Source organism: Streptomyces sp. WG5 (assembly GCF_049974565.1).
Classification (GTDB): domain Bacteria; phylum Actinomycetota; class Actinomycetes; order Streptomycetales; family Streptomycetaceae; genus Streptomyces.
In genome coordinates this window covers 172,831-230,501 of the sequence record NZ_JBNGGC010000006.1, presented here as the reverse complement: position 1 = coordinate 230,501, position 57,671 = coordinate 172,831, and the positions used below count along the sequence as shown (strand labels likewise).

Annotated in this window: 35 protein-coding genes, 1 tRNA gene and 1 pseudogene (2 of these 37 only partly in view); 14 read left to right on the top strand and 23 right to left on the bottom strand. The window is 71.7% G+C overall.

From position 1 onward, the window contains the following. Both ACP4IX_RS08690 and ACP4IX_RS08685 read left to right on the top strand, forming a co-directional pair. Positions 1-2,369, top strand: the 3' portion of a protein-coding gene (locus tag ACP4IX_RS08690) for a hypothetical protein (RefSeq protein ID WP_426517542.1). 1,189 nt of this gene lie to the left of the window's left edge; the window shows 2,369 of its 3,558 coding nt (coding positions 1,190-3,558); its start codon lies off the left edge, out of view; the stop codon is at positions 2,367-2,369. Positions 2,370-2,847: 478 nt separating this feature from the next. Then, positions 2,848-3,213, top strand: coding sequence for a hypothetical protein (locus tag ACP4IX_RS08685; protein WP_426555165.1), 366 nt, complete (start codon positions 2,848-2,850; stop codon positions 3,211-3,213). Between the two features lie 425 nt (positions 3,214-3,638). Here ACP4IX_RS08685 and ACP4IX_RS08680 read toward each other — a convergent pair whose 3' ends face one another. The 3 genes from ACP4IX_RS08680 to ACP4IX_RS08670 are packed head-to-tail and all read right to left on the bottom strand — an operon-like array spanning position 3,639 to position 4,458. Beyond that, positions 3,639-3,884, bottom strand: a complete 246-nt coding sequence (locus tag ACP4IX_RS08680) for an ester cyclase (RefSeq protein WP_426555163.1) — start codon at positions 3,882-3,884, stop codon at positions 3,639-3,641. 11 nt (positions 3,885-3,895) lie between these two features. Continuing rightward, positions 3,896-4,075, bottom strand: a complete 180-nt coding sequence (locus tag ACP4IX_RS08675) for a hypothetical protein (RefSeq protein WP_426555161.1) — start codon at positions 4,073-4,075, stop codon at positions 3,896-3,898. A gap of 8 nt (positions 4,076-4,083) precedes the next feature. After that, the gene (locus ACP4IX_RS08670; RefSeq protein WP_426555160.1) at positions 4,084-4,458 is read right to left on the bottom strand and encodes an NADPH-dependent F420 reductase; all 375 of its coding nucleotides are present in this window, start codon (positions 4,456-4,458) and stop codon (positions 4,084-4,086) included. A gap of 127 nt (positions 4,459-4,585) precedes the next feature. Here ACP4IX_RS08670 and ACP4IX_RS08665 point away from each other — a divergent pair. Then, positions 4,586-5,477 (top strand): annotated as a pseudogene (locus tag ACP4IX_RS08665) (IS5 family transposase). 15 nt (positions 5,478-5,492) lie between these two features. Here ACP4IX_RS08665 and ACP4IX_RS08660 read toward each other — a convergent pair. Then, positions 5,493-6,407 (bottom strand): NmrA/HSCARG family protein, encoded by a 915-nt coding sequence (locus tag ACP4IX_RS08660; RefSeq protein WP_426517551.1) that lies wholly within the window; start codon positions 6,405-6,407, stop codon positions 5,493-5,495. A gap of 101 nt (positions 6,408-6,508) precedes the next feature. Here ACP4IX_RS08660 and ACP4IX_RS08655 point away from each other — a divergent pair, with 101 nt between their 5' ends. After that, positions 6,509-7,141: a TetR/AcrR family transcriptional regulator gene (locus ACP4IX_RS08655; protein WP_426555158.1), complete on the top strand. Its 633-nt coding sequence runs from the start codon at positions 6,509-6,511 to the stop codon at positions 7,139-7,141. A 748-nt stretch (positions 7,142-7,889) separates the two neighbouring features. Here ACP4IX_RS08655 and ACP4IX_RS08650 read toward each other — a convergent pair. Further along, positions 7,890-9,521, bottom strand: coding sequence for an RNase H family protein (locus ACP4IX_RS08650; RefSeq protein ID WP_426517555.1), 1,632 nt, complete (start codon positions 9,519-9,521; stop codon positions 7,890-7,892). A gap of 222 nt (positions 9,522-9,743) precedes the next feature. Here ACP4IX_RS08650 and ACP4IX_RS08645 point away from each other — a divergent pair, with 222 nt between their 5' ends. From ACP4IX_RS08645 to ACP4IX_RS08630, 4 genes are all read left to right on the top strand, one after another. Next, entirely contained in the window at positions 9,744-11,888 is a 2,145-nt protein-coding gene (locus tag ACP4IX_RS08645; RefSeq protein ID WP_426517557.1) for an N-6 DNA methylase, read from the top strand. A 168-nt stretch (positions 11,889-12,056) separates the two neighbouring features. Further along, on the top strand, positions 12,057-13,352 hold the full coding sequence (locus tag ACP4IX_RS08640) for a protein kinase domain-containing protein (RefSeq protein ID WP_426517559.1): 1,296 nt from the start codon (positions 12,057-12,059) through the stop codon (positions 13,350-13,352). Between the two features lie 132 nt (positions 13,353-13,484). Next, the gene (locus ACP4IX_RS08635) at positions 13,485-16,388 is read left to right on the top strand and encodes a DEAD/DEAH box helicase (RefSeq protein ID WP_426555157.1); all 2,904 of its coding nucleotides are present in this window, start codon (positions 13,485-13,487) and stop codon (positions 16,386-16,388) included. Between the two features lie 25 nt (positions 16,389-16,413). Next, on the top strand, positions 16,414-21,474 hold the full coding sequence (locus tag ACP4IX_RS08630; RefSeq protein WP_426555156.1) for a class I SAM-dependent DNA methyltransferase: 5,061 nt from the start codon (positions 16,414-16,416) through the stop codon (positions 21,472-21,474). A gap of 72 nt (positions 21,475-21,546) precedes the next feature. Here ACP4IX_RS08630 and ACP4IX_RS08625 read toward each other — a convergent pair whose 3' ends face one another. Next, positions 21,547-21,753, bottom strand: coding sequence for a DUF397 domain-containing protein (locus tag ACP4IX_RS08625; protein ID WP_426555155.1), 207 nt, complete (start codon positions 21,751-21,753; stop codon positions 21,547-21,549). Beyond that, a complete protein-coding gene (locus ACP4IX_RS08620) occupies positions 21,750-22,568 on the bottom strand; it encodes a helix-turn-helix domain-containing protein (RefSeq protein WP_426555154.1) in 819 nt (272 codons plus the stop codon). Before ACP4IX_RS08620 ends, ACP4IX_RS08625 begins: the two co-directional genes overlap by 4 nt. A 399-nt stretch (positions 22,569-22,967) precedes the next feature. Here ACP4IX_RS08620 and ACP4IX_RS08615 point away from each other — a divergent pair, with 399 nt between their 5' ends. Beyond that, the gene (locus ACP4IX_RS08615; protein ID WP_426555153.1) at positions 22,968-23,444 is read left to right on the top strand and encodes a hypothetical protein; all 477 of its coding nucleotides are present in this window, start codon (positions 22,968-22,970) and stop codon (positions 23,442-23,444) included. A 332-nt stretch (positions 23,445-23,776) separates the two neighbouring features. On the opposite strand, the gene ACP4IX_RS08610 is transcribed toward ACP4IX_RS08615, so the two are convergent. Further along, the gene (locus ACP4IX_RS08610; RefSeq protein WP_426555152.1) at positions 23,777-24,043 is read right to left on the bottom strand and encodes a hypothetical protein; all 267 of its coding nucleotides are present in this window, start codon (positions 24,041-24,043) and stop codon (positions 23,777-23,779) included. Positions 24,044-24,415: 372 nt separating this feature from the next. Here ACP4IX_RS08610 and ACP4IX_RS08605 point away from each other — a divergent pair, with 372 nt between their 5' ends. Next, complete coding sequence (locus ACP4IX_RS08605; RefSeq protein WP_426517569.1) at positions 24,416-24,841, top strand: hypothetical protein; 426 nt, start codon at positions 24,416-24,418, stop codon at positions 24,839-24,841. Then, positions 24,838-27,627 (top strand): tetratricopeptide repeat protein, encoded by a 2,790-nt coding sequence (locus tag ACP4IX_RS08600; RefSeq protein ID WP_426555151.1) that lies wholly within the window; start codon positions 24,838-24,840, stop codon positions 27,625-27,627. The genes ACP4IX_RS08605 and ACP4IX_RS08600 overlap by 4 nt, the downstream gene beginning before the upstream one ends. Before the next feature lie 228 nt (positions 27,628-27,855). Here ACP4IX_RS08600 and ACP4IX_RS08595 read toward each other — a convergent pair whose 3' ends face one another. Next, positions 27,856-29,382: a hypothetical protein gene (locus ACP4IX_RS08595; RefSeq protein WP_426555150.1), complete on the bottom strand. Its 1,527-nt coding sequence runs from the start codon at positions 29,380-29,382 to the stop codon at positions 27,856-27,858. 142 nt (positions 29,383-29,524) lie between these two features. Then, on the bottom strand, positions 29,525-30,010 hold the full coding sequence (locus ACP4IX_RS08590) for a hypothetical protein (protein ID WP_426517575.1): 486 nt from the start codon (positions 30,008-30,010) through the stop codon (positions 29,525-29,527). A gap of 265 nt (positions 30,011-30,275) precedes the next feature. On the opposite strand from ACP4IX_RS08590, the gene ACP4IX_RS08585 reads away from it, so the two are divergent. The 3 genes from ACP4IX_RS08585 (at position 30,276) to ACP4IX_RS08575 (ending at position 40,194) form a co-directional block, all read left to right on the top strand. Continuing rightward, positions 30,276-30,821 (top strand): ATP-binding protein, encoded by a 546-nt coding sequence (locus tag ACP4IX_RS08585; protein ID WP_426517577.1) that lies wholly within the window; start codon positions 30,276-30,278, stop codon positions 30,819-30,821. Positions 30,822-31,087: 266 nt separating this feature from the next. Then, entirely contained in the window at positions 31,088-37,930 is a 6,843-nt protein-coding gene (locus ACP4IX_RS08580; RefSeq protein WP_426517579.1) for a DEAD/DEAH box helicase, read from the top strand. Next, on the top strand, positions 37,927-40,194 hold the full coding sequence (locus ACP4IX_RS08575) for a UvrD-helicase domain-containing protein (RefSeq protein WP_426555149.1): 2,268 nt from the start codon (positions 37,927-37,929) through the stop codon (positions 40,192-40,194). The genes ACP4IX_RS08580 and ACP4IX_RS08575 overlap by 4 nt, the downstream gene beginning before the upstream one ends. Before the next feature lie 33 nt (positions 40,195-40,227). On the opposite strand, the gene ACP4IX_RS08570 is transcribed toward ACP4IX_RS08575, so the two are convergent. The 13 genes from ACP4IX_RS08570 to ACP4IX_RS08510 all read right to left on the bottom strand — a co-directional run. Continuing rightward, positions 40,228-41,172, bottom strand: coding sequence for a serine/threonine-protein kinase (locus ACP4IX_RS08570; RefSeq protein ID WP_426555148.1), 945 nt, complete (start codon positions 41,170-41,172; stop codon positions 40,228-40,230). Positions 41,173-41,978: 806 nt separating this feature from the next. After that, positions 41,979-42,063: transfer RNA gene (locus ACP4IX_RS08565), tRNA-Leu, on the bottom strand. A 343-nt stretch (positions 42,064-42,406) separates the two neighbouring features. Then, the gene (locus ACP4IX_RS08560; RefSeq protein WP_426555147.1) at positions 42,407-43,630 is read right to left on the bottom strand and encodes a sugar phosphate isomerase/epimerase family protein; all 1,224 of its coding nucleotides are present in this window, start codon (positions 43,628-43,630) and stop codon (positions 42,407-42,409) included. 114 nt (positions 43,631-43,744) lie between these two features. After that, positions 43,745-45,178 (bottom strand): nucleotide pyrophosphatase/phosphodiesterase family protein, encoded by a 1,434-nt coding sequence (locus ACP4IX_RS08555; protein ID WP_426517587.1) that lies wholly within the window; start codon positions 45,176-45,178, stop codon positions 43,745-43,747. Continuing rightward, positions 45,175-46,401 carry a metabolite traffic protein EboE gene (eboE, locus tag ACP4IX_RS08550; protein ID WP_426517589.1) on the bottom strand — a complete coding sequence of 409 codons (1,227 nt, stop codon included), beginning with the start codon at positions 46,399-46,401 and terminating at the stop codon, positions 45,175-45,177. Before eboE ends, ACP4IX_RS08555 begins: the two co-directional genes overlap by 4 nt. Positions 46,402-46,404: 3 nt before the next feature. Continuing rightward, positions 46,405-47,253: a TatD family hydrolase gene (locus ACP4IX_RS08545; protein ID WP_426517591.1), complete on the bottom strand. Its 849-nt coding sequence runs from the start codon at positions 47,251-47,253 to the stop codon at positions 46,405-46,407. Further along, a complete protein-coding gene (locus ACP4IX_RS08540; RefSeq protein WP_426555146.1) occupies positions 47,253-48,044 on the bottom strand; it encodes an EboA domain-containing protein in 792 nt (263 codons plus the stop codon). Before ACP4IX_RS08540 ends, ACP4IX_RS08545 begins: the two co-directional genes overlap by 1 nt. A 14-nt stretch (positions 48,045-48,058) precedes the next feature. After that, a complete protein-coding gene (locus tag ACP4IX_RS08535; protein ID WP_426555145.1) occupies positions 48,059-48,973 on the bottom strand; it encodes a sugar phosphate isomerase/epimerase family protein in 915 nt (304 codons plus the stop codon). Then, the gene (locus ACP4IX_RS08530) at positions 48,970-50,037 is read right to left on the bottom strand and encodes an SCO3242 family prenyltransferase (protein WP_426555144.1); all 1,068 of its coding nucleotides are present in this window, start codon (positions 50,035-50,037) and stop codon (positions 48,970-48,972) included. Before ACP4IX_RS08530 ends, ACP4IX_RS08535 begins: the two co-directional genes overlap by 4 nt. Positions 50,038-50,150: 113 nt before the next feature. Further along, the gene (locus ACP4IX_RS08525; protein ID WP_426517599.1) at positions 50,151-51,392 is read right to left on the bottom strand and encodes an inositol-3-phosphate synthase; all 1,242 of its coding nucleotides are present in this window, start codon (positions 51,390-51,392) and stop codon (positions 50,151-50,153) included. A gap of 131 nt (positions 51,393-51,523) precedes the next feature. Further along, a complete protein-coding gene (locus ACP4IX_RS08520; RefSeq protein ID WP_426517601.1) occupies positions 51,524-55,228 on the bottom strand; it encodes a ThuA domain-containing protein in 3,705 nt (1,234 codons plus the stop codon). Positions 55,229-55,492: 264 nt separating this feature from the next. Next, complete coding sequence (locus ACP4IX_RS08515; protein WP_426517603.1) at positions 55,493-56,491, bottom strand: sugar phosphate isomerase/epimerase family protein; 999 nt, start codon at positions 56,489-56,491, stop codon at positions 55,493-55,495. A 16-nt stretch (positions 56,492-56,507) separates the two neighbouring features. Continuing rightward, positions 56,508-57,671, bottom strand: the 3' portion of a protein-coding gene (locus tag ACP4IX_RS08510) for a Gfo/Idh/MocA family protein (RefSeq protein WP_426517605.1). Its footprint extends 108 nt past the window's final position; only the last 1,164 of its 1,272 coding nucleotides appear in the window; the start codon falls outside the window, past its right edge — the gene reads right to left on this strand; its stop codon occupies positions 56,508-56,510.

Sequence of the window (57,671 nt, the reverse complement as noted above, 5' to 3'; positions counted from 1 at the left end):
AGGGGCACCTCAAGGCGAACTCCGCGGTCCAGGACGGCAACGGCCTGCACGCCGACGAGATCGTGGCCGGCTTCCGGGGGTGGAGCCTCGCCGTTCCCCGCCCGGCGTTCGACGGCACGCCCCGGCCGACACCACCGCCGGCACCGGGCACGAATATCAGCATGGCCTTCGAGGCGGAGGAGGGCACGCTGCCCCGGTTGCGCTTCGGACGTCACTACACCCTGCGGGCACGGGTGGCGGACGTCGCGGGAGGCGGGCTCGCGCCCGACGACCCGGCCGCCGGCCGGCACACGACGGCACCCGAGTTCTACGGACGCCACGAGCCGATCTGCGCCCCGGAGGTCTCGTTCCCGGAGCGGACCGACGCGGCCCGTCTCGGCCCGGGGGAATCGGTCGAGCACGTGGTCGTGCGCAGCGACCCCCTGAGGGGACTCGACGTCGGACGGTACGCCGAACTGACGGATCACTCCCTGAACGACGAGCGGGTGCTGGGTCCGCCCCGCTCCAGCCTGGCCGTCGCCGAACAGCACGGGATGCTCGACCTGGGGGAGGGCTCCGAGGCGGACCACCTGACCTGGGAGTGGGTCGGCCGCGCACTCGCCGCAGCGGCCCCGGAGGCGACGTCCGAACGTACCCGGCCTCTGCCCGACCCGGCCGCCGGCGGGATCGTGGCGGCCCGCAAGGAGCCGAACGCCCCCATGCCCACGAGGGCCTGGGAGGAGCCCTGGCCCGACCTCGCGCCCAAGACGCTGAGGCTGACCACCCCGTCCGCCGGACGACCCGTGGTCGGCTGGGAGGACGAGCAGCTCACGGTCCGCCTCGCACCCGCCGAACGGATCACGCTCGACCTGTCGACGTTCCCCCAGGAGGACATCGTCGACCACTTCGCCCTGCTCACGGCCGCCGACCCGCCGCCCCCGCAGGTCTCGGTGAACGCCCTCCGGCAGGGCCGCCACCCGATGGTCACACCTGCCCGCACCCTCGCCCTCGTGCACGCCGTCCAGCACCCGCTCAGGCCGCCGGAGACCATGCTGACCGTCGACCGTGCTCCGGACTCGACGTTCGCGGTCCTCGCCCCCCAGTCCGACGTGTTCGACCCCAGGAGCACGGCCCAGCTGGCGATCACCGCGAGCTGGCGGGACGAGGTCGACGAGGTGTCCCACGAGGTGGCCGATGTGCCGGTCGACACTCTCACCGTCGCGGCGGACGGACCGGCACGTCCGCCGACGCTGTTCCGGCAGGAGTTCGGCGACACCCGCCACCGCACGGTCACCTACACCCTCCGGGCCGTCAGCCGCTTCCGTGACTACTTCCGTGACTCCGGAAACCCCGACGACTTCACCGTGACGAGACAGCTGGCTCCCGTGGTCGTGCGCAGTACCGCCCGGCCCGCCCCCTTGGCGGTCGCCTCCACCCGCCCGGCGTTCCTGTGGAAACGGACCGGGGACCTCGAGGCGGTCGGCCACGCGCTCGTCCACGAGCGTCTGGGCAACCGCGTGCAGATCGCCCTCGACCGGCCGTGGCACACGACGGGCGCCGGCGAACTCCTGGCCGTGGTCGTGCGTCCCGGGGAAGAGGCGACCACAGAGGCACTGAAGCCCTTCGTCACCCAGGCGGGTCTCGACCCTCTCTATCCGACCAGGGGTCTACCCATGGGCGCGCCGTTCGCCCGCCACCTCACCGGTGCCGCCGGACCGGAAAGGCGGCTGCGGCTCGACGAGGCCGGCGCGGACGTGGTCGTCGTGCCGTACCAGCCGGAGTTCCACGCGGAGCTGCAGCGCTGGCTCGCAGACGTGGTCTTCACGGGAGCGGACAGCACGTCGTTCAACCTGGCCCTCGTGCAACTCGCCCTCGCCCGGTACCAGCCGAACAGCCTCGACGGCCTCTCGCTGTCCCCCGTGGTGCGTACGGACCTGGTACCTCTCCTCCCCGACCGGTCGTTGCAGGTGACACGCCTCGCCGACCGGTACGAGGTCAAGGTGACGGGAGCCGTCTCACCCGCGCCCGCCGTCAACAGGGTGGACGTGATCCTGGAGCGCTGCGCCCTGCCGGGCGGTCTCACGGCCGACCAGGTCGACCTCGTCGGATTCGGCCCCGGGGCCGACGTGCCCGCGTGGCAGAGCACCGAGCTGCGCCGGCCGGAGCCCAAGCGGGTGGGTCTCTCCCCGGCGCTCAAGGAGTGGAAGTCGGAGTTCTTCGGGCGGAGCGGCCCCGGCCCGTACCGGGTGCGGGTCCGCGAAGTGGAGCTCCTCCCGAACAAGGAGCCCCGGCCCGGCACGTTCCTGCACTCCGGCACACCGGAGGAGGTCACCGAACGGACGGTGTTCACCGAGACGGTGCTGCTGCCGGATGCCTTCCACTCCCTGTGAGGTCGCAGGGGCGCCTTCGCCACCCGCCGGGTCGACGCCGGGAGCGGGCCACCGTGCGGGAGGGGGCTGAACCCCGCACGCTGGTGCCGGAGGTCCGCGAGGACGCGGCCGGTGACGCGGCCGGTCCGCCGCTGCTCCAGCGGAACCGGGTGAGCCCGCGAACGGGTCCCGCCCCTGGGACGTCCGCACGACCCCGGCGGCACCCCGGACGTGGCCGGGAGGAGGTCCTCCGCCAGGGCGGGATCATCACTCCGCGCCTGGCAGTACACCCGGCGCGTGCACGGGCCGGGTCCTCGGCCTCGGCCTCGGCCTCGAGGCATCACGCTTCACCCGTCCGCGAAAGGCCCGCAGATGCGGCGAAAGGCCGGAGATGCGGGTGCCTTCCGGGCGCCGTACGGTGCAGTCACCAAGGTGCACTGCCATCAGGGAGATTTCCATGCACATACCTAGTGACCGCGTCGGTCTCTATCCCGTCCACGTGGAAATCGAGAGCGACGCCAATCATCGAGTGAGATTTCGATTCGACGAGTTCGTCGAGATCCCCAGTGGAGGCTCCACCTTCGCGGGGTCGTACCACTTCTTGAGTGCGGACGTCGCCGGCTTCTCCACCTCGAATCCGGTGCAGAGGCTCAAGGCCGACCTCATCGACCCTTCCGACTTTCCGCTGCCGGCCAGTGAGCCGGACGCCGTACTGAGGACGGTCTCCGACGCCCCGCCGACCTCGGCTCTGCAGGTTCACCACGTGAGGCTCTTCCTCGGAGGCTTCAGGGCCCGCGACTGGGCGGTGCGGTTCGAGACACCCGTGCACGCCTTCAATCTCGACGGGAGATGGCTGAAGGTCTGAAAGCGCTTCCCCTCCGGCGGCCCACGGCTCGTGAGGCCGACGAGTCCTGAGGCCGACGAGCGAGCCGGGCCGGGCCGCACCCCGCTCCCCGATCCTCGACGCGTCCTCGGTGAACGTCACGTCCCGCACGTCGTGCACGGCCTCGATTCGCCATTCCGGGCACGCGAGTTGCCCGATGCGCTGCTGCGATGCGTCACGCGCCGTCATGTTGGTGATGGCGTGGATGGTCTGGCGCGAGACTTTGCCCGTCTTGATGTCGCGGCGCCATCGGTGGGTCCGCGCCGCCTGCACCAGGTACGGAAACCACAGACCCAGGTCGGTGACGGTCTGATGCACAACCTGGTCAATGGTGCGGGACCGCCTCAACGGATGACCGAGGGCAGGGGCGGCGCGGTCCGGCACGCCCTTGCCCTCGGTGAGTGTCGCTAGGCGTTCATGCGAGTCATCCATCCATGCAGGTCTTCGAGGTGCCAGCTCCGCCTGATGCGACCGTTGTCGATCTCGTGGAACTCGTGAATGGCGATCTCGTCGTACTTGCCGTTCGGGGGGACGCCGAGGAACTCGCTACGGAGGGTACCGGCAAGGGCACCGCGCACGGCGACAAGTCCCGAGGAGGCGACGATGTCATGGACGATTACGTGTGCGTCGGCGAAGGCCTCGTGGAACGCCACGATGTGCGGCTTCATGCCCGCGGGGCCCGGCGGGGCTGGTCGGGGATGCTGGGAATGTCCTCCCAGTCGGGCGACAGCACGTCGTCGAGGAGGTCGGGCTCGCCGCCGATCGCCCGGTAGAGGGTTTCGACGAGCTGTCGTTCCTGGTCGGTGGTTCCAAGGACCCGGGGAGAGCTGTATGTACTGGTCATGGCGTTCCTTACGCTGAGAGGAGCTTGGCGAGGTCTTCCGTGGATGCGGGGCGGCCGGGTGCGGCGAACATGCCAGCCGGGTCGAGATAGGCGTGCTGGGCTGGCGTGCCCGGCGCGAACCGGCGGCTCTCGGCGAGAGGGCCCACGTCGTACGCGTCGTAGCCGAGCGAATCGATCAAGGTGGCGACAGCTTCCTTGGCGGTGGCTTCGTCGCCGGCGATGGGCAGCGCGCTGCGGTCGGAGGCGCCGGTCGGGCGCCCCAGGGTGGCCAGGTGTTTGAAGAAGATGTTGCTGAACGCCTTGACAACGCGTGAGCCGGTCAGGTGCGTCTGAAGCAGGAGGTGGGCCGGGGTGCCAGCGGCCTGCTCGGGCGAACGCATCACGAGCCGATGGGAGACCCGGAGTTGGCGTGGTGGCATCGCAGGTGCTGACCGCACCCATGTCACCCACTGGTTCGTTGACTCTTGGGTGACGGGTCGGGGGGATCTGACAGAGGCGGAGTGGTGACGTCTGGAACCGCTGCTTCCCACGGGCAGTAACCGCTGCGGGCGGTGGTGCGATCACCGTCAGGTGATCAACGGCATCCTGCACCGGGTGCGGACCGGGGTGCAGTCCGCGTGATCTGCCTGAACGCTACGGGCCGTGGAAGACCGTCTACGAGCGCCACCGGCGCTTGGTCGGCCGACGGAACCTGGGAACGGCCGCTTCAGCAGGTGCAGGCCCAGGTCGATGCCGCCGGTGGGATCGACTGGGATGTCTCGGTTGATTCCACCTCGATCCGTGCCCACCAGCATGCGGCCGGCGCGCGGAAAGCTCCGCCGCCCGCCGCATCAAAGGGGGCGGCCGCGATGGCACACCAGAGCGGAAGACCGTGGCCGAGACTGTGCGCCCGCCTGGCGGAGGTGGTGCAGGAGGTGAGGCGCTCGGTCGCTCCCGAGGAGGCTTCACCACCAAGATCCACCTGAGTGCCGACGGGCGATGCCGCGTGCTCTCACTGTTGCTGACGGCAGGCCAGCGGGCGGCCTGCACACAGTTCAGGCCAGTCATGGAACGCAATCGAGTGCCTCGACTCGGGCCAGGCCGCCCGCGCACCACACCAGACAGCGTGAGCGCCGATAAGGCATACAGCAATCGCCGGACCCGCCGCTCCCTGCGGCGACGCGGCATCCGCCACGTCATCCCCGAGAAGAGCGACCAGGCCGTGAACCGCGTACGCCGGGGCCGGGCAGGGGGTCGCCCACCCGGCTTCGACAAGGAGCCGTACAAGAAGCGCAACACCGTGGAACGGGCGATCAACAAGCTCAAGAACTACCGAGCTGTGACCACGAGGTACGTCAAGCGCGCAAACGTCTACCTGGGCACCATAGCCGTCGCAGCAACCATCATCTGGCTCCGGACATGACCGGCGGGACAGAACCTAGCCCGACACGGGTGTCAGCTGCTCATCCGCCCACTCGGCGAAGGTGGTGACCGGGACGCCCAACTCCCGGGCGAACTCGGGCCGGGCGGGCTGGAGGACCGCGTTGTTCCACTCGTGTCCGGCTCCCCACGTCGGCATGCCCGCGTCGAGGGCCTCTTCCAGGCTCATGGAGGGCGCGGTCACGGGCACGCCCCAGGCGGCGGACAAGGTCTGCGCGACCTGCTCCATCGTGCGCAGGTCACCGGCCAGTTCCAGTTCCACCTGGTGGAACCGGTCAGGGTCTCGAAGGGCGTGCGCCGCGGCCGTGCCGATGTCCCGCACGGCCACCAGGGCCAGTTCGGTCTCCGGCTTCAGCACCGTCAGCAGTCCGCCGCGCGGCCCCTTGGGTGCCAGCAGGGGCATGTTCTCCATGAAGAAAGCGGGCTTGATCACCGTCCAGCGGGCAAAGCCCGCACCCCGCACCGCCTCCATGATCGCCTGCTTGGTGTGGAAGTAGTCCGCCATCGCCGCCCAGCGGCCCTCGGCCCAGCCGGTGACCCGGGTGTGCTCACCGACTCCACTGGTCGAGGACTGCACGAACTGCCGTACTCCCTCAGCCTTCGCCGCGTCCACCAGGTTGGTGGCCTGGACGAGCTCGCCCGCGAAGTCCACGCTGGTCTCGGTCATGGGCGGCGCCTGCACCGAGAACACCGCGCGGACTCCCTCGACCGCTGGGCCGAGGGAGTCCCGGTCGGAGAGATCCGCCCGCACCAGCTCGGCGCCCAGCGCCTCGATCGCTTGGGCGGACTTCGACCGCGGATCGCGTACGAGTGCACGTACGGGCACCTCGGCGGCCAGGAGTGCGCGGGCCGTGGCCCCGCCTTGCCGGCCGGTGGCTCCGATGACCAGGACGGCATCGCTGTTGATGGGCATGGTTGCTGCTCCTCACGGAACGGAGAATGAAAACGGCGGGGCCCGCCGCTTTGCCTGCCGCTAAGATATGGCGGGACCCGCCGTTTAGCAATGAGGAGATCATGACCGGTCAGCGCTCGGACGCCCGACGCAACTACCAGCGCATCCTCGCCGTCGCCGAAGCCGAGGTCGCCGCGCACGGCGCCGAGGCATCCCTGGAGCAGATCGCCCGGACCGCAGGCGTCGGTTCGGCGACCGTGCGCCGTCACTTCCCCACCCGCCGCGCCCTGCTCGAAGCCGTCTTCCAGGAGCGCATCGAGGTCCTGTGCGAGCGCGCCCACCGGCTGAGTGCGACCGAGGACGGCCGCACTGCCCTCCTGGAGTGGCTCCACGCCCTCGTCCTCTACGCCGTCTCAGCCCGCGGATTCGCCAACACCCTCAGCTACGAGCCCCCCGCCGAGGAACCCTCCCCGCACTCCTGTGGCAACAGAATCGCAGCGGCCGGAAATCCCCTGCTCCAGCGGGCCATTCGCGACAAGGCGGTCGCACCGCACGTCACTTTTCACGACCTGCTGACCCTCGCCATCGGCATCGCCCTGGCCACCGAGCACCACAAGGACCCCGAGACCCAGGCCGACCGCCTCTTCCGCCTCGCCGTGGAAGGACTCAGCCCTGAGCACGGCATCGCTGAGGTATCCGAGAACTCAGGATCTTCGGTACTGGTGACAGAAAGTCTGCCGAACGGGCGGTTGTGACACATGGGATGCCTGATCGGTGACAACCAACGTGCCTCGACCGGTCCTCTCCGCCTAGGACAGCGTCGGGTGGCCGGCGTGCTGCCGTCCGAAGAACTCCTCGGCCGGCACTTCCTGCCACACCCGGTAAGAATGATCCACTCTGTCCCCAGAAGAGAGGTTCCGATGCCCTGTTCGTGAAATTCCCCGGCATGGAACGGTCTTCCGCGTCACCCTGACCCGTCACCGAGAACGGGCCGCTACCGAACGCCCCCTCGGGCGCGGTCCTCTACGGCCACTGCCCGGCGCAAACCGACGGCGCACAACTCACAGAGACGTCCCACCCATCCCCCACCGTTTCCCCAGGCGTCCCTTGCGGCAATCGCACGACCACCCGAAAGGCATGACCAGAGCTTCACCAAGGTTGACGCGCCCGCGGCAATCACGATCCCCCACCGCGATGTTCTGGGGCGCATCGATGAATGCAACCTACAGCCGATGATTATCCGTGCCGGCGATATGAACGGGACCGGGGGCCGCCCAGTGGACTGCCGTTCGGGTGGCACTCTCCATATACACGCGCCACGCCGCTGCGACAGGTGTCGTCCGCACCCCGTCGACGCTCGCCCCGGCGTGCACCCTCCCACCCGTCCGATCCGCTCGGGCACGTCGCACCACGGAGACGGGCCATGAGGGACGTCACTCACCTTCGCCCAAGGACGGGAAGACCGTTTCTCGCGGTGCGGGGCCGGCCGCGGGCGGCGGGAGATCAGGCGGCGGCCGTGAGGGGGCCGGCCCCGGGGCCGAGCGAGCGCAGGATCCGCGCCTCCTCCTTCCGGGCGGCGGAAGGAAGGATCCGGCCGGTGGCGCGGCGGAGGGCGAGGCGGGCGAAGGCGTCGGCGGTCTCGTTGAGGTCGTGTCCGACGTGGCCCTTCAGCCAGCGAACCTGGACGCGGTGGCGGTGGCGCACCAGGCGGGCCATCAGTTGCCGGCTCTCCGGGAAGAGGAGGGCGCGGTGGGCGGCCGCCGGGTCGGCGGAGTGCAGGGCCGTGTCGACCACTTCGACCGCCTCGGTGCTGTCGCACAGCACGACCACGGGTGCGTCCTCGTGGTCTTCGAGGAGGCTGAGGGCGGCGGCGCAGATGCCGATGACTTCGGCCTCACCGCTGCTCGAGGCCAGGGAGTCGCCGTGTCCGGTGGTCCCGTCCTCGGCGGCCCATCCGTAGCCGCACCGTGCGGACTCGTCACCGACGGCGGCGTCGGCGACGGCCACGACGGCGGTGTCGGGGAGGTCGGCGAGCAGGGCGTAGCGGTCCACGTCGGCCGGGAGCGTCGCCGCCGGGTGTCCACCGTCACCGTCCTCGTCCGCGTCGACGGGAGGGGGGTCGGTGAGAACGGCGGCGAGAGCGCGGTGACAGTGCGGGCAGCCTCCGGCCCGTTCGGGGCAGTGCGCCCGGTGACTTGCGGTCAGTTCGCGCACGCTGCGCCACCCCTCGGGCTCGGCGTCGGCGAAGCGCACCAGGGCCGCGGCGCGGCACTGCGCGACGAGCTCCGCGAAGGGCCCCGTGGTGACGCGGTCCCGCATCCGGTCGTGGAGGTCCGTGGCCCGGAGCAGCGCTTCGCGGGAGCGGGCGGCGAGCACCGCGGTGTCCTGGTAGGCGTCGTCCAGGGCGTCGAGTCGGGTGCGCCGCGCGGAGAGCGGGCAGGCGAGTGCGTCCCGTTCGGCCCGGCCGATCGCGTAACGGCCCCAGGCCAGCGCGGCGCGGGCGTGACGGCTCCACCGTTCGGCCACCGCGTCGTGCGGGAGGTACGGGTTCTCCTCCTCCCGGGCGTCGCGCAGGAGGGCCTGCACGAAGGCGTCGTCGTCGCAGTCCCGCAGTTCACGTACCGGTGCCGGCGGTTCGCCGCCTGCCGCTTCCCGGTCCCAGGCCCACTGGGCGAGGTCGCTCTCCGGTGCCTGCGGTGTGCCGTCCGGCAGTCCCCTGTCGCGGAGTTCCTGCCGCAGGGTCTCGCCGAAGGCCGCCGCGAACGCCGTGCGCGCCACCCTCAGCTCCAGTGTGTCCACCGGTCGGGAGCGACCGGCGGGGCGGCGGGCACGCTGCTCCTTGTACCGGGCCTCCGCCTGCGACCGGGCCCGTCGCACCCTGCGCGCGTGTGCGCGCAGCCGTCGCAGCCGCTCGGGGAGCTGAGCCGAGAGTTCCGCGCGCCGGACGGCGCCGCGGGCGAGGACGTCGGCGTGGGCGAGGACGACGGTGACGGGACCGGCGAGCGAGGCGTGTTCCAGGGCCGCGGCGGTCTCCGGGGCGCAGATCCCGTTCATGCGGGCGAGGACGGCCTCCTGCAGGGCGGTGAAGTCGTCGGCGAGGCGACGGATCAGCTCGGTGTGCTCGGTGGGCGTCACGGTGGCCTTCCAGATCGCGGGTGGTGGTGAGCGGGGCCGCAGGGCCGCACGGAACGGGCGGTCGGGGCGCGGGGGGCGGGAGCCATCGCATCGGGGAGCGCCGCTCACCTATGGAAGCAATCACATGTAAGCACGACCGTGAAAGCGTTGTCCAACACCATCCGGTGATTGACGCGTGCTGTAGGGTGTGACCACGCCGCCCATCGGAGCCAGGACTCACCCATGCCTCAGCCGCCCGTACCGTCCGCCCAGGTGACAGCCGCCGAGATCTCCCGCATCGCGGGCGTCACGCGCGCCACCGTCAGCAACTGGCGACGCCGGCACGACGACTTTCCCGCGCCCTCGGGCGGCACGGACAGCAGCCCGCTGTACGACCTGGAGGAGGTCCGCGCCTGGCTCGCCTCACGCGGACAGCACACGGCGGCCACGCCCAGCGGAGAGCTGCGCACCACCCTGCGCCTCCGCGAGCGGGCCGGCGCCGGCGCGGCCGACCTGCTCCTGCTGGTCCTCGCCGCGGCCCGCCGCCCCGCCGACGAACTCACCGGTCTGCTCACGCTGCCCGACGCCGACCTGGTGAAGCAGGCGAACGACGCGGCGGCCCAGGTCGCGGACGTGGTACCGGACACGGAACCCGTCCGGTTCGCCGCCTCCGACGCCACGGTCCTGCGCGCCCTGCTGCTCTGCGTCCGCGACGAGGGCGCGCAGACGGCGCTGGGCGTCCTGGCGGAGCGGGAACTGGAGGACAGCGCCGCCAGCGGCGCCTACCGCACCCCGGCCCCGCTCGCCGACCTGCTGGCCCGCCTGGTGCCGGGCCCCCCGGCCCGCGTCCTCGACCCCGCCTGCGGCAGCGGCACCCTGCTGACGGCCGCCGCCGCGCGCGGCGCGCGCGAGCTGTACGGGCAGGACAGCGTCCCCGTCCAGGCGCGGCGCACCGCGGTCGGCCTGACCCTGACGGCCGAGGGGGGCGCGGACGTCACCGTGCGCACGGGCGACAGCCTGCGCGTCGACGCCTTCCCCGACCTCACCGTCGACGCCGTGCTGTGCAACCCGCCCTACGGCGACCGGGACTGGGGCCACGACGAGCTGGCCTACGACTCGCGCTGGGCGTACGGTTTCCCGCCCCGCGCCGAGTCCGAACTGGCCTGGGTCCAACACGCGTTGGCCCACCTCGAACCGGGCGGCCACGCCGTGCTGCTCCTCCCGCCGGCCACGGCGTCCCGCTCCTCGGGCCGCCGCGTCCGCGCCGAGCTGATCCGCAGCGGCGCGCTGCGGGCGGTGGCGGCCCTGCCGCCGGGGGCGGCGATCCCGCTCCACATCGGCCTGCAGGTGTGGGTGCTGCAACGCCCGGAGCCGACCCGGCCGGCCCACCAGACGGTGCTCTTCGTCGACGCCGCGGGCGAGCCCACGGCTCCGGAGCGCGGCGGGAGCCGTGCCGGTGCGGTGGACTGGGCGCGGGTGACCGAGCAGATCGTCTCCGCGTGGACGGCGTACGCCGAGGACCCGGACGGCTTCGAGGCGCGGGCCGGTGTGGCGCGGGCGGTGGGCGTGGTCGACCTGCTCGACGAGGTCGTCGACGTGACCCCGGCCCGGCAGGTGCGTGCCTCGCGGGCGGACGTCGACCCGCGGGAACTGGCCCGCGAGGCCGCGGCGGCCCGCGAGGGGCTGGCGGCGGCGGCGCGGACGGTGGCCGAGCTGGCCGGCACGTCGTCGTGGGAGGCCGCGGGGGCTTCGGCCCGCGAGTGGCGCACCGCCACCGTGTCGGACCTGGCCCGGGGCGGGGCACTGAAGTTGCTGCGCGCGGTTCCGGTCTCGCCGCGGGCGACGGCCGCCGAGGCGGAGGACACGGAGGCGGGCGCCGGCGGCGGGGAACGCCGGCCGGTGGTGACAGGCGGCGACATCGCCGGCGGGACCGGGCCGACGGGGCAGGCCCTGGAGGTACAGGCCGAGCAGATGCCGGAGATCGCCGCGGGTGACGTCCTGGTCCGCAACCTGGTCGGCGGCACCGGCCCCGTGGCCCGGGTCGCGGGCGAGGCGGAGGCCGGCGCCCTGCTCGGCGCGGGCGTCCACCTGTTCCGGCCGGACCCGGTGCGGCTGGACCCCTGGTTCCTCCTGGGTTTCCTGAGCTCCGAGACCAACCTGGCCGGCGCCTCGACCGGCAGCTCGACACGCCACCTCACCCCGGGGCGACTGCGCGTACCGCTGCTGCCGCTGGAGGAACAGCGGCGGTACGGGGAGGCGTTCCGGCACGTGCACGCGCTCCGGGCGGAGGCCCGGCGAGCGGCCCTGCTGGCGGAGGAGACGGCGCGGCTGCTGGCGGGCGGGCTGACCGGGGGGCAGTTGCTCCCGTCCCGGGACGCGGGGTCCTAGCCGGCGCATCACCACCGGCCCGGCCCCTCCGTGCGTTCCTCACCCATGGAGGTGCTTGTCTCCGTTCCGCAACCCCTGCCCCTGCCCCCTCCCCCATCCACTACCGTGTCCCCAGGCGCGCATCGCGGCTGACCGGACGCTCGCCAGGACCGAATGTCGAGGACACACGTGCAGATCACGCCCCTGAATCCCGAGGACCCGCCCTCGATGGGTGACTTCGAGCTCCTCGGCCGGATCGGCCAGGGCGGCATGGGCCAGGTCTTCCTGGGCGAGTCCCTCGGCGGCGAGCCCGCCGCGGTGAAGGTGATCAAACCGTCGGTCGTGGACTCCGAGTCCCGGCAGCGGTTCGCGCAGGAGATCGAGGTGCTCAAGACCATCTGGGGCCCGCGCATCGCGGCGTTCCTGGGAGCGGACGCGGAGGCGGAGCAGCCGTGGCTGGCCACCGAGTACGTGGACGGCCCGGACCTCGCGCGGCACGTCAAGACGCACGGGCCGCTGCCGTCCGTCCTGGCCGCGGCGCTCGGCGCGGTCCTCGCGGAGGCGCTGTCGGCCGTGCACGCCCAGGGGCTGCTGCACCGCGACCTCAAGCCGGCCAACGTCCTGATGGGACCGAACGGCCCGAAGATCATCGACTTCGGTCTGGCCGCGTTCACCGAGTCGTCCGTCTCCCTCACCGCCCCCCACCAGGTCGTCGGCACCCCGATCTGCATGGCCCCAGAGCAGGCCGCCGGGGTGAAGCCGCTGACGGCGGCGGTGGACGTGTACGCGCTGGGGGCCCTGCTGCTCTTCGCCGTGACGGGGCACTACCCGCATGAGGCGGCCACCCCGTACATGGTGTTCCACCTGGTCACGGACCCCGGCACGGCACCGGACCTGTCCGGCGCGCCGGACGAGCTGGAGCCGCTGCTGACCGGCATGCTCGCCCAGGACGCCGCCGACCGGCCGTCGCTGACCGAGGTGGTGCAGCGGTGCCGCTCGGTGATCGAGGCCCAGGGCATGAAGATCGCCCAGGCCCGTCGCAGGCTCACCGCGCACACGGCGGGGCAGCGGCACAGGGAGTCACCCTCCGACGGCATCCCCACCGTCGCCTGGCCCGCCCCCGCGAACGACACCCCGGCCACGGCGACCGGTCCGGCCGCCGAGCCGGGGACACGGGCCCCTGCCGATGCCCCGCCGGTCTCCCCCGCCGCCTCGGCCGAGACCACCCCCGACCCCGCCGCCCCTCCGGCCCACGACGACTCCCCCAGCCCCGCCGGCCCTCGGGTCCCCGGCCCCTCCGGCGTCGTACCCGCCGGGCCGCAGGACCGTCCCGACGGGCCCCGGCGCGAACAGCCCGCGCCGGGCCGCCCGCCTGCCGATCCCAAGCGGCCGAAGGGGACGACGCACACACTGCGCCACTCCGTACAGGCCCGCAGGACGGCGGAACGGCTGCGTACCGCGTACGCGGCGAAAGCCCCGTTCTGACACCGGCGGCCGGCCGGGCCCGCGCCCGGCTCCCCCGGTCCCACGTCCCGCCGGTCCGGCCGGGCCCCACCACCGGTCGCCCGCCCCACCCCACATCCACCCCCTCGACACGATCGCCCAGGAGGCCCCCGCGTGACCGCCGACTTGAGCACCGCTCCCGCGACGAGCGGTGAGGACGCCCAGTATCCGCCGGGCGCCCAGATCCTCGTACGGGACGAGGTGTGGCTGGTGCGCAACGCGACGCGGACCGAGCACGACGGGGCCAGGATCGAGGCGGTGGGCGCGTCGGACTTCGTGCGCGATCAGGAGGCGGTGTTCTTCGACCGGCTCGACCGGATCGAACTGCTCGACCCGAGGCGGACCCGCCTGGTGCGGGACGACTCACCGAACTTCCGCCGCTCCCGCCTCTTCCTGGAGGCGGTGCTGCGCAAGACGCCGCTGCCGCAGGCCGAGCGCGGCCTGGCGCTCGCGGACTCCTTCCTCCTGGACGCCCTCCCCTACCAGCAGCGCCCCGCCCAGCTCGCCCTGTCGGGCCGCAACCTGCGCCCCCGCCTGCTCATCGCGGACGTGGTCGGCCTCGGCAAGACCCTGGAGATCGGTCTCACCCTCGCCGAGCTGATCCGCCGCGGCCGGGGCGAGCGCATCCTCGTCGTCACCCCGCAGCACGTGCTGGAGCAGTTCCAGCACGAGCTGTGGACGCGGTTCGCGATCCCGCTGGTGCGGTTGGACTCGGTGGGCATCGAGCGGATCCAGCGGGAGATCCCTGCCGGCCGCAACCCGTTCACGTACTTCAAGCGGGTCATCGTCTCCATCGACACCCTAAAGAACACCGACCAGTACAAGCACCACCTGGAGCGCATCACCTGGGATGCGGTCGTCATCGACGAGTCGCACAACCTCATCAACAAGGGCTCGCTGCGCAACCAGCTCGCCCGCACCCTCGCCCCGCACACGGACGCCCTGCTGCTGGCCTCGGCGACCCCGCACAACGGTGACGCCCGCTCCTTCGCCGAGCTGATCTCCCTGCTCGACCCGGCCGCGATCCGCGACCCGGAGCACTACCGCGCCGACGACATCAAGCACCTGTTCATCCGGCGTACGAAGGTCAGCCCCGAGGTGCGGGAGCAGATGAAGGGGCAGTGGGCGGACCGGGGCCCGTCACGTTCGGTCCGGGTGACGGCGACTCCGGCCGAGGAGAGGCTCTTCGAGGAGCTGGCGGCGGTGTGGCTGCCGTCCGACGGGTCGAAGTCGGTCAGCGACGTCCCCCTGTTCCCGTACACGCTGCTGAAGTCCTTCCTCTCCTCCCACGCGGCGCTGAAGGCCACGGTCACCACGCGTATCAAGACGCTGGAGAAGAAGGACGATCCGCACGCGACGGCCGCCGAGCGCGCGGCCCTGCACCGGCTCCTGGAGCTGGCGTCGGGCATGACGGAGGCGGACTCGGGCAAGTTCGGGGCCCTGCTGGAGCAGCTGCGGGAGATCGGGGTCGGGCCGAAGTCCGACACCCGGGTCGTGGTGTTCTCCGAGCGGGTGCAGACCCTGGAGTGGCTGGCGCGGACGGTGCCGGCGGCGCTCGGCTTCAAGGGGAAGGCCGCCGAGCAGGCCGCCCGGGTCATGCACGGCGGCCTCTCCGACGAGCAGCAGATGCAGTGCGTGGAGGACTTCGGCCTCGCGGACACACCCGTACGCATCCTCTTCACGGGCGACGTCGCCTCCGAGGGCGTCAACCTGCACCGCCAGTGCCACCAGCTCGTCCACTACGACGTGCCCTGGTCGCTGATCCGCATCGAGCAGCGCAACGGCCGCATCGACCGCTACGGGCAGCCGCACCAGCCGCAGTTCCGGGCGCTGATCCTCACCAGTGCGGTGGACGGCGCCAAGGACGACACGCTCGTCTCCGAGCGCCTGCTGGAACGGGAGGCCGAGGCGCACCGGTCGCTGGGCACGGCGGAGGCCGTGTCCGGCCTGTACCGGGCGGAGGCCGAGGAGAAGTCCCTCATCCAGGACCTGCTGCGCGGTCGTGACGTGGACGAGTCCCTGGACGCCGACCGGAGTTCCGGCGCCGGTGGTGACGACGACGGCATGGACGACTTCCTCGCCGACTTCTTCGGCGCCGTGAACGACGAGCCGGAGGAGGACGCCGCCGACGGCGACGCGGCTGGCGACGGCGGCGGGGCGGTGCCCCGGGCGGACGTGCCCCGGCTGTTCGGCTCCGCCCGCGAGTTCCTCGACGAGGCGCTGCGCGAGGTCTACCCGGACGCCCACGCCCGCCTCGACCTGTCCGCCGACCCCGAGACCGGGCTGCTCTCCTTCGTCCCGCCCTCCGACCTGGTCCACCGCCTCAAGGCGCTGCCTCCGGAGTACGTCCGTGAGCAGGGCCTGCGCGACCGGCTGAAGGTCACCTTCAACCGGCGGCTCGCCGACAGCAGCCTCGTGCGCGCCCGCGCCTCGGCGACGTCGAGCTGGCCCGACATCTCCCTGCTGACCGACCTGCACCCGGTCATGGAGTGGCTCACGGACAAGGTCCTGGTCCGCCTGGACCGCCAGGAGGCGCCGGTGCTGACCGCCGACGTGCCCCGGCCCACGTATCTCGTCCAGGGCATCTACTCCAACGCCCTCGGCCGGCCGACCGTCGTCAAGTGGATGGCGGTCACCACGGACGGCGACGTCGACGACGACATGGTGGCGGTACTGCGCCGCGCCCAGGTCGGCCCGACGATGGCCAACCCCGGCCTCACCCACGACACTTCCCGTCTCGCCGAGGCCATCCCCGGCGTCCTGGACACGGCGGAGGCGTTCCTGGAACGGCACCGCGAGGCGTGGGACGAGCCACTGCGGGCGCCCATCGACGAGTACAAGTCCCGCCTGGGCACGTGGGAGCAGCCGGCGCTGACGACGGGCACGGCGGGCGGCGGTTCCGCACCGCCCACCGCCACCCGCGACCGGCTCGCCTCGCTCGCGGACTCCCTCCTCACCACCGGCCGCCCGATGCTCCGCGTCCTCGCCGTCCTCGCCCCGGCCCACGCCGCCGCCTGATCGACCCACCCAGAGGTATCTCACGATGACGTTCGACTCCCTGGTCAACCGCGGCGACTACTTCTCCGCGCACTACCTCGCCGAGGTCCTCCCCAAGGACCTCAAGTCCGGCCTGCTCGCCGAGTGGAAGCAGCGCGAGGAGGACGCCGCCGGCGCCGAGCGGCCCGAGGGCGCCCTGCCGGTCACCCCGCGCGCGGGCCTGCGGGCGCTGCGCCGCACCTACTTCGGGGCCCGCTCGTACTTCACGATGGACGAGGAACGGGCGGCGACCGGCGACGACGCCGTGACGTACGACGCCCCCGAGTGGCGCGACCGCGTGCGCGCACTGAACGCGGAGGTGCTGCGCGCCCTCGGCTTCGACGCCAAGCCGGGCACACTCACCGTCGTCCGCGCCGACCAGTCGCACGAGGTGACGGTCGCGCACGCGGAGAAGGACCTCGTCGCCCTGGACTGCGGCTGGTCCGCCGAGCCGGACGACGCGCTGGACCCGGACGGCGCCGGGCGGCTGCTGGACGAGCTGCGCCTGGACGGGCAGCACACCGTCGTCACCGGTTCCAAGCTCGCCTCGTTCCTGTTCGCCTGCGAGGACGCGCCGCGCTACGTGCTGCTGCTGGTCGGCGGTGTCGTCGTGCTCGCCGACCGGGCTGCGTGGGGCGAGGGCCGGTACCTCGCGGTGTCGCTGGACACGGCACTGGAGCGCAACGACACCAAGGCGGGCGGCGAACTCGACACGGTGGCCGCGCTGTTCGGCGCGGACTCGCTGCGCACGCCGGAGGAGGGCGGGGAGAACCCCCTCGCCACGCTGGTGGACAAGTCGACGAAGCACGCGGTGGGCGTCAGCAGCGAGCTGCGGGACGGGCTGCGGCTGAGCGTCGAGCTGATCGCCAACGAGGTCCTCGACCGGCTGCGGGAGGGCGGTGTCCGCCCGGAGGAGGTCAAGGAACTCCCGGAGCTGGGCCGCCAGTTGACGCGGGAGTCACTGCGGTACCTGTACCGGATCCTGTTCCTGCTGTACGCGGAGGCCCGCCCCGAGCTGGGCATCCTGCCGTCGGACTACCCCGAGTACCAGATGGGGTACGGGCTCGGCCGGCTGGGCGAGCTGATCGCCGAGCGGGACCTCGTCGACGAGAAGTCCCGCAAGGGGTTCTACCTGTACGAGTCGCTGGACCTGCTGTTCCGCAAGGTGCAGGAGGGCTACCGGCCGCGCCGTACCCACGGGGTGGTCGACGCGAAGGCGTCGGAGGACGCGGGGCTGCGGTTCGAGCCGCTGCACTCCAAGCTGTTCGAGCCGGAGGCGATCCGGCTGATCGGCGCGCGTGCGGTTCCCGACCCGCGCGTCGAGGGTGAGGCCGAGGGCGAGGGCGGGGAGCGGTTCATCGACACCCGGCTGCGCAACGAGACGCTGTACCGGGTGCTGCGGCTCCTGATGCTCACGCGCGGCAAGAAGCGGGAGCGGGGCGGCTTCATCTCCTACGCCCAGCTCGGGATCAACCAGCTCGGGGCCGTGTACGAGGGCCTGATGTCCTACTCGGGCTTCGTCGCGGGCGAGAAACTGTACGAGGTCGCCAAGAACGGTGACCCGAAGGACGGTTCGTGGCTCGTTCCGGCGACCAAGGCCGACGAGTACCCCGACGAGGTCTTCGTCCGGCACAAGGACGAGGACACCGGCGTGGAAGAGCGCGTGTGGTACGCGCCGGGCGCGTTCGTGTACCGGCTGTCGGGACGTGACCGGCAGACGTCGGCCTCGTACTACACGCCGGAGTCGCTGACCCGGGTGACGGTGCAGTTGGCGTTGCAGCACCGGTTGGACCAGGACGACACGGTCACCGAGGCGCGCGAGCTGCTGGACTGGAAGATCTGCGAGCCGGCGCTCGGCTCGGGCGCGTTCCTCAACGAGGCGATCAACCAGGTCGCGGCGGAGTACCTGCGGCGGCGGCAGGACGAGCTGGGCGTCGCCATCGACACGGAGAAGTACGCGGTCGAGCTCCAGAAGGCCAAGGCGTACATCGCCCTGCACAACTCCTACGGCGTGGACCTCAACAACACGGCGGTGGAACTGGCGGAGGTGTCGTTGTGGCTCAACACGATGCATCCGGGGATGGAGGCGCCGTGGTTCGGGCTGCACCTGCGGCGCGGCAACTCGCTGATCGGCGGGCGTCGGGAGGTGTACTCGGCCGAGCGTCTGAAGAAGGGCGGCTGGCTGGGGACGACTCCGGAGCGCTTCCCGTTGTCGGAGGCGGTGGCGGGGGCGGCGCTGCCTGACGGGGCGGTGCATCACTTCCTGCTTCCGGCGAAGGAGTGGGGCGCGGTCGCGGCCGAGAAGGAGGCGAAGGCGCTGGCGCCGGCGGAGGCGAAGGCTCTCGGTGCTTGGAGGAAGGCGATCACCAAGTCGCCGAGCGCCGCGCAGACGAAGCGGCTTCAGGGGCTGGCGCGGCGGGCGGAGTACCTGTGGGGGCTGGTCGTGCGCCGGCTGGAGATCTCCGAGCGGGAGATCTCACGGCGGGTGGATGTGTGGGGCGCGGAGGACGGCTGGCTGCGGTCGCCCGAGGTCGCGGTGCCGAGGGAGAAGGTCAAGGCCGACCTGGAGGCCGTCGACACCCCGTACTGGCGTCTGAAGACGCTGATGGACGCGTGGTGCGCGCTGTGGTTCTGGCCGGTGCAGGAGGCTGCGCTGCTGGACGGGTCGCACGAGGCGTACGTGCGGGCGGCGGAGGTTGCTGCGCAGTCGGCGGGGTGGACGGTGTCTGCTGCCCCGGCTTCGGTTCCGGGTCAGTCGGGTGCGCCCTCGCGGGAGACGTACGAGTCGGAGGACTTGTTCGGTGACGTCCATGTCGTCGCGGTCAAGGCGAAGGCCACGCGGGGCGGCAGCCGCAAGGAGCAGATCCGGGGTGAGCGGCGGGCTGTGATTCCGCTGGCCTCGCTGGATGACTGGCTGGACTTCGCCGAGTCGCTGTTGGGTACGCAGGATGTGGCTGCGGATTCGCTGGTGGCTCAGTTCGACACGCTGGATGCGCTGGAGCGGTACGAGGACGAGTTGCCCGAGTGGATGGGCATGGAACGGTTCACCTCGCTGGAGTCGCGGTATCCGTGGGCGGGTGTTGCTCGGGATGTGGCTGAGCGGCAGGGGTTCTTCCACTGGGAGCTGGAGTTCGGGCAGGTGTTTGCCCGGGGTGGGTACGACTTGCAAGTGGGGAATCCGCCTTGGGTGAGGCCGGACTGGCAAGAAGACGCGGTCCTTGCAGAGTTGGAGCCTTGGTTCAAGTTGGCGGAGAAACCCAGCACTGAGGAATGGCGGCTCAGGAAAACCGAACTACTCTTGTCCCCTAACCACCTCGCCTTCCACCTTACTGAGCTATCAGAAATCACCGCCACCGCGACTCTCCTCAGCTCGTTGGCGACCTACTCACTGATTCACGGAACTCGTCCTGATCTATACCGGGCTTTCATGACTCAGGTCTGGCGCCATACAAACCGGCCCGGCATGGCTGGCCTCATTCACCCCGACACTCACTTCGCCGGCGTAAATGACGGCAACCTGCGGGAAGCTGCGTACCAGCATCTGCGGACACACGCCCACTTCTCCAATCGCCTACAACTATTCGATGACGTCGAGGGAACTCGACAGTTCAGTATCAACATTTACGGTACAGCATCCGAAGTTTCGTTTACCCATATCAGCTGGCTCTTCTCCACCGATTCCCTGACGTACTCATTCACTCACGACGGCAAAGGACCATTGCCCGGCATCAAGCATGATGGAAAGTGGGATCAGAGGCCGCACCGCGATCGGCTCGTACCCGTAACAAGCCCGCTTCTCGTAGAATGGAACCGACTCACAGATAACCCTAAAATCCCCGCCCCCCACACTCCTTTGCTCTACCCCGTAACGAGAGATGAACAGGGTGCCATCGAGGCACTCTCCTCAGCGTCCCATCGGCTAAGTCAGTGGAACCCTCGCATCACAGTAGGCATGTTTGAGAATTTGGCAACCAAGAAGTTGGGCCTCTACCACTGGGACACCTCTACCACGAAGACGCTGAATGAAGTAATTCTCCAAGGGCCACATATCGGTTGCGCGCTACCGTTTCTTAAGCAGCCTAATAACCCTTGTAAGAGCAATCGCGACTGGACTGCTTTCGACCTCACTACCCTCCCCGTTGATGCCACTCCTCGCACTAACTATGTCCGCGCTGCCGAACAGGCTCGTTATGATTCAGTCAAGGACATTTGGGATGGCCGCCCCTACACCGAATACTTCCGCTTGGCTTGGCGCAAGATGATCCCATTCGATACCGAGCGTAGTCTCTTCGCCTCCCTCATTCCTCCGGGCCCCACTCACATCGATGCGGTATTTTCGCTCGCTTGCGCAGATAATCGACTCACCGCTCTCAACGCTGGGTTCTGGGCCTCCCTCCCCCTAGATTATCTTCTGCGTATTACAGGGCGGGCAAACCTCCATGCGGCCGACGCCGTCAAGATGCCTTCTCCCACTCCCGACCATCCTCTAGCTCATCCCCTCCTCCTCCGCACCTTGCGCCTAAACGCACTGACTAACGCATACGCTCCACTTTGGAGTGAGCTTTTCCACCGTACCTGGCTGGGGTACGAGAAGTGGGCCAACCCTGCTTGGCCCAATATCAAGCCGCTTGCCGAGCATCTAACGGCCAACTGGGAATACGACACACCACTCCGCACGGAATATGAGCGCCGTGCTGCCCTCGTTGAACTTGACGCCCTCGTCTCTGTCTGGCTCGGCATCACCGCTGACCAACTTGTGGCGATCTATAAATCTCGCTATCCGGTTCTCTCGGACTACGAGTCGGAAATGTACTTCGATGCCAAGGGTCGCAAGATCGCCGCGAATCACAACACCTACGGCCATGGCCAGACCAAGCAGGATTACCTTGACCTGGTGGCCCACTTGGAGAACCCGGGATCGACTCCACCCCCTGTCGGCTACACCGCCCCCTTCTACAAAGCAGACCGCGAGGCCGAGATGCGCGCCGCGCACGCGCATTTCCAATCTCGCTTGGACAAGGAGATTTCCACCGGTCGCTGGACTCCACCGGGGAGCCGTGAGGCCTGAGAGCTGTGCTTCATGACGACGGTCGACGCTTCCGGCAGGGAAGCGCCGACCGTCGCAGGCAGCCGTATAAGATCACATCGTTTCAAGCAACGCCGACCACGCCTCCGTGCCAACGTTCAACACAGGCCCGCCCTGCGTCACACACTTCGAGTCACGCACGTGGACGGCAACAGCATCGATGGCCACTTCGACGCACTCCCCGCCTTCCTCACTGCTGTAGCTGCTCTTGAACCAGCTCAGAGGGGCACCCGATCCCGGCGTTGCCTTGTCGGTGTTCACAGCTCTCCCAACAACTTCTCGACGTACGCGAGTGATTCGCGAGGTGTCAGCGCCTGGGCACGCAATGTGCCGTACTTGGCTTCCAAGGCTCGGACAGGCTCACGGTCGCTGTGAACCCTGCTGACGTTCTGCACCTCCACGTACGCGATCCTGCGCTCTCCCTTAGTCTCGATCAAGGTGAACGGACCGGCCATCCCTGCGTTCTCATCACGGTTCAGCGGCATGACCTGTACTTCGACGTGCCGCATGTGACTGACAAGCAACACCTGCTCCAACTGGCCTCGCAGCACGTCACGTCCGCCGATTGGACGGCGCAGCACAGACTCATCGATGACGAAGCTCATCAGCGGAGGTGGCTTACGGTGGAAGATCTCCTGTCGCGCCAGCCTTGCAGCAACCCGCTCGTCGACGATCGCGTCATCCAACGGAGGCCGCAGCACCCCGAATACCGCCCGCGCGTACTCCTCCGTCTGCAACAACCCCGGCACGGCCTGGTTGGCGTAAACATGCAGCTCAACCGCCTCCGCCTCCAACTTCGCCGCATCCCGGAAGAACGACGGATACCGCGCTCGAGCCACCTCCTCCTTCATCACCGCCAACAGCCCGCCGGCCTCCAGCACCACATCGGCCCGCTCGATGAACTCCGGCTTCGGAATCCGCCGCCCCAGCTCCACCGACGTGACCATGTCCTCGCCGTAACTGAGCTTCGCACCCAACTCCGCCCTCGTCAGCCCCCTGCTCATCCGCAGCAACCGCAACTGCTGCCCGAAGCACCGCAGGATGCCCGTCTCGCTCTCACCGTGAGTCGTAGTCACCGGCGACCTCACCTAACCCACCCGCACAGTGGCACCAGCCCACCGCAGGCACCACACCCGACCGTCACTCACAGCTCACTCTAGAGACACTCACCGTAGCTTCCGCGCTACTTCGGCCCGCTTCCCCCGTACCGCGTACGAACGCCCCTCCCTCCCCCGTACAGCATCCGCCTGTACACGCACCCACCCACGCCGAGGAACCGCCACAACCGGCGAGGCGACGCGCCCTCGGACGCAACTGTGCCCTCGGCACAGGACCCGAGCCGGACAGCCGAGCGCTCCTGTTGCCTCGCCAACTCGTCATGCCCCTCGGCAACTTGCTCGGTGACGGAAGTGGTTCACTTGCTGCCGGTTCCCGTACCGGGATCGCCCGCCCGTAGACCGAAGGAAGCCGTTTCGATGACCACGTCCGCTCCCATGCCACCGCCTCCCTCCCAACCGCCGACTCCGGCCCCCGGCCGTCGCGCTCCCTCCCGCTGGATCGCGCCGGCGGTGGCGGCCGTCGTCGCGGCCGGTGCGGGCATAGGAATCGGCTGGTTCCTGTGGTCCGGGCCGGACAGCGCGGCCTCCGGGACCGGCCTCGACAACGCTGCAGCCGATGCGGCGGGTGCCTGCCAGGCGTGGAAGCGTGTTCCGTCGCTCGACTCGATGTACGACAACGACGACAAAGAAGACAGGGCGGCCCACTACGAGCGCGCCGTCGGTGCTGCCACTCTGGCCCAGTCCGCGGCTCGACTGGACAACCGCTACGACGCTCTCGGCAAGGCCTTCCAGAACGTCAGCGTGCGCCTGCGGTCCTTCGACAACGTGAAGGGCACCGAAGCGGAGGCGGCCCACGAGAAGGTGACCACCCTCTGCGCCGAGCTGGACGACTGAGAACCGAACATCCCCCGTCCGCCCCACCAGTGGCGAACCGGCGCGCTTCCGGGCGGGTATTCCACGGCATGCACGATCCCTCCCTCCGGCGGCCCCGACTGCTCCCCTCCGCTCACCGGACCCGGCGCACCCGCCAGGCACCCACCGGATCGCCCGGCGTTCGGTCCGAACCGAGTACGGACACTCGGTCCGGACCGGCGGGTGGCGCGGTCGGCGACCGGGGAGGATCCGGGGTTGCGTCCTGGGAAGTGGTGTACGGGCTCCCACCTGATCCGGGCGTTTGTCCTGGCGTCGGAGTGAGGGTCCGGATATGAGAACGGCCACCGGCTGATCTACGAGAGTGGCCGGGGGGCGAAACCGCGGGCGTCGCCCTTGCTCGCGCGGCCGGTGCGGGTGTTGTAGTACCGCATCTTGACGAACGGCACAGGGGCGCGGTCCAGCTTGTTCGGCTGGAGCATCTTGCGGAACCGGCCCCGGGTCTCCTCCTCGTTCTCCCGGCCGGAGATCTCACTGGCGTGGGCGGGGAAGACGGCGTAGGTGACCACCGAGAGGCCGGGGTGCTCCGTGGCGTGGTAGCCGTGCACCTCGGCTGTCGCCACGCCCACGGTGTCGAACGCGGAGCCGGGACCTGGACCTCGGTTCGGAGACGTTCCTCCTTCTTCTTGTTCCGGCGCTTCCTCAATCGGAGCGATCCGTACCCCGGCCTCGGCCCCAGCCCACCCACTGCCCCGGCTCCCGTGGGAGACCAGGCCCGCGGCCCCGAACCGCGGCACCCACGACCGGCGCGGGCAGGTCCACCGCGACTGTCGCCCACGTGAAGAGCCCGGAGACCGCTGCACTCGCACGCGGCCGCAACTCCCGCACGCATCCAGCGCATTGCCACCCTCCGCGTCGGCGGACATCGTTTACCCGCGGACGGAGGCGGGGAGAAGCGGGGATGCCGTTCATGCTCAGGGGGAAAGGGTGCGGGGATGCTGACCGAGTCGCTCATAGCGCTGGCCGCTGCCGGAGGGACCGCCGTCGTACAGGCCGCCGGGACGGAGGCGTGGGAGGGTGTCCGGGGCGGCGTGGTCCGGATGTTCCGGGGCCGTCCTGACGGTGAGGTCGAGGTGGAGCCCGACCTGGAGCGGACGGCACTGCTCCGCGCGTCGGACGACGCGGAGGGAAGCAGCCGTCAGGCGAGTCTGTGGGAAGCGCGTTTCACCTCCCTGCTCGATGAAGCGGACGACCAGGTACGGCAGCGGGCGGAGGCGGAGCTGAGGCGGCTGGTCTCCTTGGTTCCGGGGGTGGCGGACCGGTATCCGGCGCTGCACGTCCACGGCAACACGTATGACAAGTCCCCCCAGCAGTACGGCAACCACAACCACATGCAGATCCAGTACGGCTCCGACACGTGAAGCGTGACGCCGCGCGTCCGGCAGGGAACACGTACCGCAACAGCCCTCAGCAGATCGGGGACCTGAACGTCCAGGTCAACACCTGGAACCTGCCCCGTGAGGGCGGCATCCAGGTGGTGGGACGGATGCCCGACATCGGCCGGTGGGTCGACCGGAAGGACGAGGTCCGGCAGGTACTGGCCCGGCTGAACCCGCGCCATGGCACCCCGGGCCCGATCGTCGTCCACGGCCCGGCGGGTGTGGGCAAGACCCTCCTGGCCCGGGCGGTGGCGCAGGAGGCGAGACGCGCCGGGCGGCGCTGGTTCAGCGGCGAGCTGTTCGTCGACGTGGACAACCGGCCCGGCGACGCGGGGTCGGCCGGTGACGCGATGGGCCGGGCGCTGCGCATGCTGGCCGTGGCGCTGGACCTGCCCCTGCCCCGGCCGGGGACGCCCGACGAGCAGCGGGAGCTGTTCGGCCGGTACCTGCTCGCCCATGCCGAGGCGCATGGCAAGCCGGTCCTGATCGTCGTGGACGGCGCGACCGCGGCCGAACAGGTCACCCCCTTCGTGCCGCCCGCCGGGACCGGCCGGCTCCTGGTCACCAGCCGCCGGCAGTTGGCGTCGCTGCTGGACGAGCACGCGGCGTTCCACGGGCTCGACCCGCTCGCGCCCTCCGACGCCGTGGCCCTCCTGGACGCCGTCGTCGGGCACGCACTCCGCAGGGACCGGCGGGTCGCCGAGGACCCCGACAGCGCGCGGGCGGTGGCCGAGCTCTGCGACGGCCTGCCGTTCGCCCTCATGCGGGCGGCCCACCAGCTCGTCACCTGGCCGGGCATGTCCGTCCGCAAGCTGCGCGACAGACTCACCGACTCCGCGAGCAGACTCGCCGAACTGGATACCGGGGACCGGAGCGTACGCTCCACGCTCGACGTGTCGTACCAGATGCTCTCGTCCCACGCCCAGGGACTGCTGCCGCTCCTGGCCCTCCACCCCGGGCCCGACATCGGCGTCCACGCCGCCGCCGCCCTCGCGGGGGTCTCACCGCTCGTGGCCGCCAGGCGGCTGAGGGAACTGTACGAGCTGCGCTTCGTCGAACGGAACACCGGCTACGACGGGTACCGCTTCGAGTCCCTGGTACTGCTGTACGCCCGGGAGCGCTGTCAGGAGGTCGCCGGCGAGGAGCGGGAGGCCGCGTTCGTCCGGCTCATGGACCATTACGTGGTGACGGCCGGACATGCCACCGAGTGGCTGCCCGGTGCCGCCCACCGCCTCCGGACCCCGGCCCACGGGAATCCGTGGGAGGAACGGGCGCCGCACTCCGCGGCCCGCGCCCGGACGGGCATGCGCGGCACCGGGTCCGCGGTCGCCTGGCTGGACGCGGAGCGGCCTAACCTGGTGGCCGCGGTGGTCCGCGCCCAGGAGCACCGGCACACTCGGGCACACGCCGTGTCCCTGACCCTCAGCCTGACGCCCTTCTTCGACCTGCGCAAACACTGGGACGACTGGGTGCTCACCCACGAAGCGGCGGCCCGCTCGGCGCGACACCTCGACCTCCGGGAAGAACAGAGCCACCTGCTGCTGGAGACCGGCCGGGCGTACCACCAACAGGGTCTGCTGCACGATGCGTTGGCCCGCTACCGGGCATCGATGGACGTCGGAACCTCATCCAACGGCCACCCGGACGCGGCGCTCCCCCTCATGTACCGGGCGCTGAGCGAGCTCGACGATCCCTCGCCGCCCGGGGACGAGGTCGTCGCCGCCCTGGAGAGCGTGCTCGGGGCGTGCGGGCGGCGCCCCGCCCTGACCGCCCTGGAGTCCGCGGGCGGGATCGCCGCGGTCCTCAATCACCTCGGCGTCATCGAGGCCCGTCGCGGAGACGACCGGCGGGCCCTCGCCCATCACGAGCAGGCCGTCGACCGCAGCAGAGGGAGCGGGGACGGACGCGACGAGGGCCGGTCGCTCCTGCACCTGGGCAACGTTCAACTGCGGACCGGCGATCAGCCGTCCGCCCGGAACTCCTACCAGCGGGCCTTCCACGCCTTTCCGGAGGAGGACCGGTTCGGCCGGGGGCAGGCCGCGTACAACCTGGGCCTCGCCTGGGCGGCGTCGGGTGACGTCCGCGAGACACGTGACTGGCTGGAGACCGCGGCCCGGCACTTCGCCGAGGTCTCCCCGGACGCGACGCGGCACGAGGCGAGGGCACTGGAGCAACGGGCACGCGAGGCACACCGGGGCATCCGTCGTGTCTTCCTCCGCCGCGCCTCCCTGCGGCACGTCCCGGTGAAGCCGCTCAGCCCGCTCGCCGTCCTGCCGCCGGCGGGCGCGCTCGTCCTGGACGACGTCTCCCCGGACGCCCCCTACGGTTCCGGCCCTGATGCCTTCGAAGACCGGTTCCCGGACGGCTACGCGGCCTCACACGGCCTGCGTGAGCCGTCCCTGCCGGACGACACCGCGCTCGCGGACCTCCCTCCGGGCACCGCGACGGACGCGGCAGGGCCCCCCGCCTCTCCCCTCCCCCTCGACGGGGCAGAGGAACGCCCCCTCCCAGATGCACCGCACGGCTATATCATCGGCGGATCACGCGGCCACGGCACGAGCACCGGCGGCCACGGCTCGTCCAGCACCGCCCGTGAGGACAGCTCCTCCTCAAGCGGGTCCAGCGGCTACGACTCCTCGTACGCGTCGTCGTATGCGTCCTCGTCCGACGGGGGGCGCGGCTCCTCGGACAGTGCCGGCTCGGATTCCGGCAGCGGAGGGAGCGGCGAGTCCGACTACGGTGACGACGACCTCGACGAGGACCTGTGACTCCGAATCCCGGCCCGCGCCGGCATGGCCCTCGCCCACCCGACAGCGGCGCGACAGGAACTCGAACGCCTCAAGGCACTCGCGCGACGCTGTGGCGTGGAGAGCCCTGAGAAGCGAGCGGCGACGGCCGTGCGCTTCCCCGGGCGCCGCGCGTGGCAGCGGGCGAGGAGACCGACTGCTTCGGCAGCCCCTGCTTCCTGGTGGGCCGGCCGCCCGCCGTGCCCGTCCTCAGTCGGCCTCCCGCACGCGTGCGGCGGTCCGCTCGGCGAGCTCGCGGACGCCCTTGGCGGCGTTGCCCGAGAGTTCGCCGAGTACGGCGTCGGCGGCGGTGAGGAGGGCACGGGCCTCCTCGGGTCGGCCCGCGTCGGCCAGGGTGAGGGTGAGCCGGTAGTGCTCCTCGGCGATGTAGCGGCCGAGGTTGACCCGCTGCCAGTGGCGCAGTGAGTCGTCGCCCGGGGTGGCCAGGGCGTCGCGCACGGCGGCCAGGCTGTCAGCCGCCTGCGGCAGCCGGCCCGCCTCCCGCTCCAGGCGGGCGAGGGTGTGCCGGGCCGAGGCCCGGTCCCATGCCGTCTCCTGAAGGGCGGCGTACAGGCGTTGGGCGCGCAGCGCCTGGGGAAGGTCGCCGAGTTCCTCGAAGTCCCGGGCGAGCCCGCTCAGCGGAGCCGTGGCCAGGGCGCGGGGCGCCTCGGGGCGGCGGAGTCTGCTCTGGTCCATGAAGATGCTGTCGAGTTCGCGGATCAGCGTCACCCGCGCGAGGTCCGTCATCCCCTGGTCCCGCGCCAGGTCGGTCCAGGTGGAGACCGGCTCGTCCGACGGGTCGGTTCCGAACATCGACTCGTCGAGTTCCCGCGCCCACTGGCGCAACTCGTCCGCGCTCGCCCCCGGTTCCGGCATGCCGCCCAGGCCGCACGCCGTGTCGAAGTCCGTCTCCCGTACGTCGAGCAGCAGCGGCAGATCCCCGGTGTCTCCGTGGAGCCCGACCAGCACGGCCGCGAGCCGCAGTTCATCCGTCATCGAGGACCGTGTCTCGTGCCGCAGCAGGTGCCGCAGCAGCTCCAGATCGCCCTGGGCGCGGTCGAACTGCGCGGCCCGCAGGGTGATCCGGCGCCGGACCGGGTCCTCGGCGACTGCACGCCATGCCGTGGGGTCGCCCTCCCGCAGGCGGGCGAGATCGGCGCGGCCCGCCGCGAGCACTGTCTCCCACAGCGGGGGACCGTCCGGGCCCAACCGGTCGTAGGCGCACCCCTCATCCGCGTTGAGCAGGACGAAGTCGGGCTCGGTGCGCAGCAGGGCGGCACGCAGTCTGCCCACCAGTTCGACCGGTGAGCGTTCGGGGAAGCCCAGTGCCGCACGGAGTTCGGACCGCTCCTCGTCGATTCCGTAGTTCTCACGGATCTCGTCCTCGGTCTCCGCGACGCACGCCAGGATCTTCTCCTCGCCGTCGTCCGGCGACAGACGCGTGTAGCCGCGCCAGCCGGGCAGGCCGATCACGAGCTCCAGGGCCTCGTCGACACTGGAGCCGATGATCCCCGCGGCGCCCTCCGAGTCGGCGTAGAGCACCGAGCCGTCCGCGCACACGAAGTACGTGCCGCCGGTGTCGTCCCCGGCCACCGTCTCCAGCGGCCCGCCCGAGGCGAGGCGGACCTCCTCGACGTGGCCGTGGGCGGCGCGGTCGAGGTCGAAGTCGAAGGGGACAGCGGCCAGTTCGGCCAGGCGGCGGTCCTGCCGCAGCAGCCGTAGCGCGTGATCGGTCATGTCACGGAAAGTAACACCATCCACTGTCCGCGGACTCGCGGCCTCTGCGGGAGGCCACGCGTACAGGAGGTATCGAAGACGTCAGCGCGTCGGTGACCGTACTGCGGATCCGCGTGGACAAGGACGTTGAGTTCGTCTTCGGCTACCCCCTGTCTCCTTGACCCTCTACAGGCTGGGGCGTTCGCGGGTGGTCCGTGGTGGTGCCGTCAGGATTCCGCCCGAACGCGGCCTCCAGAACGACGGGGAGGTCTTCCTCGGGGACCGTGGTGCGCACGTCCGCCAGCACCTGGGGAAAGTCCTCATCGCGGAGGACGCCCATGTGCTCCTGACGGAGTTGGTGGATGACCTCGACGAGCTCCGGTCTCAGCCGCATCCAGGCACGGGAGACGCGGATCTCCTCCTCGACCTGGTGCATGAACCAGCGCATGGCCTCGTACGGGACGTCCTCGTGCCCTGCGTGCGGGTGGAAGCACACCGTCGGCTCCCGTGCCGGATCCTCGTCGGGGACGATCGCGGTCACGAGATTCCGTTGCCCGGCCACGCGATCCAGTTCCAGGTACCAGGCGTCATCGGGCACGGAGTACATCGCGGTGATCGCGTAGTCGCCGTCAGGGTGTCGGAAGGCCATTGCCGCATGCTGCCACGCTGGATCGGTGAGGTGCCTCCGCAAAAGGCGCCCCGGTGCGGCCACGCGAGCAGGGCCGGGCCCCGGACGCCGGCCCATGGGCCGCCCTGCGCCGCCTGGCCCCCACCTCATGTACAGCGCACCCCCGTACCGGCGTCGCCCCTGGTGACACACTCCGCACAGCCACCACGCTGACGGCATGCACAGTCCCTCGCCCCAGCGGCACCGACTACCCTCGCCCACGTCCACTCCCCCCACCGCGTTCGCCATGGCCTTCACCTCCACCCCCCGAGGAGCCCGCCTGGCCCGGCTCTTCGTCGCCCACTGCCTGGACTCCTGGGGCCACCCCTACACCAGCGATGTCAACGAGACGCTGACCCTGATCACGGCCGAGCTGTGCGCCAACGCCGTCCAGCACGGACGCGTCCCCGGCCGGGACTTCCACGTACGGCTGGCCGCCGAGGCGGACGGCGGGCGGCTGCGCGTGGAGGTCTCCGACACCCGCGCGGAACGCCGGCCCGCCGCCACCGTGCCCCCGCACCCCGACGCCGAGGCCGAGTCCGGCCGCGGTCTCCTCCTCGTCGCCGCCCTCGCCGACGCCTGGGGCGTCACCGACCGCCACGACGGCCCCGGCAAGACCGTGTGGGCGGTGGTGGGCACCGCCTCGAAGAGCCGCTCCGGCGTCCTTCGGCAGGCACCGGCCAAAACGCCCCACCGACCTGCCGCCGAGCCCGCGACAACCGGTCCCGTGCCGACGGGAACAGCCACCGGACCGACGCCGAACCATGGACGCGCCGTCAGTGACCCGGCCTGAGCGGAATCGGTCGGAGCGCCCGCAGGACGGTGAGGACGGTGGAGGGCGGATCAAGGCCAGGATCGTACGTCAGGCGTGTGCCGACGCCCTTCACCCCGATGATCCGGCGTCCGCCGTGCGATCGGGCCGGTCCGGGATGCGACCAGGTGGGTGTCGTTGTCCGGGGTGGCCGATATGTTGGGGGCTGATCGACACGGTGCCGACGCCCGGCTGTCGCGGTGGTGCGCACCGGCGGTCACGGTAACCGTCCTGCCCGAAAGGTCCTCGTGAAGCCCACCCTGGCCGCCGCGCAGCTCCGCGGCAGTCTGACGCAGTACCTCACGACGACGTACGCGCTGGCCGACGAGGACACGCGGCGCGCGCTGGAGCGGTTCCTGGGGGATCCGGAGACGGGGATCTTCCGGGGGCCGTACCTGCGGATCAGGACGCCGTTCCACCCGGCCGGGGAGGGGTGGCAGGACGCGCTGGAGTGGCGGCCGTCGTTCACGCCGTGGCGGCACCAGGCGAAGGCCTGGGAGCGGCTGAGCACGTACCGGGGGGCGGCCGAGCCGACGCTCGTGACGACCGGTACCGGGTCGGGCAAGACGGAGTCGTTCCTGATCCCCGTACTCGACCACTGCCGGCGGCAGAAGGCGCTGGGGCGGCGCGGGGTGAAGGCCGTGCTGCTGTATCCGATGAACGCGCTCGCCACCGACCAGGCCGGCCGTATCGGCGAGTACCTGGCGCAGCCGGAGCTGGCGCAGGTGACGGCCGGTCTCTACATCGGCGACAAGCCGGACACGGACTTCCGGCGGGTGATGACGCGGCGCGAGGAGATGCGCCAGGCGCCGCCGGACGTGCTGATCACCAATTACAAGATGCTGGACCTGCTGCTGCAGCGGGCCGAGGACCGGCCGCTGTGGGAGGGCGCGGACCCGGCGTACGTCGTGCTGGACGAGTTCCACACCTACGACGGCGCGCAGGGCACGGACGTGGCGATGCTGCTGCGGCGGCTGGCGTCGGCCGTGGGCGTCTCGAAGCCGGAGCGGCCGCTCGGGTCGGTCTGCCCGGTGGCGACCTCGGCGACCCTCGGCGAGGGCGGGGGCGACGGCAGTGGCATCCTCGCCGTCGCCGAGCAGGTGTTCGGTGTGCCGTTCGGTCCGGATGCCGTGATCGGTGAGGAGCGGCTGAGCGCCGACGACTTCACCGGCGACATCGACTACGAGCTGCCCGAGCCTCCCGACCCCAAGGAGGTCATCGAGGTCTCCGGCGGGCCGGGCGTGCAGTCCGACCCGGACCGGCTCGACCTGGACGGGCTCGCCGAGCGGCTGCTGGGGCGGCGCGGCCTGGACGCGTTCCGGCTCGGGCGGCTGCTGAAGAAGCACGACTTCACCCACGGGGTGCTCGCGCTGCTGAACGGCGATCCGCTCGACGAGTGGGGGCTGCGGGACCGCATGGCCCGCTTCGGGTACGCGTGGGCGCGCACCGCGCGGGAGAACCCCCGCCTCGCGCTGGAGGCGCTGTCGCGGTTCGTGGCGCTGCTGTCGTCCGCGCGGGACCCGGAGTCCGACGAACGCCGGCCGCGTCCGCTGCTGCACATCGAGGCGCATCTGTGGGTGCGACCGGTGGGGCGGGTACTGAGCGGGGTGGGTGCCCGGCCGGAGTTCCGCTGGTACGAGGACGAGCGGACGCTCGCCCGGCGCTCCGCGCTGACCGCGGCGTCCGCGTCCGAGGAGTCGTCCGACGGCGACGAGTGGCCTACGGCGGACTCCCGGCGGCCCGAGGCACTGCCCGGTTCGGACACCGTGCGGCGGCCCGCCCAGGCCCACCTGCCCGCGGTCTACTGCCGCGTGTGCGGCCGTTCGGGGTGGGCGGCGCTGTCCCCGGAGGCCGATCCGCAGAAGCTGGAGAGCAGCCCGCCGAAGATCTGGCAGGCCGCCGTCGGGCGGGACAAGCGGCGGCTGCGGTACTTCGTCTCGGCGACGCCGGCCGAGGCGCGGGACGCCCTCGCGGCGCTCACCGGCAGCGCGCCGAAGGCGGCGGGCGACGTGGACCCGCAGTCGGTGGTGGTGCTGGACGGGGCGCAGGGCACCTACCGGATGCCCGTCGCCGAGGACGCGGAAGGGCTGCAGGACGCCTGGTTCGCGCGGGCCGTCCTGGACAAGAAGACCGCCGACCGGGCCGCCAAGGACGACACCTGCCCGGCCTGCAACACCGAGAACGGCATCCGGTTCCTCGGCACCGCGCTCGCCGCGCTGGCCTCCGCGACGGTCACCCAGCTGTTCACCGGCGGCCACGAGATCGCGCTGGCGCCGGAGGAACGCAAGACGCTGCTGTTCAACGACTCCACGCAGGACGCGGCGCACCGCGCCGGATACGTCGCCAACGCCTCGTACAAGTTCTCGCTGCGCTCGCTGCTGGCGCACCGGCTGGACGACTCCGGTACGCCGCTGCCGCTGAACGACCTGATAGGCGACGTGCTGGACTCCGTGGACGACCCGCAGACGCTGGCCGCGGTCGTCCCGCCGGACCTGCACGACGAACCGGGCGTGGACCGGCTGCTGTCGGGACGCGGCACCGGGGACGCGCGGACCTGGAAGCTCATCGGGGAGCGGCTCGCGTTCGCGACCGTCATGGAGTTCGGGCTGCGCTCCCGCCTCGGGCGCACCCTGGAGCTGACCCGGACCACGGCCGCGGAAGTCGTGATCGCCGAGCCGGACCGTGTCGTCGCGCTCGCCCGCGACCTGCACCTCACCCTGCCGGGCCAACTGGGCCTGGACGGCGGCCTGCCCACACCCGACCGGTACCTGGCGTACGTGCGGGGGCTGTTGGAGCGGATGCGGCTGCGCGGCGGCGTCCGGCACCGGTGGCTGGACACCTGGATCAGGGAAGCCGGCGTCAACCAGTACCTGATCTCCGGGCAGCGGCCGGAGGGGATGCCGGCCTTCCCCGAGGGGTACGTGGCACCGCCGAGGTTCCTGCTCGCCGGGCCCAAGGAGAAGACGAAGTTCGACACGATCACCGGGCGGGGCAACTGGTACCAGGACTGGACGCGGCGCTGCCTCGGCCTGGACGCGGCGCAGGCGACCGAGTACCTGCGCCGGCTGCTGCCCGTCCTCGCGGACGAGGGCGTGGTGTCGGCGCGCACCGCCAAGGACCGCACCACCCGCGTGTACGGGCTCCAGCCGGGCCACATCCAGGTGCGGTTGCTGGCGGACGACCTGGTCAACAAGGCGTTCGTGGCCTGTGAGGAGTGCGGCTGGCAGCAGGTGGTGCCGCCCGAGCGGCGCACCCGCTGGTACGGGCACCCCTGCCCGCGCTGGCGCTGCACCGGCGTCCTCACCCCTCCCCAGAACGGCATGTCGTCGACGGGGGCGGGCAGCGGCGGCTTCGGCGGGAAACTGGAGCGTGACTACCGGGAGGACTACTACCGGCGCCTGTACCTGACCGGCGGCACCTACCGGGTCGTCACGGCCGAGCACACCGGCATGCTGACCCGGCCCGAACGGGAGGGTGTGGAGCGGACGTTCCGGCAGGGCACCCACTACACCGACCCCAACGTGCTGTCCTGCACGCCCACCCTGGAACTGGGCATCGACATCGGCGACCTGTCGGCCGTGCTGCTCGGCTCGCTGCCGGGCGGCCCCGCCAACTACGTGCAGCGGGCCGGGCGCGCCGGGCGCCGGACCGGCAACGCCCTGGTGGTCGCCTTCGGCGGGCGGCGGGCCCGCGACCGGTACTACCTGGACGACCCGACCGAGATGATCGCCGGTGACATCGTGCCGCCGGGCTGCTACCTGTCGGCCGTGGAGATCCTGCGCCGCCAGTACACGGCGCACCTGCTGGACCGGGCGGCGCGCGGCGAACTCACCACGGCGGACGGCGAGCCGCTGATGCCGGTGCCGCGCCTGTCGTCGGCGCTGTTCGGCACGTCCGGCTGGTGCCAGGACCTGTCGGACGCGGCGCTCACCCACGGGGCACGGCTGGTGGAGGAGTTCCTGGCGCTGTTCCCGCAGGCGCCGGACGGTGGCCCGGACGACGACCGGGGGGTGTCCGCGCACGCCGCGGACGAGCTGCGCGCGTACGCCACCGGCGGCATCGCGCGCACGCTGGCCGAGGCCGAGGAGGAGTGGACGGCGCGCCGCGAGGAACTGCGCCGCCGCATCGCCGCCATCGACACCGCGGTGGACGGGCTGCTCGCCGAGGACCGCGAACAGGGCGCCGAGCGGCGCGAGTTGCTCGCGGAACGGCGTGCCACCGGCGAACTGCTGCGCCAGCTGAGCCAGACCGGTGCCCACGGCTCCCTCGTCGAGCTCGGCCTGCTGCCCAACTACAGCCTCACCGACACCACGACGTCCCTGGAGGCCACGCTCTACTGGAAGGAGGGCGCGGGGAGCGACGAGGGCGCTCAGGCGCCGGAGGGCGACGACGAGCGCCGGGAATGGGTGTACCGCAGCGAGACGCGCGACTACGAGCGGTCCCGCAAACTCGCCCTGACCGAACTCGCGCCCGGCAACAGCTTCTACGTCAACGGCTACCGGCACGTCGTGCGCGCCCTCGACATCGGCAGCCCGGAGCGGCGCGCCTGGGCGGTGTGGCGGCTGTGCCCGGCGTGCGGGTACGCGCGTACGCACGGCGACCCGAAGAACGACACCTCGCCGTGCCCGCGGTGCGGCTCCCGGGAGATCGCCGACGCGGGGTGCGTGCACCACGTGCTGGAGCCCCGGCGCGTGACGTCCCGGGACAAGCGGGACGACGCCCGGGTGCGGGACGACCGCGACGAGCGGGACCGCAGGCGGTACGCGGTGCTCACCACCGTCGACGTCGACCCGGCGCACCTGGCGGCCGGATCGTGGCGGCACGACAGCGCGGTCTTCGGCGCCGACTTCACCCGCAGGGCCGTCGTGCGCACCCTGAACCTGGGCATCGACCGGCAGGACGGCAGCAGCACGGTTCCGCTGGCCGGGGACGACGTACGCCTCAACCCGTTCTACGTGTGCACGAGTTGCGGCGGCGCCACGGCCGACGGGCGGCCGGTCGTCGATCAGTCCCAGCACGCGCTCACCGCCTCCCTCGCCCACTCCACCCGGGCCAGCGCCCACCACCAGCTGTGGTGCCCGCGCCGGCGGGTGCGTGGCAGCGGGGAGGCGCAGGGCGCCGGAGAGGACGTACCGCTGCTGCTGGCGCACGAGCTGACCACGGAGGCCGTGCGCATCCTGCTGCCGGCGTCCGTGGCGCGGGCCAAGGAGCGGCTCGCCTCGTTCACCGCCGCGTTGTTCGCGGGCATAGCGGCCCGCTACGGCGGCGACCCCGACCACATCGACATCACCGCCGCGTCCATGCCGGACGGCGAGGACCGCGACTGGCCGCGCCGGTTCCTCGTGGTGTACGACCGGCTGCCCGGCGGCACCGGCTACCTGCACCGCCTGGCGACCTCCGACGGCTTCCGCGAGGTCCTGCTGAAGGCCCGCGAGGTGATCGAGAACTGCGGCTGCCTGGAGAAGGGCCTCGACGGCTGCCACCGCTGCCTGCTGCGCCGCGTCCCGCCCGCCGACTACGACAGGGTCAGCCGCAACGAGGTCCGGCAGATGCTGGACGAACTGCTCGGCGCGGACGGCGAGCGCTGGTCCACCTCCCCCGTCGCCACCACCCAGCACATCCCGATGCACCAGCAGGCCGAGAGCGACCTCGAGGTGCTGTTCATCGACACGCTGCGGGAGTGGGCCGCACTGCCCGAGAGCCGCGCCAGCGGCGACGCCTACATCACCCCGGCCGGCACCCACGCCCTGGACCTGCGGCTGACCGCCGCCGACGGCACCACGCTGAGCTGGCGGGTGTCGCAGCAACGGGTCCTCGACGGCACCCGCCCCGACGTCCTCTTCGAACGGGTCGACGCGCCCGGCCCGCGCGTGGCGCTCTACCTGGACGGCTACGAGTTCCACGCCGGCCGGGAGCACAACCGGGTGGGCGACGACGCCGACAAGCGCACCCGGCTGCGCGCGGAAGGCCTCAGGGTCTTCCAGCTCACCTACGGCGACGTGAGCGACTGGCGGCGCCGCGTCCGGGACACCGGCTCCTCGGGCGCGGGACCGGCCGACCCGGTGTGGGAGCCGTACGGCGACGCGGCCCGCGACAAGGCACGCGGCTACTACTCCACCGTGCGGGGCGGGCTGCCCGGGGAACTCGCGGAGACGGTGTGGGTCAACCCGGCCGTGCAGCTCGTCGAGTACCTGCGCAGGCCGGACGCGCAGCGCTGGCAGTGGCGGGCGGAGGCCGCCCTGGCGGGCTTCATGGGCACCCGGACCCGCCCGGTCGCCCTCACCCCCGAGGTGCTGGGCGGACAGCTCACGGCGGCGCTCCGCGGCGGGACACCGGCGGGCCCGCGTGGCCCGGTGCAGCTCTTCACGGTGACCGACCGCTCGGAGCTGCCACTGGTCTTCGCCGCCGACGGCCGGGCCAAGCCCCCCGCGTGGACGGGCATCGTCCTCCTCGACGACGCGCCCGGCGTCCACGCCCGGGAGGAAGCGCACAAGCGGCGCTGGCGGGCCTGGCTGTACTGGTCCAACCTGCTGCAGTTCCTGGACACCGGGGGCGGCGACGCCGTCCAGCTGACGACCGGCCGTCTCGACGGGTTCCCGGTGGAGACGCTGGCGGTCACGGGCGGCAGCGGCGTCCTGGAGAGCGTCCGCCTCATGCTCGCGCCGGCCGAGACCACGCCGCAGGCTCCCCCGGCTGTGGCCGAGGTGTCCGCCCCTCCCGTCCGGGACACGGCCTGGGACAAGGTCATCGAATACCTCGACCCGGACGAGCCCGGCCTGCTCGCGCTCGCCGAGACCCTCGCCGCGCGGGGCGTTCCGGTGCCCCGGGACGGCTACGAACTCGACGCGCACACCGGCTGGCAGGCCGAACTGGCCTGGCCGGACGCACGCGTCGGAGTCGTCCGAGCCCCGAACCCACCGGAGGGCGAGGACTTCGACGCGGAGGCCGCCGACCGGGACCGCGACTTCGCCGCGGCCGGCTGGGAGGTGCGGACCGCCGCCGACTGGACGGCCGACGCCCTCGCGGGCCGCCTCGGCCACCACCCGTCAGACGACACCACCACGGACAACGGGGGGAACGACAAGCCGTGACCGGCAAGAACGTCACACTGCGCCTGCTCGACAAGGCGGACCGGGAGATCCTCAAGCTCCCCCGCCCGGTCAAGGGCGCGATCTACGACTTCCAGCACAAGTTCAAGACCAACCCCGACTCCGCGGGCCTGCGGCTCAAGCAGTTGCAGGGGCACGACAAGCTGCACTCGGCGCGCGTCAACGACGAGTACCGCGCGCTGCTGCTGCGGCTGGCCGACGACGACTGGCTGATCGTCTCGGTCAAGCACCGCAAGGACGTGTACGCGCACCTGGACCGGCTCACCTACTCGGTCAACCGCGTCACCGGCGGCATCGAGTACGTGGACCTGCAGGTCGTGCAGGAGGAGGTGCTCAGCCCCGCGGCCCCCCAGGCCGCCCCGCCCGCCGAGCCCGCCGAGCCCGCCCGTCCCGCCGAACCGGCCGCTCCGGAGCCGCTGTTCACCAAGTGGTCGGAGCAGCAGCTCACCGACCTGGGCGTGGCCCCGTCCCTGGTGCCGGTCGCCGCCGCGCTGACCACCGAGGACCAGCTCCTCGGCCTCGTCGAGTACGCGCCGCAGCTCACCGGCGAGGTGCTGCTGGCGCTGTACGACGGCAAGGCGTACGACGACGTCCTGGAGCAGGTCACCGCGCCCGTCGCGGCGCCCGACCCCGTCGACCCCGAGGACTTCCGGGCCGCCGTCGAACGTCCCGCCACCATCGTCACGACGACCGACGACGCGCTGCGCGAGGCGCTGGAGGGCGAGGACTTCGGGCGCTGGAAGGTGTTCCTGCACCCCACCCAGGCCAAGCTGGTCACGCGGGACTACAGCGGTCCGGCGCGGGTGGGCGGCGGGCCCGGCACCGGCAAGACGATCGTGGCGCTGCACCGGGTCAAGCACCTGGTGGAGCGGCTCCCGGCCGGCCGGACCAAGCCGGTCCTGCTGACCACGTACAACAAGAACCTCGCGGCGGACCTGCGGTCGCGGCTGCTCGCCCTGGGCGGCGAGACGCTGCTGTCGCGCGTGGAGATCAGCCATGTCGACCAGCTGGCGCTGCGCACCGTCCGGGAGGCGGAGCCGGGCAACCGCAAGCGGATCGTCGACGAGGCGCAGGCGGTCCGCGAATGGCGCTCGCTCCTCGACGAACTCGGTGAGGACGGCTGGGACGCGGAGTTCCTGCACGACGAGTGGACCCAGGTGATCCTCGGTCAGGCGGTCACCTCCCGCACGGACTACTTCCGTGCCCGCCGCGCCGGACGCGGACGCACGGTCAGCCGTGCCGACCGCGCCGAGATCTGGCAGCTCGCCGAGCGGTTCGCCCAGCGCCTGGACCGGCTCGGCGTCCAGACGTGGGACCAGATCGCGGAGCGGGCGGCGCAGCTGGAGGCGGGACGCGCCCGGCGCATCCAGGACATCGAACGCCGGCGGGAGGAGGCGGGTGGCCTCGACAACGTCCACGTGGCCGACGGTTCGGGGGGCTGGCTGCGCTACCGGTACCGGCACATCGTGGTCGACGAGGCCCAGGACCTGCGGCCCGCGCACTGGAAGATGCTGCGCGCGATGACCGCCCCGGACCGCAACGACCTCTTCCTGGTCGGCGACACCCACCAGCGCATCTACAAGAACCAGGTGACCCTCGGCAGCCTCGGCGTCAACATCCGCGGCCGGTCGTCGAAGCTGTCGCTGAGCTACCGCACCACCCGGCAGATCCTGCGCTCGGCGCTGAACGTGCTCGGCGAGGAGAAGTACGACGACCTCGACGGCAGCGCCGAGACGCTGGCCGGGTACCGGTCCGTGCTCAGCGGCGCCGTCCCGGACCTGCACCGGCTGGCCGACTGGGCGGAGGAGCGTGAGGCGATCGCCGCGCTGATCGAGTCCTGGGGGGAGGTGCCGTACGAGCAGATCGGCATCGCCGTGCCGACCAACGACATGGCGCGCGAGGTCGCGTACACGCTGCGGGAGCACGGCGTCATGGCGCTGGAGATCGGCCCGGACGGGCCCCTCGGCGACAGCGGCGTCCACATCGGCACGATGTTCCGGTTCAAGGGGCTGGAGTACCAGCGCATGATCATCGCCGGGGTGACCGACGGGCTCGTGCCGCGCGCGGACGTCCAGCGGCGGCGCGCCACGGACCCGGCGCGCCACCGGACGGAGATGCTGCGGGCCCGGTCCCTGCTCTTCGTGGCGGCCACGCGCGCCCGGGACAGCCTGGACGTCTTCTGGCACGGGGAACCGAGCCCGTTCCTCCAGGAACTGATGGAGGTCCGGCCGCCGGTCGCGGCGTGACCCGCTCCGGGATCGTGCCGCGGCCGGCCTCGGCTAACGCGGCATGACGGGCGCTTGCGGCACGAGGAACGGCCGCCGGGGGTCCTCCGGCGGCATCCTGCGGGTCGCGAGCGCCGGTTCGGGAGGCGGCAGGTACGGGGCGAGGGCCGCGTACACGTCCGCCGCACCGCCGGGACGGTCCTCGGCACGCTTGGCGAGCAGGGCGTGCACCAGGTCCTGCAGGGCGGCCGGGGCGCCGACGCCGCCGTCGTCGAGGCGGGGCGGGGGCGCGGTGAGGTGCTGGGTCACCGTCTCGGCGGGGCCGCGGCCACGGAAGGGAGGGTGGCCGGTGAGCATGTGGTGCAGCAGGCACCCCACCGCGTACAGGTCGCTGCGACCGTCCAACGACCTCTCGCCGGCCAGTAGTTCGGGCGAGGCGTAGGCGACGTTGCCGAGCGTTTCGCCGGTCATGGTGAGCTGTGGGTCGGTGTCCGAGAGGACCTTCACGAGACCGAAGTCGAGGATCTTCACCAGGCCGCTGGTGCGGACCATGACGTTCTGGGGCTTGAGGTCGCGGTGGACGAGGCCGGCGGCGTGCGCGGCGGAGAGGCCCGAGCACAGTTGCGCGGCCACGGAGACCGCGGCGGGCACCGGCAGGCGCCCGTCGTCGGCGCCGTCGACGACGTTGTCGAGGGTCGTTCCGTCGACGAGCTGCATCACCAGGCAGCAGACGTCCTCGGTCACGGCCGCGTCGTACACGGTGGTGAGGTTGGCGTGGTCCAGACGGGCGGCGGTCTTGGCCTCCCTCTCGAAACGCGCCAGGGCGGTGCGGCGCCAGTCCGGCAGGGCGAGCAGATCCGCGGCGACGGTCTTGACCGCGACGGGACGCTCCAGATACACGTCCGTCCCCTGCCAGACGTGCCCCATCGCCCCTCTGCCCAGAATCCGGTCCAGCCGGTACCTGCCTCGCAGTACCTTGCCGGCAGCGAACTGCTCCACGTGCACTTCCCTCAGTGAGTCCCCAGCGGTGTGTCGGCGCCTGGACCGCCCGGCCGAAGGCCCGGAGCCGTCGGCCCGCACGGAAGAAGTCAACCAGCCCCGTGCGCGGACCGGAAAACCCAGGGGCCACGGACCCCGTACGGACCCCACGGACGTGACGCCATGCAGACATGAAGGACGACGCCATCGACGCGGTCGTCGCCCGCCTCACCAAGGCGTCCGTGGCTGCGGCCGGGACCCAGGGGTTTGTCACCGGGCTTGGAGGCTGATCACCGCAGGCGTGACGATCCCCGCGAAGGTGGCCGCGTCCTTCGCCGTCAACATGAGGAGGGCCGATGCCATCGCGCATCTCCGGGAATGGGACATCCGCGATCCGCCCGTGCGGACCGTCGTGATGCTGCTCGCGATCGGGATGAGCGCAGCACGCCCTGGCGACCTTCGCATTCTTCCTCTTCTCGACCTAAGGAACCCAGCGCGCTGCGATCACGCTCGCCAAGGGGATTCCCGGTCCTGGGAGGCCTTGTCGGAGGGGCCGTGGACGCGGGAGCGACCGCTGCCATCGGGCGGGCCACGGACAAGGCCCTGCGCGGCGACACCCTGCAGGCCGAGGAGCCGGTGCAGGGGTGTGTACCCACCAGTCCGCTCGGAGGGGCTGTGCCCAGGAGCGAGTCACACCACTCGCTCGCCGGCCACACCCCCTCCCCGAGGCGTCACACATCACCAATCACCCTCGGTGACACGAAAACGACCGATGGCCCCGACCGCTACGGTCGGGGCCATCGATTGAGCGATGCTCTTGTCTCTTGTGTCCGAGGGGGGACTTGAACCCCCACGCCCGATAAAGGGCACTAGCACCTCAAGCTAGCGCGTCTGCCATTCCGCCACCCGGACTAGGTGTTTACCGCCTGTGCGGGCTGTTCCCCGCGGCGACATGGACAACCATACCAAGCTTTCGCAGTGCCTTTCACCTGCGTTTCCTTCCCCCACCCCGACCCCGCCCCCTCCCTGGCCCTCCCTCTGGGCGGCGGTCGGGGACCGGCGGACCCGCCACCCCCAGGGCCGCACCGGGAGTAGCCGAACGGTCACCCACAGCCCGACTGGGCGTCGGAGAACAAGAGCAGCACGCCCGGCCCCCGGCCCTTGAGCGAGGGGCTGACCTGACGCGGCTTCCTCGCACGGACCGGGCGGCCCTTCCCTCAGCTCACGGGAGAAGCCGCCCGGTCCGTGTGCCGGGTCAGCGGCGACGCTTGCGCAGGGCCGCCAGGTTGTCGTAGCTGATCTTGGCCTCCCGCAGCGACTGCGCGGGGTCGGTGGCGCTCGGGGAGTTGTCGTCCTCGATCATCGGGTTGCGGTAGTTGCGCTGTCCGACCCGCGAGAAGAACGTCGCGTAGTCGATGACACCGGTCCCGAAGGGCACCATGTCGTACCCCATGCCGTTGGTCGTGCTGACGACGCCGTCCTTGGCGTGGAACAGCGGGTAGCGCTTGTTGTTGCGGGCGACCAGGCCGGCCGGGTCGAAGACGTTCTTCCGGGTGGAGCCGTCGTGGGCGGTGTACGTGTGGAACTTGTACTGGGCGACGTGGGCCCAGAAGATGTCCATCTCCAGCCAGACGTCCTTCGGGTCGGTGACCTTCAGGAAGTACTCCAGCTTCCGGATGCCCGAGCTGCGGGTCGGCCGGCCCTGGTCGTCCAGCGGGCCGCCGTCGAGCAGGAATCCGTAGGCGCTGTCGTGGTTGTGGGTGTAGAGCTTGATGCCCTCACGGCGGGCTATCGCACCGAGGGCGTTCCACTTGTCGGCGGCCACGTCCCAGTCGGCGCGGTACGAGCTGCCGGTGGGGTCGCCACCGGTGCCCATGTGGTCCAGGCCGAGGATGTTGGCGATCTCCAGCTGCTTCTTGAAGGTGTCCTTGTCCGCCGTGGTCAGCGGCCAGGAGGACGGGATGAAGCCGTGGTTGCCCTGGGCGCGCAGACCGTATTCGTCGAGCCAGCGGCGCAGCAGCCTGGCACCCTCGACGGTGCCGAGGTCGGCGCCGCCGGGGGCGTTGGCGTGCTGGCGGTAGCCCGCGAACTCGACCTGGCGGTAGCCGTGACGGGCCAGCTGCTTGAACACCTCGCGGAAACCGGAGGGCAGGTCGGTGGTGAGGGGGTCGCGGCCGGTGGCGTCACGGACGGTGTAGAGGATGATGCCGCGCTTGTGCGCCGGGACGAGGACGTGCCGGCCGTGGCCCCTGTGGTCGCGGTCGTCGTCGTGGTCGTGGTCTCTGCCCCGGTCGTGGGCGAGGGCGGGGGCGGCGCCGAAGACGGGGGCCGCGACGGCTCCGGCCGCCACGGCGGTGCACGTGCTGAGGAAGCGGCGCCGGTCCACGCCGAGGGTGCGGCGCAGGCCTTCGCCCGGGCCGCCGACGGCGGCCGGGTCCGTGGTGGCGTCGGTGCGGGACGGGTCGGAGAACGGAGTCACGGTGCCTGCCTTCTGGGTCGTGGCCTGCGCCGATGCGGCTGGGACAGGCCGTTGTCAGTGCCGTGTGCTTCACTCTCGGTAGCTGGATCTCGACGGGCTGTGTCTGGTGGTGCGTCAGCCGAGTCCGGCGAGCCGGAGCAGGAGTTGTTTCACATCGGTGGCCGCGACGCGGTCTCCGACAGCACGGGGGGTGGAGCAGATGAGGAGCGGACCGTCGTCGTCGCTCGCGGGGAGGCGGCCGTGGCTGCCCCGAATAGGTGAGGGGTCCAGGGGCACGACCGCCATGCGGTAGCGCATGCCCAGTTTCTTGCGGGCCAGGGCGGTGGCCGCCCTGACCTTGACGTAGGGATCGAGGGGGTCCATGAACAGCTCGACCGGGTCGTAGCCGGGTTTGCGGTGGATCTCGACGAGCTGCGCGAAGTCGGGCGCGCGGTCGTCGTCGAGCCAGTAGTAGTACGTGAACCAGGCGTCGGGTTCCGCGACGGCGACGAGTTCGCCGGCGCGGGGATGGTCGAGGTGCTGGGCCTTCTTGCCCTCGTCGTCGAGGAGTCGCTCGATGCCGGGCAGTCCGTCGAGGGCGGCACGGGTGGTGTCGATGTCCTCGGGGCGGCGGACGTAGACATGGGCGATCTGATGGTCCGCGACCGCGAAGGCGCGGGAAGCCATCGGGTCGAGGTATTCCATGCCGTCCTGGGTGTGCACCTCCAGCAGTCCGGCGCGGCGCAGGGCGCGGTTGATGTCGACAGGCCGGTTCACGGGGGTGATGCCGTACTCGGACAGCGCGACGACGGTGCGGCCCTCGGCGCGGGCGTCGTCCAGGAGCGGGGCCAGCGCCGCGTCCAGGTCTGCGGCGGCCTTCAGGGAGCGGGGGTCGTCGGGGCCGAAGCGCTGCAGGTCGTAGTCGAGGTGAGGGAGGTAGCAGAGCGTCAGGTCCGGGTGGCGCGTGGCCATGATGTGCCGGGTGGCGTCGATGATCCACTGGCTGGAGACCAGGTCCGCACCCGGCCCCCAGAAGTGGAAGAGCGGAAAGGTGCCGAGTTTTCCGGTGAGTTCGTCGTGCAGGGCCGGGGGCCGGGTGTAGCAGTCGGGTTCCTTGCGGCCGTCGGCGTAGTAGACGGGACGGGGGGTGACGGTGATGTCGGTGTCGGCGCCCATGGCGTACCACCAGCAGATGTTGGCGACGGTGTAGCCGGGGTGGGCGCGGCGGGCGGCGTCCCAGAGCTTGTCGCCGGCGACGAGTCCGTTGTGCTGGCGCCACAGCAGGACGTCGCCGAGCTCGCGGAAGTACCAGCCGTTGCCGACGATGCCGTGTTCGGACGGGTGGGCGCCGGTGAGGAAGGTGGACTGCGCGGCACAGGTGACGGCGGGCAGGACGGTGCCCAGAGGGGCGCGGGAGCCGGACTGGCCGAGCTTCTTGAGGTGGGGCATGTGATCGAGGAGACGGGGGGTGAGGCCCACGACGTCCAGGACGAGGAGGGGGGTCGGGCCGCCGGAGGGAGCCGGACCGCGGGAGGGAGCCGGTGCGTCGGAGGGGGTCGGTCGGGTCATGGCAGTTCCTTCAGTCCGAGGTCCGTCAGCAGATCGCGGGCGAGGGTCAGCTCCGCGGCGATGCCGTCGGTGAGCTGGGCTCGGGCGCGGGGTCGCAACTCGGGCGGGAGGGCCTGCCACGTGTAGGTCTCGACCTCCAGATGGCGGGTGAGGGGGTGCGGACCGCCGACCAACCGGGTCAGCGCGGCCTTGAGGACGGGAAGCGTGGAGGTGAGGGGCGCGGCGGGGGCCGCGTGCAGCGGGACGTGGAAATGGGCACGCCATGGCGCGGTGTCGGGCAGGGAGCCGCCGTCCGCAAGGGCCTCGTCGAGGTCGTCGGTGCCGTGCAGGACGGCGGTGCGGGTGGTGCCGGCGGTTTCACGGGCGTCGGCGGTGCGCGACGTGACGACGGTGGTGGAGGTCCGGGTCTGGTGCAGGAAGCGGGGTTCGGCGAAGGCGGCGAGGGCCCCGCGGACCTCGGGAAGGTGGGGATGTTCGGCGTGCAGGGCGGCCGACAGCTGGGACTTGACGATGGGCACACCGGCCGCGGCGACTGCGTCCAGGGCGGTGTGCGGGTCTTCGAAGGAGGTGGCGAGGTGGCAGGTGTCGACGCAGATGCCGATGCGGTCGTGGGCGATCGCGGTCAGCGGGGCGATGGCGTCGTGGGTGGTCTCCACGACGCAGCCGGGTTCGGGTTCCAGGCCGATGCGAATGGAGCGGCCGGTCAGGTCCTGAAGCGCGTCGAGGCGTTCGCCGAGGGTGACCAGGGCGGTCCGGGCCTTGTCGGCGCGTGTCTCGTCGTAGGCGGTGCGCCAGGCGAGCGGCAGGGTGGAGATGGTGCCCTCGACGACGTCGTCGGGCAGGAGGCCGGCCAGGAGCCGGGCCAGGGACGTGGTGTGGTCGAGGCGCTCGGGGTCGGCCCAGTCCGGCTTGTAGACGCGGTACTTGACCTCTTCGGCGCCGAATCCCTCGTACGGGAAGCCGTTGAGGGTGACGACCTCCAGGCCGCGCCGGTCGAGTTCGGTGCGCAGTCCGCGCAGCGCGGAGGGATCGGTGCCCAGGGCGTGGGCGGCGTCCCGGGCGAGCCACAGCCCGATGCCCAGGCGGTCGCGGCCGAGCCGGCGCCGGACCGGCTCGCAGTGGTCGCGGAGCTGGGCGAGGACGCCGTCGAGGGTCTCGGCGGGGTGGACGTTGGTGCAGTAGGCGAGGTGGACGGTGGAGCCGTCGGGGTGCCGGAAGCGCATGGCTCACTCCCCGCCGCGCAGGATGGAGTTGCCCTCGTGCGTGGCGTCGGCCGAGGTCACCTCGAGGCTCAGGCGCCCGCTGAGTCCGTAGAAGGCGACGGGGTTGCGCCACAGCACCCGGTCCACGTCGTCCTCGGTGAAGCCCTCGGTGAGCATCAGGTCGCCGACCTTGCGGGTCTTGAGCGGGTCGCTCTTGCCCCAGTCGGCGGCGGAGTTCACCAGGACCCGTTCCGGGCCGTACTCGCGCAGCAGGGCGACCATGCGGGCCTCGTCCATCTTGGTGTCCGGATAGACGGAGAAGCCGAGCCAGGCGCCGCTGTCCTTGGCCTCCTTGACGGTGGTCTCGTTGAGATGGTCGACCAGCACCCGCTCCGTGGGCAGCGCGGATTCGCGGACCACGTCCAGGGTGCGGCGCAGGCCGGCGAGCTTGTCCCGGTGCGGGGTGTGCACCATCGCCGGCAGGCCGTGGTCGGCGGCGAGCTGGAGCTGGGCGGACAGGGCGGTGTCCTCGGCGGGCGTCATCGAGTCGTAGCCGATCTCACCGACCGCCACGACCCGGTCCTTGACGAGATAGCGGGGCAGTTCGTCGAGGACGGGGAGGCACCGGGGGTCGTTCGCCTCCTTGGGGTTGAGCGCGATCGTGCAGTGGTGAGCGATGCCGTACTGGGCGGCGCGGAAGGGCTCCCAGCCGAGCAGGGCGTCGAAGTAGTCGCGGAAGGAGGCGGGAGAGGTACGGGGCTGGCCGAGCCAGAAGGAGGGCTCGACGACCGCGCGGACACCGGCGGCGTGCATCGCCTCGTAGTCGTCGGTGGTCCGGGAGGTCATGTGGATGTGGGGGTCGAAGATGCGCATCAGGACTCCTTGCCGTGGGGGCCGACCGTGCCGCGCGGAGGACGCTCGGCCTCGGTCAGGGCCAGGACGCGGTGCAGGTCCTCGGGGACCGGGCGGCCGGCGGCGGTGCGTTCGGCGGCGTAGTCGGCGAGCATGCGGGCGAGCTCCCCGTCGGCGCGGGCCCGCCGGTCGAGGTCCGCCACCCGGTCGACGGGGACGCCGGTGAACAGGCACTTCAGTACGGCGTGCCGCCACTGGTGCCGGTCCAGGTGCCCGGCGGCGTACGGGCCGAGGGCGGCGGCGACCAGACGGGTGTCGTTGGTGCGCAGGGCGTCCTCGACGAGCGGGAGGGCATCGGGGCCGGGCACCAGGTGGGGCAGCGCGTGCAGGACGGCACGGCGCTCGTCGGCGGTGCCCTGGAAGTAGACCCGGGTCAGGGCGTCGATGCCGGGGCGGGCCGCGTGCAGGAGGAGGACGCGGGCGGCGTCGGCGTGGGCGGGGCCGCAGCGGCGGCCGGCCTCGGCGAGGCGTAGCTCCCACACGGAGAGGGGGCCGTGGGCGTCGGGGTGGGCGGCGGCCTCGTCCAGGGCCTGGTCCAGCCAGGCGCGGGCGGCTCCGCCGAGTCCGGCGGTGAGGGCGGCGCGCAGTTCGGCGGGCGGGATGTGGGCGGGGGTGATGCCCTGGGGCTCCTGCCCGGCGGGGGTGCCGTCCGCGTCCTGGGTGAGGGGGGTGCCGTCCGCGTCGTGGGGGGTGGGGGTGCCGTCCGCGTCATGGGGGGTGGGGGTGGTGTGGGCGGCGTGCGGCTGCGTCATGGGGGTGGCTCCCTTCAGTGGGTGGCGGAGGGCTCGCCCGAGCGGCTGGTGCGGGGGGACGCCGCCGCTGCCCGGCGGAGGAACGGGAGGGAGCGTTCGGCGAAGTGGGGGCCCGCGTGGGAGTGGCGGGGCAGTTCGACGACGGTCAGGCCCTGGTAGCCGGTGGCGGCGAGGGCCGCGAGGACGGGCGGGAAGTCGATCTCACCGTCACCGAAGGGGAGGTGTTCGTGGACGCCGCGGCGCATGTCCTCGACCTGTACGTGGCGCAGCCAGGGAGCGGCGGCGCGCACGCAGTCGGCGGGAGGGAGCGGTTCGAGGCACTGACAGTGGCCGATGTCGAGGGTGAGGCCGAGGTTCTCGGGGTCGCCGAGGGCACGGCGCAGCCGGTGGAAGTCGGCGAGGGTGGCGAGGAGGTGGCCCGGTTCGGGTTCGACGGCCAAGGGGACGCCCGCGGAGGCGGCGGTGTCCAGGACCGGGGCGAGGGACTCGGCCAGCCGCTTCCACGCCGTGTCCTCGTCCGTGCCGGCCGGGGTGATGCCGCTGAAGCAGTGCACGGCGTGGGCGCCCAGGTCGGCGGCGACGCGGACGGCGCGCAGGAGGAGGTCGGCGCGGCGGGCGCGGTCGTCCGGGTCCGGGTCGAGGAGGGAGGGGCCGTGTTTGCGGCGCGGGTCGAGCACATAGCGGGCGCCCGTCTCCACCGTGACGCCCAGACCGAGCGCGTCCAGCCGGTGCGCCACCTCGCGGGTCCGGGCGGCCAGATCGGGGGCGAGCGGGTCGAGGTGCATGTGGTCGAGGGTCAGGCCGACGCCGTCGTAGCCGAGGTCGGCGAGGAGGGCGAGGGCGTCGTCGAGACGGAGGTCGGCCAGGCCGTTGGTGCCGTAGCCGAAACGGAGGAGGCCGTGGACGGAGGCGGTGGTCTCGCCGGTCACGTGATGCTCACCTTCCTCGCGAACTTCCGGCCCAGCGGGGCGAGTGCCGCGATCAGCAGCGCGGTGACCGGTCGGCCGGCGCGGGCGGTGAGTGCGGCCTGGAGGGGGATCGTGGCGCGGATACCGCCGCCGACGGCGCGTTGGGTGAGCTGGGGTGAGGGGTTGAGAGCGGCGTGGAAGTAGGGGCGGGCGGCCGTGGCGGCGTAGCCGGCGGCGAGCGCCGCGGTGGCCCGGCCTGCGGACAGGCCGGACACGTCCCCGCGGCGGTCGGTCGGGCCCGGCAGGCCGGGGGAGGCTGCTTCCCGTCGGTCTGCCGGGAGTCGGGTGGAGCGGTGGGCCATCAGCCGGGCCAGGAGGCCGGTCGTGGCGAGGGCGGCCAGTGGTGCCAGGGAGGAGCCGCCCCGGGTCTCCTCGCGGGAGACCGCGGTGACCGCGAGGGTGTGGGTGCCGAGCAACGCGGCGGAGGGCACGGCGACGCGGACGTCACCGCCGGTCGCCGCGGCGCCCAGCAGCAGGTCGAGGCCGCGGGCGGCGGCCATGGCCGCCGGTCCGGCGGGCGTGTGCTTCAGGGCGAGGTCGTACGCCCATACGGTCGCCGCCAAGGGGACGGCCACGGCCGCGGCGGGCCTGCCGGCGCGGGCAGCGAGGACCAGGCCGGTCGCGGTCAGCCCGCAGGCCGCGGCGAGGGCGGCGGCGGGGTGGACGCGACCGGACGGGATGGGCCGGTGCGGGCGTTCGGCGGCGTCCTCCGCACGGTCCGCCCAGTCGTTGAGGGCCATGCCCGCTTCGTACAGGCACAGGGAGGAGCCGATGGCGAGCAGCGTGCGGGGACCGGCCCGGACACCGGTGGTCGCGGCTCCGGCGAGTACGTCGCCGGGGACGGTGAACAGCGCGGGCAGGCGCAGAAGTTCGGCCCAGGCTCCGACGCGGGCGGCCGGGCGGTGACCGTCCGCGCCCGGGCCGCCCCGGTCCGGGTCCTCGCCTCCGCCGGACGCCGCCGTGGCCGCCGTCTCAGCCGCCTCAACCGTCCCAGAAGTATCAGCAGTTCCGGCAGGCCCAGTCATCTGAGCGGTCCCGGCAGTCCCAGGCGTCTCAGCGGTCCCGGCTGTCTCGGCGGTCTCGGCTGTCTCGGCGGTCTCGGCCGGATGGGCGTCGGGCACCGGATCCGCCGCGCGGCTCACCGCTGCTCCCCGGCACCGCGGGCGCCGGCGTCCGCCCGGTCCCCGGGGTCCGTGCCCCGCAGGCCCGCCGCGAACCGGGTCAGCTCGGCGTACTGTTCCGCCAGGCCCGGCGGACCGTCGCCCACCGGGTCCTTGAAGTAGAAGCCCAGTTCACCCAGCGGGCCGGACAGGCCCCTCTCCCGGGCGCGGCCGACCAGGCGGACCAGGTCGAGGACGAGGGGGGCGGCGAGCGCCGAGTCGCAGCCCTGCCAGATGGTCTGCAGGATCATGCGGGAGCCGAGGAAGCCGTCGAAGGCGATGTGGTCCCAGGCGGTCTTCCAGTCACCGAGGGCGGGCACGTCGTCGATGTGGACCTCGCCCTGGGGCGCGGCACCGAGGGTGTCGGCGAGGACGCGTTCCTTGCCGGCGTTCTTGGCAGCGGCGGCCGCGGGATCGGCGAGGGCGGCACCGTCGCCGCCGCCCAGGAGGTTCGTGCCGGACCAGGCGCGCACGGCGAGGGCGCGCTGCAGGAACATCGGGCCGAGTACGGAGCGCAGCAGGGTCTGCCCGGTCTTTCCGTCGCGGCCGGCGTACGGCAGGCCGGACGACTCGGCGAGCGGCGCCAGCGCCGGGTGGTGCAGGCCCGTGGAGGGGGTGAAGTTGACGTAGGGGCAGCCGGCGCGCAGGGCGGCCGCCGCGTAGAGGGAGCTGGGCGGCAGCGTGCCGTCGGCGGGGGCGGGTTCGGTGGAGGCGACGTTCACCACGACGGCGCCCGAAAGACCCTGGCGGCGTACGAAGTCGCGGATGTCGTCCGCGAACACGTCGATCCACTCGTCCTGGGTGCGGTTCGGTCCGCCGTCACCGGACAGAGGACCACCGGACAGGGAACCACCGGACTGGGGACCGCCGGCCTGGGGTCCGCCCGGCCTGATCTCCCGGTCGGCGGCGACGAGTTCGGCGTGCACGGCGGACGGCAGGCCGTGCGGCAGGACACCGCCGGCGGCGAGGTGTTCGGCGCGTTTGGGCAGCGGGCAGTCGACGGTGTCGTGGCCGCCGAAGACGAGGGACGACAGCGCCGGCAGTCCGCACGAGGTGAAGGGAGGGGTCTCGGTGACCATGCCGGTCGGCGGGTGGAGCCCGGCGGCGACGGCGGCGCAGCCCGCGATCGCGGTCGTGGCCACGGATCCGCGTGCCCCGATGAACCAGACGCCGAGGCGCGGAGCCGAGGAAGGGGCGGACAGGGACGGTTCGGCGGACATGGGCAGCCTCCTTGTCGTACGCGAACCGGGTGCGAGCGCCGGAAGGGGGACGAGCGGGGTGCCGGGTGCGGGGCCCGGCGGGACGGCGGGCGGAGGTCCGGCGTCCTCCGCCCGCCGCCGTTCTGGTCGCCCTAGGAGGGCAGTTCCTTCAGCTGGATGTTGCGGAAGGAGACCTGGTCGTCGGCGCCGTGGTTCTGGAGGCCGATGTGACCGTCGGTCAGGCTCCGCTCGGGGTCCTTGTTGGTGAAGTCGTTGATCTTGACTCCGTTGAGGAACACCTGGAGGCGTTCACCGCGGACCTTGATCTCGTAGGAGTTCCACTGGCCCGGCGGACGCAGGACCTGGTCACGGGCCTTGATGTTCGCCGACTTGAACGAGTAGACGGATCCCGTGGTGCGGTCGGGCGCGTCGGTGGCGTCGATCTGGATCTCGTAGCCCTTGTTCACCGCGGACCAGGGGTCCTCGGAGGCCGGGAAGCCCACGAAGATCCCGGAGTTGTCGTCGCCCTGCATCTTCCAGTCGAGCTTGAGGGAGTACGACTTCAGCTCCTTGGCCTGGTACCAGAGCAGGCCCATGCCGCCCTTGGACTCCAGTGCGCCGTCCTTGACGTCGAACGTGCCGGGGCCGGCCTGCTTCCAGCCGTCCAGTGTCTGGCCGTTGAAGATGCTCCGGTAGCCCTTGTCCGGCTTGCAGTCCGCCTTGACCTGGCCGGTGGCGTACTGCATGCCGCCGAGCAGGTGGGCGCGGAAGGCCTCGTCGGCGTAGGACTCCTTGGTGTGGCCGCCGCCGGTGTAGAAGGAGCGGCCGCCGCCGTAGCTCTGGCACCAGGCGATCGGGTGGTCGCCCTTCATGGTGCCGCCGTCGTAGGTGGTCTCGTCGAGGGTGGCGAGGACCTTGGCCTGATCCCGCGGGTTGGTGCGGTAGTTGTACCACTCGTCGGTGCGCTCCCAGGTGTCGCCGAGGTGCGCGGTGGACGGGTGGTCGTGGTCGTGGACGCGCACGGTGGCCTTCTGGATGGCCGGGTGCGAGTCGAAGTAGGCGCCGACGAGGCCGCCGTAGAACTCCCAGTCGTACTCGGTGTCCGCGGCGGCGTGGATGCCCATGTAGCCGCCGCCGTTCTTGACGTAGTTCTCGAACGCCTTCTGCTGGTCGGTGTTCAGGACGTCACCGGTGGTGGACAGGAAGGCGACCGCGTCGTACTTGGCGAGGTTGGCCGTGGTGAACTGTCCGGCCTCCTCGGTCGCGGTGACGGAGATGCCGGCCGGGGTGCCGAGCTCCTTCAGGGCGGCGATGCCCTCCGGGATGGAGTCGTGGCGGAAGCCGGCCGTCTTGGAGAAGACCAGGACCTTCTTGCCCTTCTTGAAGGGCTCCTTGGAGAACTCGAAGTCGTCCACGTCGTACAGCGCGCCGTCGCCGCCCCGGAAGACCAGGTAGATCTCCGAGGTCCGCTTGGGCAGCGACCGCAGCGGCACGTCGACGTCCTGGAACTTCTCCCAGCCGCCGGTCGGCGGGATGTACGCGGAGCCGTGCAGCTTGCCCGTGGGCGAGCCGGTGCGCAGCTCGACGAAGCCGCCGGAGCCGCCGGAGGAGGCCCGCACGGTCAGCTTCTTCTGCCCGTCGAACTTGTAGGGGCTGAAGGAGATCCAGTCGCCGTCGTGGATGTCACCGACGGTCTTGCCACCGTTGGCGCCGGTCTTGTCGATGACCGAGACGCCCTGCTGGGTGGTGAAGTGCTCGGCCTGGCGGTGCAGCGGCTGGATCACGGTGCGCGCGGTACCGGTCAGGGCCTCCTGGCCGTTCGACCCGCCGTCCGTGTAGCTGGCGCCGACGACGCCGTAGATGTTGGCGTTGGGGTCGTGACCGCCGTCGCCCGGTGGCGGGTTGAGGGTTCCCTCACAGCCCATCTCGCTGGTCAGCTCGTGGGCGTGGGAGTCGTGGCCGAGGCTGTAGGCGACCTTGACCCTGGAGCAGTCGACGGTCTCGTCGGGGTCGGTGACGGTCACCTTGAAGGGCACGGGCTCGCCCATGGCGGCCAGGCTGCCGTTGCCCGGTACCTCGATCTTCACCTTGGGCTCGGTGTTGCCGACCACGATCCGGACGCTGGCGTTGCCGGTGTTGCCCTCGGCGTCCTTGGCGGTGAAGGTCGCGGTGTAGGTACCGATCTTCTTGTACTTGTGGGTGGGCGTGAGCCCCTCGCCCTTGGTGCCGTCGCCGAAGTCCCAGCTGTAGGTGAGATCCGAGGAGTCGGCGTCCTTGGCGGTGGCGGTGAACTTGACCTTCAGGCCGGCCGCACCGGAGGTCTTGCTGGCGCTCACCTCGGCGATCGGGGAGAAGCCGTCCTCGGCGTTCTCGATCCGGTACAGGGCGGAGTTCTCGTCGCCCTGGAACCAGGAGACGCCGTAGTCGAGGACGTAGAGCGCGCCGTCGGGGCCGAAGTCCATGTCCATGATCTGGGTGCCGGTCCACGGGAAGTCGTTGATCTGCGCGACCGTGCCGTCGGCGTTCTGCTCGATCCGCTTGATCCAGCGGCGGCCGAACTCACCCGCGAAGAAGTCGCCGTCGAACTCCTCGGGGAACTTCACGGAGGAGTCGAGCTCGGGGTCGTAGCGGTAGACCGGTCCGGCCATCGGGGACTCGGATCCGGTGCCGAACTCGGGCACGCTGCCGTCGTCGTACGGGATCCAGGCGGGCTGCGCGGGCGGCAGGTCGACCAGGCCCGTGTTGTGCGGCGAGGTGTTCTTCGGGGCGGCGCAGTCGAACTTCTCACCGGAGGTCTTGGTGGCGAAGTCGTAGTCGACGTACGCGTCGTTGTCACCGGTGCAGAACGGCCAGCCGAAGTTGGCGGGCTTGGTGACCTTCGCGAACTCGACCTGGCCCGCCGGGCCCCTGTTCGGGTCGGCGGCGCCGGCGTCGGGGCCGTAGTCGCCGACGTACACGGTGCCGGTCTTGTCGTCGACGCTCATCCGGAAGGGGTTGCGGAAGCCCATCGCGTAGATCTCGGGACGGGTCTTGTCGGTGCCCGGCGGGAAGAGGTTGCCCTCCGGGACGGTGTACGAGCCGTCCTCGGCGACCTTGATGCGCAGGATCTTGCCGCGCAGGTCGTTGGTGTTGCCGGAGCTGCGGCGGGCGTCGAAGGCCGGGTTGCGGTCCGGGCGGTCGTCGATCGGCGTGTAGCCGTCGGAGGCGAACGGATTGCTGTCGTCGCCGGTGGACAGGTAGAGGTTGCCCTCGGCGTCGAAGTCGATGTCGCCGCCGACGTGGCAGCAGGTGCCGCGGGACGCCGCGACGTCCAGGACCTTCTTCTCGCTGGCCATGTCCAGCGTGCCGTTGGGGTTGAGGACGAAGCGGGAGAGGCGGTTGACGCCGTCGAACTTCTTGAAGTCCTCCGCGGTGCCGGTCTCCGGGGCGTCGCCCGCGGGGGTGTCGAGCGGCGGGGCGTAGTAGAGGTAGATCGCCCGGTTGTTCTCGAAGTCCGGGTCGATGCCGACGCCCTGCAGGCCCTCCTCGTCGTGGCTGTAGACGTCGAGCTTGCCGGCGACCTTGGTGACGCCGCCCTGGTCGGTCAGGCGCAGCGTGCCGTCGCGGGCGGTGTGCAGGACGCTGCGGTCGGGGAGCACGGCGAGCGACATCGGCTCGCCCATCTCGGGCTCGCCCTTGGCGAGCGGCACCTGCTGGAACTGCCCTTCGGCGGCTGCCGGTTCGGCCTCTGCCGGGGCTGCGCCTGCGACGGTCGCCGGGGTGCCCACCGCCAGCATCAGGCCGGTGAACAGGGCGAGGGTGGTGCGAAGCCTGGGACGCCTCGTGGTTCTGGTGCTGCTGAGTCTGCTTCTGTGCACGAAATCCCTCCGGGAACGGGGTGGGCCGTACGGGTGGGTGCGAGAACGTGCGGTGCGGGACGCCGGGGTGCGCCGTCACCCCGGAGGTAGGGATGTCCTGAACACATCAGGGACGGTAACCGCGTTCTTCCGGGGCGAACACCCCTTGGATCAGAACCGGTTGAACTTTTTCCCAATGCAGGACAAAGCAGGATTCGGGCAGGTCGAACCGGGGACCGGCGGACTTCCGGCCCCCGTCCCGACGTGCCGTCGCGGGTGCGCTCCTCAGCTGTTGAACGCGGCGTCGAAGGAGGCGCTGGGCGGCTCGAAGTCGAACGCCTTGAGGCGGGTGAGGGCTTCTGGGGCGCCCTGGAGGCGGTCCATGCCGGCGTCCTCCCACTCGACGGAGACCGGGCCCCGGTAGTCGATGGAGCGCAGCATCCGGAAGACGTCCTCCCAGGGCACGTCGCCGTGGCCGGCCGACACGAAGTCCCAGCCCCGGCGCGGGTCGCCCCAGGGCAGGTGGGAGCCGAGCCGCCCGTTGCGGCCGTCGAGGCGCGTGCGGGCCTCCTTGCAGTCGACGTGGTAGATCCGGTCCCGGAAGTCCCACAGGAAGCCGACGGGGTCGAGGTCCTGCCACACGAAGTGCGAGGGGTCGAAGTTGAGACCGAAGGCGGGCCGGTGGCCGACGGCCTCCAGGGCGCGCTGGGTGGTCCAGTAGTCGTAGGCGATCTCACTGGGATGGACCTCGTGCGCGAACCGCACGCCCTCGGCGTCGAAGACGTCGAGGATCGGGTTCCAGCGGTCGGCGAAGTCCTGGTAGCCCCGCTCGATCATCGACTCGGGGGCGGGCGGGAACATGGCGACCAGGTGCCAGATGGCCGACCCGGTGAAACCGATGACGGTGTCGACGCCGAGCCGGGCGGCGGCCCGCGCGGTGTCCTTCATCTCGGCGGCGGCCCGCTGCCGGACGCCCTCCGCGTCGCCGTCGCCCCAGATGCGTGCGGGCAGGATGGCCTGGTGGCGTTCGTCGATGATGGCGTCGCAGACGGCCTGGCCGACCAGGTGGTTGGAGACGGCCCAGCACGTGAGGCCGTACTTGTCGAGCAGCTGGTGGCGCGATTCCACGTAGGACGGGTCCGCGAGGGCCTTGTCGACCTCGAAGTGGTCGCCCCAGCAGGCGAGTTCCAGGCCGTCGTAGCCGAAGTCGCGGGCCAGGCGGCAGACCTCCTCCAGGGGGAGGTCCGCCCACTGGCCGGTGAAGAGAGTGAAGTTGCGCGGCATGTCGCTGCCAGCCTCCTCAGGGGGCGATCGGGGTGTAGACGGAGTTCTTCTCGGCGCTCTCCTCCACGGCCGCGAGCACGCGCTGCACCCGCAGCCCGTCGGCGAAGGAGGGTTCGGGCCGGCGGCCGTCGGCCACGGCGTGGACGAGGTCGCGCACCTGGTGGACGAAGGTGTGCTCGTAGCCGAGTCCGTGGCCCGGCGGCCACCAGGCGTCGAGGTAGGGGTGCTCGGGCTCGGTGACGAGGATGCGGCGGAAGCCGGCGTGCTCCCCCGGCTCCGTACCGTCGTGGTACGACAGTTCGTTGAGCCGCTCCAGGTCGAAGGCGAGCGAACCGCGCTCGCCGTTGAGTTCGATGCGCAGGGCGTTCTTGCGGCCGGTGGCGTACCGGGTGGCCTCGAAGGAGACCAGGGCTCCGGAGGTGAGGCGGCCGGTGAAGACGGCGGCGTCGTCCACGGTGACCCGGCCCGTCTCACCGTCCGCGGAGCCGGCCGACAGGCCGCGGGAGGCGCCTTCGGGCAGCGGGCGTTCCCGTACGAAGGTCTCGGTGAGGGCGGAGACGCCCGCGATGCTCTCACCGGTCAGGTACTGCGCGAGGTCGACGATGTGGGCGCCCAGGTCGCCGAGGGCTCCCGAACCGGCCAGCTCCTTGCGCAGCCGCCAGGTCAGCGGCGCCTCGGGGTCCACCAGCCAGTCCTGGAGGTACGTCACCCGCACGTGCCGCAGCCTGCCGATGCGGCCCTCGGCCACCATCCGCCGGGCCAGCGCGGTGGCCGGCACCCGGCGGTAGTTGAACCCGACCATCGCCAACTGGCCCCGGGCGTGCGCCTCGTCGGCGGCCCGGGTCATCTCCTCCGCCTCCGCGACCGTGTTGGCCAGCGGCTTCTCGCACAGGACGTGCTTGCCGGCGGCGAGCGCGGCCAGCGCGATCTCGGCGTGGCTGTCGCCCGGCGTGCAGATGTCGACGAGGTCGATGTCGTCCCGTTCCACCAGGGACCGCCAGTCGGTCTCGGTGCTCGCCCAGCCGTGCCGGTCGGCCGCCGTGCGGACGGCGTCGGCGTCCCGGCCGCAGATCGCGGCCAGTACCGGGTTCAGCGGCAGGTCGAAGACCCGGCCCGCGGTGCGCCAGCCCTGGGAGTGTGCGGCACCCATGAAGGCGTAGCCGACCATGCCGACACGCAG

Coding starts and splice junctions, on each gene's coding strand:
- ACP4IX_RS08675 (WP_426555161.1), bottom strand. CDS start 4,075: ATGACCAGTACATACAGCTCTCCCCGGGTCCTTGGAACCACCGACCAG.
- ACP4IX_RS08660 (WP_426517551.1), bottom strand. CDS start 6,407: ATGCCCATCAACAGCGATGCCGTCCTGGTCATCGGAGCCACCGGCCGG.
- ACP4IX_RS08655 (WP_426555158.1), top strand. CDS start 6,509: ATGACCGGTCAGCGCTCGGACGCCCGACGCAACTACCAGCGCATCCTC.
- ACP4IX_RS08645 (WP_426517557.1), top strand. CDS start 9,744: ATGCCTCAGCCGCCCGTACCGTCCGCCCAGGTGACAGCCGCCGAGATC.
- ACP4IX_RS08630 (WP_426555156.1), top strand. CDS start 16,414: ATGACGTTCGACTCCCTGGTCAACCGCGGCGACTACTTCTCCGCGCAC.
- ACP4IX_RS08615 (WP_426555153.1), top strand. CDS start 22,968: ATGACCACGTCCGCTCCCATGCCACCGCCTCCCTCCCAACCGCCGACT.
- ACP4IX_RS08605 (WP_426517569.1), top strand. CDS start 24,416: ATGCTGACCGAGTCGCTCATAGCGCTGGCCGCTGCCGGAGGGACCGCC.
- ACP4IX_RS08595 (WP_426555150.1), bottom strand. CDS start 29,382: ATGACCGATCACGCGCTACGGCTGCTGCGGCAGGACCGCCGCCTGGCC.
- ACP4IX_RS08590 (WP_426517575.1), bottom strand. CDS start 30,010: ATGGCCTTCCGACACCCTGACGGCGACTACGCGATCACCGCGATGTAC.
- ACP4IX_RS08585 (WP_426517577.1), top strand. CDS start 30,276: ATGGCCTTCACCTCCACCCCCCGAGGAGCCCGCCTGGCCCGGCTCTTC.
- ACP4IX_RS08555 (WP_426517587.1), bottom strand. CDS start 45,178: ATGACCCGACCGACCCCCTCCGACGCACCGGCTCCCTCCCGCGGTCCG.
- eboE (WP_426517589.1), bottom strand. CDS start 46,401: ATGCGCTTCCGGCACCCCGACGGCTCCACCGTCCACCTCGCCTACTGC.
- ACP4IX_RS08545 (WP_426517591.1), bottom strand. CDS start 47,253: ATGCGCATCTTCGACCCCCACATCCACATGACCTCCCGGACCACCGAC.
- ACP4IX_RS08540 (WP_426555146.1), bottom strand. CDS start 48,044: ATGACGCAGCCGCACGCCGCCCACACCACCCCCACCCCCCATGACGCG.
- ACP4IX_RS08530 (WP_426555144.1), bottom strand. CDS start 50,037: ATGACTGGGCCTGCCGGAACTGCTGATACTTCTGGGACGGTTGAGGCG.
- ACP4IX_RS08525 (WP_426517599.1), bottom strand. CDS start 51,392: ATGTCCGCCGAACCGTCCCTGTCCGCCCCTTCCTCGGCTCCGCGCCTC.
- ACP4IX_RS08515 (WP_426517603.1), bottom strand. CDS start 56,491: ATGCCGCGCAACTTCACTCTCTTCACCGGCCAGTGGGCGGACCTCCCC.